This is a genomic window from Paenibacillus sp. 01T443 (assembly GCF_056398325.1).
Window position 1 is genome coordinate 1 of sequence record NZ_JBFTPE010000022.1, and the last position, 57,671, is coordinate 57,671.

Consider the following 57,671-nt stretch of genomic DNA (forward strand, 5'->3'; position numbering starts at 1 on the left):
AAAGGTTTCAGCAAACCTAACTTTCGTATCCAGTTTTCAGCGTGYAAAYACGCTACGTTTGGTGGCGATGGCGGAGGGGAACCACGCGTTCCCATACCGAACACGACCGTTAAGCCCTCCAGCGCCAATGGTACTTAGACCGCAGGGTCTTGGGAGAGTAGGACGTCGCCAAACACGAGAGACCTATCGCATGTGATGCGATAGGTTTTTTGTTTCGTTGGAGTTGAATAGGGAGAACAAAGGCCTTAGAGTGCTCTATTTGAGCTTCTAAGGCCTTTGGTTTATCGACGGTAATACGATGCTTCTCGAGCCTCGAGTCGAAGCACACCATCCTTCTGTTCTCTACGGAAAGAGAAGGAGAGCAGTAAACGCGGGAAAAGCAGCCATAGATGCCAGCTTACGATACTAATCATCAATGATTCTTTAATCCAAGGGTATAGAAGGGCAATGGCACAAAGGCCAATCCAAAACATATGTCGATGAACTCGGCGGAATAATAGAAGCTTAATATCGTTTGCAGGCTTAAAACCGATCCAAGGCGGTGTAATTCGCCAAATCCACTTGCGGTCAGCGGCTTCGTCTACTCCAATAAAGGTGAGCAGTATTATTGCGATATGTATGATTTGGACCACCGCGAACCCGAACAACCAGGAAAACAAACCGTCCATTTGGTACATAAGCATTTGAAATGCCAATAAAATGGCCGCAATTAGCAAATGGCTTTGAATTAGTTCCGGGCGTATGACCATTCGTTTCACAAGCTGGTATTGATAAATGGTGGCATTTTTTTGTTCTGACAATTTTTGTTGCATGGTCGAACGTCCTTTCTATTTCAAAGTATAGGGACTCTCGTTAACTATATCGGTTTTTGCGAGCAATCTGTCCATATCTTTTGTGAAACAATTTCACTGATTTAGTAACCATTAGCCCAGATGGGGCATACGATATATAAATATTTGAAATGCGCTATGAAACAAGTATAAATAGATAGACTATGTGTCATAATAATAGCTATATAGGATCAAACTGAAAGCGGGGATTGTTATGGACGATAATCGCGAGTATCAATGTAATATTTGTTATGAGAAAAAGGAAGAAGGACAAGGCATCCGAATAGTTTCGGGTTTCATTTGTGAGAGCTGTGAAGAAGAAATGGTAAAAACCGATGTTAAAGATGCGAAATATCCTTTCTTCATTCATCAAATGAAACAAATATTTTTGGGCGAAAATGCGTGAGCGGTTTCTGACATGAGAAGCCGTTCTTTTTTTTGCCTGTTATTAATGTAAAATAAGATGAAGGTTCTACATGTTTGCTTATTTGAAAGGAATGTCAGAATATAATGAAGCCGTTTATTGCACCGTTATTTCATGCGCTTGTAAGTCATGCTACTTCGCATCCGACGGGATTTCATGTGCCTGGACATCATGCAGGACAAGCGCTTAAGCAGTCTAAATGGAAAGACAAAGCAAACAACGAAATAATCGAATACTTTTATAAAATTATGCAGATTGATGTTACCGAGCTCTCTTCTACTGACGATTTGCATCATCCTGAAGCTTCAATACAAGAAGCGCAGCAATTGGCAGCTCATACCTTTGGGGCGGAGGATACTTATTTTTTAGTAGGTGGCAGTACATCGGGGAACATTGCTTTGCTGCTTACCGTTTGCGAACCGGATGATATTATTATTGTGCAGCGTAATGTGCACAAATCAATTCTAAACGGATTGAAATTAGCTGGAGCCAAGGCTGTATTTCTAACGCCTCAAGTTGAGCCTATGTCCGGGCTAGCGACCATACCAACTGTACAGCAAGTAGAAGAAGCCCTCGTCTCATACCCTGAGGCCAAGGCCGTCTTATTGTCTAACCCTAATTATTATGGAATGGGTGTAAAGCTGAGGCCTTATGTTGAGGCTGTACACCGTAAAAATAAACCAATTCTGATTGACGAGGCACATGGCGCTCATTTCGGAATGCATCCTTCATTTCCAAACGCGGCGTTATCCGAGGGTGTCGATGCAGTAGTACAATCGGCACATAAGACATTGCCAACCTTAACGATGGGGGCCTTGCTTCATATTCAAGGAAACAGAATTTCTAGAGAGACGCTACGTCAGTCATTAGCGATGATTCAAAGTTCAAGTCCGTCATTTCCAATTCTTGCTTCCATGGATATTTCCCGCGCAATGATCGATTCATTGGGGGAGGATATGTTTCAAGAAAGTCTAGATTCAGCAGCGGCTTTTCGCAAATGGTTAAGTGAACAGCAATCGGACATTATTGAATTGAAACCGCGTAACGTTGGAGAAACGGAACTTTATTTTGACCCCTTACGAATCGTGCTCCATGATAAAAGCGGCCAGCGATCCGGCTTTGAGCTTCAAAAGCAATTGGAGCAGCAGGGTTGTTTCGCTGAGATGGCTGATCCGCGGTATGTCGTGCTTGTACTAGGCATTCAAACTTCCTTAATGGACATACATAAACTCCAGCTGGCCATTGAGAAAATGAGCAGCGCTGCTAACAGGACATTAGGAGAAATAGTTAAACCCATTACTCCAAGCGTATCCGTTAATTTATGCAGCAGCATTTCTGAGCCTGTTTCATTTGCAAGAGGAAAGTTTAAAAAGGAATCAAGCGAACGCATATTATTACATGAGGCTGAACACCATATATCGGCTGAGATGGTTACGCCGTATCCGCCGGGTATTGCGATTTTGTACCCTGGAGAAAAAATAACGGCGGCGATGATCGAGCATATCACACAGCTTGCCTTCGCAGGCACAAAATTTCAAGGGGCAGCAGATCCCAAAATGCAAACGATTGCCGTTTACTCTAAATGAGCTGTAATAAGAGTAGGTTTTGTAGAATGAGGCATTTCTTCATTGTACAAGGGGTACCGCTTTGTTAATATAGAATAAAGTATAGTTAACATAAACGATAGGAGAAGCCTTAGTTTGAGAAAAGGTGTTTTCATTACCATAGAAGGCGGCGAAGGTGCCGGCAAATCGACACTGATTGAACAGCTATCGAATAAGATGTTTCAAAGGGGAAAAATGGTCACTACGACAAGAGAGCCTGGCGGGATCCCGATTGCGGAACAAATTCGTACCGTCATTTTGGACCGTGAGCATGTCGCGATGGATGCAAGAACGGAGGCTCTGCTTTATGCAGCTGCCCGCAGGCAGCATCTTGTGGAAAAGGTTGCACCTGCGCTTGAACAAGGGCAAATGGTCATTTGTGATCGTTTCGTAGACAGCAGCCTCGCCTATCAAGGTTATGCCAGGGGCCTTGGAATGGATGAGGTTTGGGCAATAAATCGATTCGCTATCCAAGATCTTATGCCGGATTTGACCATTTATATGGATATATCCCCTGAAGTAGGCCTGAAGCGTATCTCGCAAGCGTCTGAGCGGGAAATCAATCGGCTGGATTTAGAGAAGAATTCCTTTCATGAAAGGGTACGAGAAGGCTATTTGCAGCTGCTGAAGCAAAATCCTGATCGAATCGTGCGAATTGATGCCGAACAAAGTCCTGAATTGGTGCTTAATGACGTTTTAACGGCAATTGACAGCCGACTTGCAGGATTTCTTGCAACCGATGTCTAATTTTAAACAATAGGCTTTTTTGAGGAATAGAAGTTATTCTCTCTAAAAGGCTTTAAGGGATACAAAGGCATACTAAGAAACAAACGCAAGTTATTAATAACCTATTCTAATAGTAGTCAAGGGGGAATGAAGATGAAATTAGTAATTGCGGTTATTCAAGATAAGGATAGCAACCGGTTGTCGAATGCACTTGTGCGTGAGGGTTTTAGAGCCACAAAGCTTGCAAGTACGGGCGGCTTCTTAAGAGCAGGCAACACAACCTTTATGATTGGTATTGAAGACGAGAGAGTGCATGAAGTGCTGCAGGTCATTAATGCAAATTGTAAGGTGCGTGATCAGTTGGTTACGCCTGTTTCACCGATGGGTGGGTCGACAGATTCTTATATTCCTTTCCCTGTTGAAGTACAGGTCGGCGGCGCAGCGGTATTCGTAATGCCTGTTGAACGATTTGAGCATTTCTGATTGGGCGTGACATTAAATGAAAATTGATCAAGGCTTCCGGCCATTAGGGCAAAATAGAACGAACAACGATGCGTTAAACAAGCAGGTTCAGTCAAGAAGCTTTGCCGACACCATGGTTCAACAGGATGCTGATCGTACCCAAGAGCAGTTACAACAAAAGCTGCAGGACATTCATAAACAAGGCGAGCGGTTGGCTAGAATAATGACTGTCCGCGAATTAAAACTTTACCGTCAAATGATCAAGCAGTTTTTGGAAGACACCATTAGGCGAGGAGTCGTTCTGAAGGAAGTCAAAGGCTTTGATCGTAGAGGACGAATTAAGCGATATAAACTGCTGGATGAGATTGATGCCACGCTTATCTCAATGGCCGAGGATTTACTGGATAGTGAGCAGGGAAGAATTGATTTGCTTAACAGGATCGGTGAGATACGTGGTCTTCTTATTAACTTGTTATTTTAATGAGAAGAGAGCAGGGAAAGGTTAGGAACGACGATGAGCCTTGAACAAATTCCAGGGCAATGGAAAGCACAGAGGATTTTGTCACATGCGCTGCAAAGTGGTAAAATTTCTCACGCTTATTTATTTAACGGTCCATCGGGTACTGGCCGAATGGCAATGGCACGCGAGTTCGCTAAAGCGTTGTTCTGTACGGCAGGCGGTGCGGATGCATGCGGAGAGTGCCTGGAGTGCAGGAAGTTTGAACATGGAAATCAAACAGACTTAACGACGATCGTACCCGATGGACAATCGATAAAAATCGACCAAATTCGAGAGCTGCAGCGCGATTTTTCTTATCGCAATAGCGGGACGAAGCGCAAAGTCTATATGATCGCGCAGGCTGACAAAATGACGATGCAAGCAGCGAACAGCTTGCTCAAGTTTCTAGAAGAGCCGTTGTCTCCTGTCGTAGCTATTTTGATAACCGACAATGGACAAGCCGTTCTTCCTACGATTCGCTCTCGTACACAGTGGGTTCCATTCTTACCGATGTCACCTGAAATTATGCTGCAAACGCTTATTGCTGAGGGTGCTCCATCTGTTTTAGCCCGAACGGCTGTTCAATTAACATCAGGATTGGATGGTGCAAGACAATTTCTCCAGCAGAATCAGTTTGCAGAAATCAGAAGCCTAGTGATACAATTAGGTAAGGAGAGTTTGACCCGATTCACCGCGGCGATGATCACTGCTGGACAACAGCTATTTAAAACAGATTTAGTGGAACATACACAATTGCTGTTGTCGTTATTAGTTATATGGTTTAAAGATTTGATACAGTTCCAGGCCGGCAGGCAGGACAACATCGTTTTTATAGATCAGTTAGATTGGATAAGCAAGCATGCTTTTAATCGTTCGTTCGCAGGCTGGGTGTCCTGCATCGAACATACGTTAGAAGCGAGTAAGCGTATGCGTGCAAATGTTACGCCACAGCTCGCATTTGAGCAACTATTGGTAAACTTACAGGAGGGCTAATTCTTGTATAATGTCATCGGTGTCCGCTTCAAGAAAGCGGGCAAGATCTATTACTTTGATCCGGTTGAGCATCCCGTGGATAAGGAGCAACATGTTATTGTTGAAACAGCACGCGGAATCGAATACGGTAAAGTGGTGGTGGGACAGAAGCAAGTCGGTGAATCGGATGTTGTTCTTCCTCTTAAGAAAGTAATACGCATTGCAAGCGATGTCGATGCAAAGGTCGTCGAAGAAAATCGTGCAGCAGCCAAAAATGCGTTTTCTACTTGTCTTGAAAAGATTAAAGGTCACCAGCTTCGTATGAAGTTAGTTGACGTAGAATTCACGTTTGACCGCAACAAAATTATTTTTTACTTTACGGCTGAAGGTAGAGTCGACTTCCGTGAGCTAGTCAAGGATTTAGCCAGTGTATTTCGTACTCGTATCGAACTCAGACAGATTGGGGTTCGGGACGAAGCGAAAATGCTAGGCGGGATTGGCCCATGCGGACGAGTACTATGCTGTTCTTCTTGGCTGGGCGATTTTGAACCCGTATCGATAAAGATGGCCAAGGATCAGAATTTATCGCTTAATCCGACAAAAATCTCCGGGTTATGCGGACGCCTTATGTGCTGCCTTAAATATGAGCATGACAATTACGAAAGCATTCGTGAAGAGCTTCCGGCAATTGGTAAATTCGTAGTCACCTCATATGGTGAAGGTAAAGTAACGGGTATTAACACATCTACCAAAAGCGTGTATGTTCAATTATTTGATACACCAGGTAAACCGAAAGAACTGTCGATGGATGATGTCGTCATCAAATAAGCGGCAGAGTGCGATTCTCACGGGTGAGGTTACACTCACGCTTGAAGCTCTGGGGTGGGAACTTGGAGAAGAACGATATATTCGCAAAAATGGACGAGCTGGATAACCAAGTGGGTGTGTTCCATAAGGAGCTTACGGATTTGAAGCAGAAGGTAAAAGAGCTGCTCGAGGATAATAAGCGACTTAGTGAAGAGAACGACCAGCTGCGTCAGTTGTTTAAGAGAGAAGCAGAGCTGGAGCGTGAAGTTGTTAAAGCGCCAGCTAAAGGCAAGAAATCGGGAGCAAATCAAGAGGCACATTCGCCCAATAATCAATCATTTGCAGAAGCGAGTGTTGCGATTGGGGAAGGCCACGATAATTTGACCCGGTTGTATCATGAAGGATTCCACATATGCAACGTTTATTACGGGCATTTGCGGACGGAGGGTGACTGTTTGTTCTGTCTATCCTTTCTAAATAAATAATGGAATCCGTATCGACATGCCGTCCTTGCCGCAAAGGGCGGTATTTTTATTAAGCAGGCCATGAAAAATTATAGAAATGCATACCGAATACTTAAAAGGAGCGGCTTAAATCGTGTCGGAACAAATTATTTTAGCAGAGAATGAAAGACTTGATGATCTCATGACAGAATCAGGCCTAAAAATTATACAAAGCAGGGAAGTATTTAGCTTCTCGCTTGATGCGGTATTGCTCTCTCGCTTTGCAAGCGTGCCAAAGCATGGCCGTATCGTAGATTTATGCACGGGTAACGGAGTTATCCCTATGCTCCTAACGACTCGTACGAATGCTCGGATCGATGCGGTTGAGATTCAACCGAGATTAGCGGATATGGCGAGAAGAAGCGTAATGCTTAATCAGTTGACTGAACAGATTACTGTTATTGAACAGGATCTGCGATTATATCCAAAGCTTGCTGGAAACGGCGTATACGATGCCGTAACGGTGAATCCGCCTTACATGCCGGTAACGGCAGGAGATCAGAATGAAAATGAGCATTATGCCATCGCTAGGCATGAGATTCACTGTACGCTGGATGACGTGGCAGAAGCATGCTCACGGCTCGTACGTCCCGGAGGCAAGGTGTCCATGGTTCATCGTCCATCAAGACTGCTCGATATCGTTGAAACCATGCGTAAGTGGAGGCTTGAGCCAAAGCGCATTCAATTTGTACATCCGCATGCAAAGGCGGAGGCCAACATGGTATTAATAGAAGCTATGCGGGATGGAAAACCTGATATTAAGCTACTTCCACCTATCATGGTTTATGAAAACGGGGTGCAGATCGTTTGAATATACAAAAAAGCTTTTCTGATGCTGCCCAAGAAGGTTTCGGCAGCCTATATTTAGTTGCTACGCCAATAGGCAATTTAGAGGATATGACTTTTCGTGCGATACGTACCTTGAAGGAGGTTCAGCTCATCGCAGCGGAGGATACGAGGCAAACGCGTAAGCTGCTTACTCATTTTGAGATCGGAACACGGATTGTAAGCTACCATGAGCATAATAAGCGGGCAAGCGGGCCCGAGCTGATAAGATTGCTGATGGAGGGACAATCTATTGCATTAGTAAGCGATGCGGGATTGCCCGCTATCTCAGACCCCGGCGCTGATCTCGTAAAAGAAGCGATTGAAAATAACATCCCTGTTATTCCGGTTCCTGGAGCGAATGCAGCATTGTCCGCATTAATTATTTCAGGCTTACCGACTGAACGGTTTTTATTTGCAGGGTTTCCGCCCCGTGAAAAAAAATCATTAACGAAATGGCTGATGGAGCTGCAGGGCGAGAAAGGGACCCTCCTTTTTTACGAATCTCCGCATCGGATAATCAAAACACTTGCGGTACTTCAGGAATGTCTCGGTGATCGCCAAATTGCTTGTGTCAGAGAACTGACAAAACGTCACGAAGAAGCAGTACGCGGCCGTGTAACGGAATGTATGGAATGGTTCGAAGAGCATCCGCCGCTGGGCGAGTTTTGTATTGTAGTTGAGGGGGCAGAGGGGATAGGGGCGAGTGAACAGCTGCTTCCTGAAATTTGGTGGTCAGAATTAGACCTTGAGGCACATGTTGCTCATTATGAAGAGCAGTATGACCGAAAAGAAGCGATTAAAAGGGTTGCTGTGGATCGAGGATTACCAAAGCGGGATGTATATAATGAGGTAAATAGATAGAAAATGTTTCTAAAAAGAAAAAAAGACAAAAAAAGACCTTCCTGGCCGGGTTCAAGCGCAGGAAGGCAACAAGGAGTATAAAAAAGGTTAGAATTAACAAGTTGATAAGTACAGTATAACCTATTTTTTTTATTTTGTCACAGGTGTAGGCATCTCTGACAAACAAATATGGCAAACAATTTTTCCTTTGAAGTAAGAAACGTTTTCTGCATTGCCACAGAAGATACATGCAGGCTCATATTTCTTAAGCATGATGCGCTCGCCGTCTACATAAATTTCAAGTGCGTCTTTCTCGCCTATACCGAGTGTACGACGCAATTCGATTGGTATAACGACGCGTCCCAGCTCATCAACCTTACGAACAATACCAGTAGATTTCATCATAATCTATCATTGCCCCTCTCAAAATACGTTTCGCCATCGTTCGACATAGTTTTTGCTTTTATGAATACTATAATACCAACGATTACCATAATAGTCAACTAAGAATATTGCCAATAAATGCCGTTACCATAAGTATTTGACTAGATACTAGGCTCATATTACTCTGTAATAGAATACAACAGCTTCGACAATTTGGAAACTGATTTACGACACTATTCGACATCGTATTCACTTTTTGTGTCGAAAATATGAACAAAGGAGTTGAGAGACGATGAAGCAACAGCTGACTGAAGAAAAAGTTTTTAAGGATCCGGTCCATAATTATATTTATGTTCAAGACCAAACGATTTGGGATTTAATTAACACAAAAGAGTTTCAAAGGCTGCGGCGGATACGTCAATTAGGAACCTCCTATTTAACATTCCATGGTGCTGAGCACAGCCGTTTTTCTCATTCGCTTGGCGTATATGAAATTACACGTAAAATTATTTCTCAGTTTGAACGTAACGGGTATCCGGATTGGCCTGCTGAGGAGAGATTAGTCTCACTCTGTGCAGCGCTTCTTCATGATGTCGGTCATGGTCCGTTCTCCCATTCATTAGAAGAAGTATTCGACACGGACCATGAAGAGTGGACATGTAAAATCGTGCTGGAGGATACAGAAATCAATCGAGTGCTGCGTGCAGTATCGGAGCAGTTTCCTGCGCAGGTAGCGGCAGTCATTCAAAAAACATATCCAAAGCCAATTGTCGTAAGTCTAATATCTAGTCAAATGGACGCGGACCGTATGGATTATTTACTTAGAGATGCTTATTTTACCGGTGTCAATTACGGTACGTTTGATCTAGAACGAATTTTGCGCGTATTACGTCCCTATAAAGGGAAAATTGTTGTCAAAGAAAGTGGAATGCACGCGGTAGAGCATTATTTGATGTCGCGTTACCAAATGTATTGGCAGATTTACTTCCATCCAGTTACAAGAAGCTCTGAGATTATTTTACGTCAAATATTTCGTAGAGCGCAGGAGCTTTATGTGGGTGGGTACGTATTTGAATGGATGCCGAAGCCGATTAAGGGGCTTATTCATAACACGATGACGGTCCAAGACTATTTAAAGCTGGATGAGGCTTTGGTTCAAACGGCCTTCACGCAATGGGCTGAGGAGCGGGATCCTTTGCTAAGCGATCTTTGCAGCAGGTTTATGAACCGTCAATTATATAAGTACATAACCATCGAAGATCCTGATGAAGCACTTCTAAATGAAATTAGTGATTGCTTCTCTTCTATAGGAATGAATCCAGATTATCATATGGAGATTGACTTCCCCTTTGACCTGCCGTATGACGTATACCGTCCAGATAAAAAAGAAGGCGAAAAGAAAGAAAAAGCGCCGATTTTGTTGTTAGATGTTCAGGATGAAATATGCGAAATATCTGCCAAATCCGACATCGTTCGTTCAATTACGGGTCTTCATCAAGGTGAATATCATTTGTATTACCCAGAGGAGCCGCTTAAAAAAAATATACACTTAATCCCAGAAAGACTAAAAAACCTATTCAAACTCGCTTAAAGGAGCCTGACATAAATATGACATTACTTTTTGATACACATACCCATTTAGACTCATATAAGTTCGATGAGGATCGCGATGAAGTCATTCAGCGCGCAAAGGACGCAGGCGTGCATATGCTCGTCAATATCGGCTTTAACCGTGAAACAATTCCAACAACTATGGCGCTTGCAGAGAAATACGATTTTATTTATGCAGCGGTAGGCTGGCATCCCGTAGACAGCATTGATATGGCTCCTGGTGATTTGGAATGGATCGAACGGCTATGCTCTCATGAAAAGGTCGTTGCTATTGGTGAGATTGGTCTTGACTATCACTGGGATACTTCACCAAAGGATGTCCAGCAGCGTGTATTTCGGGAGCAAATTCGACTTGCCCGCAAGGTAGGAAAGCCGATTGTCATCCATAATCGAGATGCACATGAAGATGTCATTCGCATTTTACAAGAGGAAAATGCAGCTGAGGTCGGAGGTGTTATGCACTGTTTCTCAGGCAGCTGGGAAACGGCTAAGCAATGCTTGGATATGAACTTCTATATTTCATTCGGAGGACCGGTTACATTCCAAAATGCAAGGGTGCCGAAAGAGGTGCTGAAGCAGGTTCCACTCGATCGGATTTTGATTGAAACTGATGCTCCATATTTGGCTCCTCATCCATTCAGAGGGAAGCGAAATGAGTCCTCTTTTGTATCGCTTGTAGCAGAGACCGCGGCCGAATTATTGGGTAAAACGGTAGAAGAAATAGGCGTAATTACGACCGAAAACGGAAAAAAATGTTTTGGTATTGTATGAAAATGAGAGAAATGAAGAGAATGAAAGACCTTTATCGCGTAAAAAGTGATTTTTGTACTGAATATCGCTTATTTTTTCCCTCTTTATCCACCATTTTCGCTTAAATCGTCTTTTATCGTATCTTTACAATTGACCTCGTATGAGGGTATGATTCATCTCAGAGCAATAAAATTTTGTATTGGATTTCCAGTTTGCGCTTAATCTCCAATTGGAGAGCGGGGGAACCAGATGCGGGTTAATGTACCGTGTTTTGAATTCTTCAGGGGTGAATTTCGATGCCTTTGCCATGAGCATTGTGTAACGAATAGGGCGACTCTCTTGCCCGAATCCGTCAGCTAACCTCGTAAGCGTTATAGAGAGTGATCAACCTCGTGCATCCATTTTTCTGTATCCCAGTGTAATCAATTACTCGGGAAGCCACGAAACAGATCCTCTGTCGACGGCTTCTTTTTATTTTCGAATAATCGGAAATATGTCGACATAGGGATTAAAGATGGGGGTGGGAGGATCGATAAGGTAGTACTGGATTGCGTGCTTGCACGCCAATATACTATAGTCGCGTCAGTTGTATCATGCGTAACACTTGGCGGCGGGGCTATGAAGGAGGACCGATGAAGTGGGAATACTCCAGGTTAAGGACACCCATGGGAAACGATCATCCAGCATGTCTTTCGCATTGCGATGGAAGCGTGAAAACTTGCGTTTGATTCTTTTGAGTGCTATTATCTCAATCGCTATGACTTTCATGTTTTTGGTGTTGTTGTACGGAACGGCTGTCAAAAGCGTCTCCGTAGTAGTGAACGGACAAGAAACCATTGTTGAAACGAAGCAATGGGTCCTGCAACGCCTACTGGATGAACAAGCTATCGCAATTGGACCACATGATGAGGTGTCCATACCGCTTAACGCGGCAATAAAGGACGGAGATCGTATCGAGGTAACTCATGCGATACCGGTAATTGTGAAAGCTGATGGCAAGACCTCTACTGTGTACACGACAGAGAGAACAGTGCAGGCAGCGATCGAGGAATTACATATTCCAGTTCGTGGTCAAGATAAAGTAATACCTCCACTCAATACGGTTTTGGATGCTGAGCAGATGGTAACGGTTGTTCGTGTTGACACGAAGGTGTCAGAGACCGAACGCGCGATGCCATTCTCTATAGTGAAAAAGTCGGATCCGACACTTGCGGCGGGCAAGGAAAAGCTTGTGCAAACCGGTAAGCAAGGTGTCATTGTGGAGAGCATCGAGAAGCAATACGAGGATGGCGTTCTTATTTCGAAGAAGATGGTCAGCAAGGTTGTTGAGACGGCTGCAGTTGATCAGGTTGTTGCGATCGGAACGAAGAAGGAAGCGCCTAAGGTAACGGTGCTCTCGAACAAAAGCCCGAGCATTGCATCGTTAACGAAAAGTGGAGTAACGTTCAAGGCGAAGAAGGTACTTAAGAATGTCATGCTGACTGCTTATTCTGCAGGTGTGGCTTCAACGGGTAAGGATACAAACCATCCACAATATGGAATTACGGCATCAGGGGCGCGCGTACAAGAGGGACGTACGATAGCCGTTGATCCGAAGGTTATTCCAATAGGCTGGTGGGTATATATTGAAGGAATCGGTTTCCGCCGGGCTGAGGATAAAGGTAGCGCGATTAAAGGAAACAAAATTGACGTATACTTTGATAGCACGAAGGTTGCCAATAAGTTCGGAAGAAAAAAAGGCATCACCGTGTATGTCCTGGGACCGAACAAACCTACTGCAAGCTAAGAAGTATCGTTACCATCATCTTATCGCCATTATCAATTAAATATGCCATCATAAGGAGAGGCACTGCCTCTTCTTTTTGCATGTTTTTGGGGTTAATGCAGCTTATGTAGAAGGGGATGTCTTGATGATCAAAGAGATCATTGTCGTTGAAGGAAAAGACGACACTGTGGCCATCAAACGGGCGGTGGAAGCAGATACCATTGAGACAAATGGTTCGGCAATCGGTGAGGATGTGCTGAAGAGAATCGCGCTGGCGAATGAGCGTCGAGGCGTTATCATATTTACAGATCCCGATCATGCGGGAGAACGGATTCGAAAAATAGTCGCGCGTCATGCACCAGGATGCAAGCATGCATTTTTGCCGCAGGAGAAGGCCTTGTACAAAGGAGATATCGGTATCGAAAACGCGAGTCCTGAAGCGATACGTACGGCGCTCTCCGAGCTTCGTACAGAGACGGCGGATGAAGCGGGAGAAGTTAGCTTCGAGGATTTAATGGAAGCGGGTCTAATTGTGCATCCCGATGCGTCTAATCGACGTTTGGTTATAGGCAGACTGCTCGGGATTGGGTATGCGAACGGCAAACAATTTTATAAACGCTGTACAAGCTTTCGAATTTCCAAAGCGGAATTTATAGAAGCATTCCGCAAAATGGAAGAGGAACTGGAGGGTTAGCCGGATGAGTGGTCAAGAGCAGAATGAAGTTACAAGCAGGTCAGCGGTAAAACAGGCTTCGATTGAAGTGGCTACACCAAAACGGACCAAAGAAATTATTGCGAAATATGGATTTTCCTTTAAGAAAAGCCTGGGCCAAAATTTTCTGATCGACCAAAATATTTTGAACAATATCGTAGCGGCTGCCGAGCTTGATGAAACAAAAGGAGCTCTTGAAATTGGCCCTGGCATCGGTGCGCTTACACAGCGGCTTGCACAAGCTGCTGGCAAGGTGACGGCTGTGGAAATTGATAATCGGCTTATTCCGATTTTGAAGGATGTACTGGCTGATGAAGCACATACGACAGTCATTCATGGCGATGTGCTCAAGCTGGATTTGAAACAGCTGTTTGCGGAGCAATTTGCTGATGTATCTGGCGTAAGCGTCGTGGCGAATTTACCGTACTATGTCACTACACCGATATTGATGAAGCTGTTGGAAGAGAAGCTGCCGCTTGAGCATATTGTTGTCATGATTCAGAAAGAAGTGGCAGAGCGGATGGCTGCTAAGCCAGGCGGCAAGGAATACGGCAGTCTCAGCGTTGCCGTTCAATATTATTGCGTGCCTAAGGTGGTCTGTATGGTACCTCATACGGTGTTTATTCCACAGCCAAATGTCGATTCTGCCGTAATTAAGCTATCTTTGCGCGACAAGCCGGCAGTCGATGTGCCGGATGAGGATCATTTTTTCCGTGTCGTACAGGCCAGCTTCGCACAGCGCAGGAAGACGCTAGCCAACAATCTGACAGCATTTGTGGGTAAGGAACGGCGCGAGGCATTAACAGAGATGCTTTTGAAGAACGATATCGATCCGATTAGGCGCGGAGAGACGCTATCACTCGAGGAATTTGCCCGTATTAGCCGGAGCATGCTGGAGGCGGGCTGGTAAAGCCAATCCTTTCGTTATAAAATACTCACCATTCGCCCTGTCTGCCCATAGGATAGACGAAGAGGTGATTTACCCATGAAGCAAGGGGACCTGGTCGTCCGCAAATCGTATGGCGGTGACGTGCTATTCAAGGTTGAGGCTGTTCGTACACATACTGCCGTTCTGAAGGGCACGGACTACCGATTGCTTGCGGATGCTCCGATTCCTGATCTGTCGGTCATACGCGATCCAGAAACGACAAGTGCGGTGCAGCAAGTTCGTATTAAAGTAAATGATTCCTTAAAACGAATGCATTCCGAACGAGAACGTCAAGCGATTGAGAACGAAGATAATATTCGGCATGCGTTGCAGCAGAGCCAGCCATTTTTTGAAGTGCCAGGAAAAGTGCTTCATCTCGACGGCGACGGTAACTATTTGAAGAAGAGCATGCAGTTGTACAATACGATGCATGTCCCTTCGCATGGCCTCCACGTGCATGAATCCCAAATGGCTGATGTGCTGTACCGACTACTGCCACAAATTCAACCGGATATTGTCGTTATTACCGGCCACGACGGTGTACTGAAGAACCGGGCGCAAATGGACCTGTACAGCCTAAGCAGCTACAAAAACTCACAGCATTTTGTTAATGCCGTACGCGTTGCACGTGAATATGAGAGAAATCGAGATGGATTGATCGTTATTGCCGGCGCTTGCCAATCACATTTTGAGGCACTGCTGCAGGTGGGCTCAAACTTTGCAAGCTCACCTGGGCGAATATTGATCCACGCGCTTGATCCGGTCTATATAGCTATCAAAGCAAGCTACACGTCAATTAAAGACACCATTAATTTATCGGATGTTATTCACGGCACGATTAGCGGAATCGACGGTGTGGGCGGTATTGAGACAATGGGACGCTTCCGTGTCGGTCTTCCAAAGCCCCAAATAACGGCGTCCAATTCAGTGTTGAAGCAATAATGGCTTAATTGCTGAGCTTTATTCCATAATTTTTTACCTACACGAAGGTGCAAAAGATCGCTGTTAAAAGCGCAAATATACATATTGGAGTTCAAGCAACTTCTTAATATGTATATTTTTTGCATTCATATGCATACTTTTTTAAAAATGGGTGAAATCACCGTTGACAAGTAAATATTCCGACTGATATAATATTTTGCCTCATTTGACAAGCCCCCTCTTTTTGGTTATAATGAACAAGGAAAGAGGTGGTAGTGGACAATGGCAAAAAATGCGCTATTGGATATTAAACGCAGCTTGGAAGCTCATGTTGGCTCCAAAATCCGTCTTCGAGCGAACGGTGGCCGACGAAAGACCATCGAACGAACCGGTACGTTGGAAGAAACCTACCCTTCTGTTTTCATTGTTAAGCTGGATGAAGAACAACATGCTTTCAAGCGTGTCTCATACAGTTATGCGGATATACTGACTGAGTCGGTGGAAGTGACCGTATGCAATGATGAAGGTCAAGTCCGTATCGCCCATTTGCAACAATAGAATATATATCGCCTAGTGAGGCATGTTAGCGCAGATCGCATCTGCGCTTTTTTTTTGCCTACAAACAGCAACAGCCCATTCCGGATTATGGTTTCTGTTCTTCGCGTATCGTGGAGCCGGTGCGGAAGCATACTACCTGTGCAATAGTGACAGGCGTATATTTTGAATCGGTCGAATTCGAATGTGGAGGTTATGCGAATGGGTCGCAGAAGGCGAGGCGTAATGTCGGAGCAATTGAAATATGAGCTGGCAAAAGATCTAGGGTTTTACGATACCGTGCAGCAAGAGGGCTGGGGAGGCATACGCGCGAAGGATGCCGGCAATATGGTCAAACGTGCTATTCAGCTTGCTGAACAGGCCGCTGCAAAATCGAACCAACCTTAATTAAAATCGATATTTTGGCAAGAAAAAGCTAAGCTGATGACAATCGGAAATCCATTGATTGTCATCTCTTAGCTTTTATTGCGTTCGTTTGATATAATGATGCTTAAGCATATGAACGAACGGGTGAACTTATTGGATGAAAATTTATGAAAAAGCTCCTGCCAAAATCAATTTACTGCTCGATGTGCTCCGCAAGCGTGATGACGGTTACCATGAAGTCGAAATGATCATGACGATGGTTGACCTTGCTGACCGACTTGAAATGGAAGAGCTGCCTAGAGATACTATTATTATTTCAAGCCAGGTTGGCTACATACCGCTAGACGAGAAGAACCTAGCCTTTCAGGCGGCTAGGCTTATTAAAGAACGCTATGATGTAAAGCAAGGTGTTTATATTCATTTAGACAAGAAGATACCTGTGGCTGCGGGTCTCGCAGGCGGAAGCAGTGATGCTGCTGCTGCGCTGCGCGGACTAAATCGACTATGGAAGCTGCAAATCCCAGAAGATGAGCTGTGCCGACTTGGCGCTGAGCTGGGATCTGACGTTCCATTTTGCGTAACAGGAGGTACAGCCATTGCTCGCGGCCGAGGCGAGGTTCTTGAGCATATCGCGAATCCTCCGCAATGCTGGGTAGTGCTGGCGAAGCCGCCAATTAATGTGTCGACAGCTGATGTGTATGGCAGATTCCGCGCAAATGAGCTGAAAGAGCATCCATCGATTCCTAATATGGTAAGCGCGCTCGAGCGAGGCTCCTTTAACGATATTTGCGAAGGGCTAGGCAATGTGCTGGAGAATGTCACCTTAGACGTTTATCCTGAGGTTATGCAATTGAAGGAAAGCATGATTCGGCTTGGGGCTGATGGTGTGTTAATGTCGGGAAGCGGGCCTACCGTATTCGGTCTTGTTTCGAAGGAAGCCAAGCTTCCACGCATTTATAATGGGCTTCGCGGCTTTTGTAAAGAAGTTTATGTGGTAAGAATGCTGACATAGGACTGACGTTCTTCTTGATTAAATCCGTATAAAAATGTTATATTGACATTATATTATTCGGATTTAGTGGGGGGAGATGTGTTTGAAGAAGTTGAAACGGAGCTCGCGGTTGGTAGAAATGACCCAATACCTGTTAAGTCGACCCCACACGTTAATTTCACTTACAGCATTTGCTGATCGATATCAATCGGCAAAGTCTTCTATTAGTGAGGACCTGGCGATCATCAAAGAAGTGTTTGAGGAAGAAGGCATTGGTGAGCTTCATACACTTGCTGGAGCTGCAGGCGGAGTAAAGTATACGCCGAAAATGCAAGAAACGACGGCTCTTACCATTATGACGAGCATATGCCGCCAGCTAGAGCAGCCTGAGAGGGTTCTTCCCGGCGGTTATTTGTATATAACGGATATGCTAGGTCAGCCGGAATTGCTGGCGGATGTCGGAAGAATGTTTGCAACCGCTTTTGCAGACCGGAAGATTGATGTGATTATGACGGTAGAAACAAAAGGGATACCGCTTGCTTATGCGACTGCGGCCTGCTTGAACATACCTGTTGTTATCGTGCGTCGAGATAATAAGGTGACAGAAGGCTCCGCGGTTAGTATTAACTATGTATCGGGGTCTACCAAGCGTATACAGACGATGTCCCTGGCTCGCAGAGCTCTTAAGGAGCAGTCGCGTGTCCTTATTATTGACGACTTCATGAAAGCAGGCGGAACGATCCAAGGCATGATGGACCTGTTGTTTGAGTTTAAGGCTATCGTAGCGGGAGTCGGCGTATTTGTTGAATCCGGCGAGGTGGAATTAGAAGAGCGGCTGCTTGAGGACTATATATCATTGGCTAAGCTGACTGCCGTTGATATGAAGACGAAGCAAACGACGGTAATTCCGGGAAATTATTTTAAAGCGTAGATACGTGTATAAGAGGGCATATATCTCCATGTAGGGAAGGCTGGGACCATAATGACAACGAAGCAACAACTGCAAGTGATTGCAACAGATCAAGCACCTGCGGCGATCGGACCTTATTCGCAAGCGATTAAGCTGGGGGGATTATTGTTCACTTCAGGACAAATTCCACTTGATTCGTCAGGTCAGCTTGTAGAGGGCGGCATTGAAGAGCAGACCCATCAGGTGTTCCGCAACTTGGAGGCCGTGCTTTCGGCAGCAGGTGCCAGCTTCCAGGATGTCGTGAAGGCAACCGTATTTATGAAAGACATGAATCAGTTTGCAGCGGTAAATGGCATTTATGCCTCCTACTTTGGAGAGCATAAGCCGGCTCGTTCGACCGTTGAGGTCGCAAGGCTGCCAAAGGATGTCCTTGTCGAAATAGAGGTCATTGCATCGACAAATGTCGAATGAAAACGAAAAAAATTCAATTTAAAAAAATATTTTAATTAGAGCATGATTTTACCAGAAATGTAGAAGGAATTGGCATAAAAATGTGGAAGTATACACCAAGTCTCTCATAGACAAAGGTGGTGAACACAAGTGCAAATTACTGATGTCAGACTCCGCCGCGTAAATTCCGAAGGGCGTATGAAGGCTATCGCATCCATTACTATTGATAATGAATTCGTTGTTCACGATATTCGTGTCATCGACGGAAACAATGGAATGTTCGTTGCCATGCCAAGCAAGCGTACTCCGGATGGAGAATTTCGGGATATCGCTCATCCGATCTCTTCAACAACTCGGGAGAAAATCCAGGCTGCTGTTCTCGCTGAATATGAGCGCGCAGCAGAAGAAGTTGCGATTGAAGAAGGAGCTTAACCAAAGCATTTCATGATTTTGGGGTTGATTGGAGAAGGGAGCCACGGCTCTCTTTTCTTTTTTTTGCGCTAAGCGGCAGTTCTCCTATCTTGCATTCAAGAGTAATCTGTAAAATGCTTTTTTGAAGGATGAGACTGGCATATGCTGTTATCGCTTGGAAATCCAAGAACATATTCGTATAATGGAATATAATATAGCTAATATTTGTTGAGATGATGTTGGCCAATGCTGCCTGAATCAGGCATGGATTAATAGTAAGCTATACTGAAGTTATCATTCATAGACGATTTAGGGGGTCTTTTATTTGAAAGTTATGGCGATTGTGCTTGCTGCGGGACAGGGCAAGCGAATGAAATCGAAGTTATATAAAGTGCTTCATCCGGTGTGCGGCAAGCCTATGGTCGGTCATGTGCTGGGGGTTGTAAAGGAAGCAGCGGCAGAACGTTCGGTCGTTATTGTGGGACATGGAGCGGAAATGGTTAAATCGTATTTGGGTAATGACGCCGAATATGTTTTGCAAGAGCAGCAGCTCGGTACGGGTCATGCAGTACGACAGGCAGAGGCGCTTCTCGGCGGAGAAGAAGGCACGACTATCGTCATTTGCGGCGATACGCCGTTGGTGCAAGCATCTACGATCAGCGCCATGCTTGAGCTGCATAAATCCAGCGGTGCCGCAGCAACGGTATTAACGGCAGCATTCGAGGATCCGACTGGCTATGGACGCGTTATTCGCGGTCAAGACGGTACAGTCCAGCGGATCGTAGAGCAAAAGGATTGTTCACCTGAAGAGGCGGCCGTAAAGGAAATTAATACAGGTACGTATTGCTTCGATAACCAGAAGCTGTTTGCTGCGCTTGCTAAGGTAACGAGCAATAATTCACAGGGAGAATTTTATTTGACCGATGTCATCGGCATATTCCGTGAAGATGGCGAATTGGTGCAAGGCTATTGCACCACTGATCTGGCAGAAGCGATTGGCGTAAATGACCGCGTGGCCCTAGCAGAGGCTGAGCGCTTTATGCGCGATCGGATTAACCGGAACCATTTGCTAGGCGGAGTTACTCTCATAGACGCTTCATCAACCTATATTGAAGCAGACGTTCAAATTGGATCCGATACTGTCATTTATCCGGGAACCGTGCTGCGCGGTTCAACCATTATTGGCGAGGATTGCATTATAGGTCCGCAAGCGGATATCACAGACAGCTCGATTGGGAACGGCGTTACGATTAAGTATTCCGTTGTTGCAGAATCCATCGTTGGCGATACAAGCTCGGTGGGACCTTATGCGAATTTACGTCCAGGTTCGAAGCTGGGTATCGGCTGCAAAATCGGTGATTTCGTTGAACTCAAAAACGCTTCACTCGACGATGGCAGTAAAGTTTCCCATTTGAGCTACGTTGGAGACGCTAAGGTGGGTAAGGACGTTAATATCGGTTGTGGCGCGATTACGGTCAACTATGATGGTTACAATAAATTTGTGACTGAGATCGGCGACAATGCGTTTGTCGGAAGCAACGTTAACTTGATTGCCCCTGTGAAAATAGGAGACGGAGCCTATGTCGTTGCTGGTTCTACGGTAACGCATGATGTGCCTGCTGGGGACCTTGCGATAGCTCGCGAGCGTCAAGTAAATAAGCCGGGGTATGCCGATAAGATTCGGGGACGTGCCAAAGCAAAGAAAGAAAAGAAACAATAATAAGCACCAGTGTTTATATAAGATGCAGGACTGAATTCAGACTATGAATTCAGCCCTGCATCTTTTTTGCCTATATATTTATAGGTATTTCGCGAAACGAGCGAGCTATTGCCGCCAATGACGGCTACAGCTGTTTACGCTTGCTATAAATGATGCGGAAAGCAATAGATCGATTACTGCTCTGCCGCAATGCAGCTCCAAATTCGACTTTTGATGTAGGAATACAAGCAAGATGTGGCGGATAAAGTTTAATTTTTGGATGGAGTGGGTAAGTTATAGGGAAATGATTTATGAAGCTTAGTTTGATATTCAAAACTAGGTAAAACATTAGGAGGTAATCAATATGGCGATAGCTATGAACGCGGATCAACGAACTGGCACGACGAAAGGTGAGTTGCGCCAATTGCGGCTCCAAGGAAAAATACCAGGTGTTATTTACGGAAAACAGATAACGGATTCTGCGCAAGTCATTGTGGATGGCAAGGAGTTGCAGGCATTGCTGCGTTCCCATCCGAATGCGGTGCTTGAAATTAATATTCCGTCACACGGGAAGACTTCTGTGATGATCTCGGAGATACAACGCGATTCATTAAGCCGCCAGGTGCTGCATGTTGATTTTCATCAAATCAATATGAATGAGAATGTGCGGGCAAACGTACGCTTTCACACAGAAGGCGATTCGCAGGGCGTCCGTGAGGGCGGCATTCTGCAGTTAATTTTGCACGAGCTCGAGGTACAATGCTTGCCGGGCAATATCCCTGATGCTATAACGATCGATATCTCCTCATTAGAAATAGGCGGCAGCTTGCTTGTGAGCGATCTGCAGCTGCCTAAGGGTGTCGAGGTGCTTGCTGATCCGGAGCAGGTTGTGGTGACGATTCTTGCACCGCAAAAAGAGCTTACCGAGGAAGAAGCAGAAAACGCTGCCGTGGAAGCTATAGAGGCGGAATCACGCTCCAAGGAAGCACAGCTTGAAGGCATTAAGAGCCTGTAGTCACCATTTTCGAATAAGAAGTAACTTTCATGCTGCGGCGCCGTCCTTATACAGGACGGCGTTGTTTGCGGTTGATAATGTCAGCGATCGCAGCAATAAGCTTGCCTTTACCGGATATCTTCAGATGTTTACGCTTGCAACAGATTATGTTACATTTGTCCGTAAAGGTAAAGGAGTGAGAGCAAGTAATGAGGTGGATTGCAGGATTGGGGAATCCCGGTGCGGCTTATCAGAATACAAGACATAATGTCGGATTTATGGTCATTGATGAGCTGGCAAAGCGCTGGGGCATTAGCGTAACGCAAAGCAAATGTAAGGCATTAATCGGCGAGGGCAATGTGCAGGGAACCAAGGTCGTTCTCATTAAGCCGATGACATATATGAATTTGTCCGGGGAGTCCGTTCGGTCATTCTTGGACTATTTTAAGGCGGATGTTGAAGATGGAGTTATTGTCTATGATGATCTGGATACTGTAATCGGGAAGCTCAGACTTCGTTATCAAGGCAGCGCAGGCGGACATAACGGAATAAAGTCACTCATTCAGCATTTAGGCACGCAGACTTTCGACCGCGTTCGGATGGGGATCTCGCGTCCGCAGCCGGGAATGGACATCGCGGACTATGTACTCTCTACCTTTCCGAAGAGTGAACATGATTCATTATCAGCGATGATTTCAGATGCCTGTGACGCTATAGAGTTTAGATTGAAAGCGCCGTTCGAGGAGACGATGGCAAAGTTTAACCGATAATCTGTTAAATTGAGATATTGCGGGCATACTGAAGGGTATAACGACCCTTCAGGAGGCATACATATGGCTGTAAACTATATCTGTCGGCACTGCAGAACATCAATCGGGTCACTCAGCGGGTCAAATATAACCGAGCATCAGCTCGGTTTCCATTTCTTGACCCCTGAAGAACGCAGCGATATAATAGCGTATGACCCAAATGGAGATGTGACGGTAAAGGTGGTCTGCGATTATTGCCGTGAGGCGATTGACGCAAACCCAGAGCTTCATTTGGTAGCAAATCCACTTCAATGACGGTAAGTGAATAATTTGAGCCTTAGCGGTTGGCTGAGGCTTCTTTTCAATGTACAGGGAGCGATCGTATCACTCTCCGATTGTGTATAGAAACGGGGTGTCGCAAAAGTTGAAAGCGTTAATTAATGCTTTTGCCGCGGATGCGGACGTTCAGTCCGTCATATCCGGTATTCGTAAAGGCATGCGTGAACAGATGATATCTGGTCTCGCAGGCTCTTCCAGGCAGGTGCTCATTGCAGCACTGCAGGAGGATGTTGATCGTCCAATGCTCGTTGTTACCCATAACATGTTCTCTGCGCAGAAGATTGCGGAAGATTTGCAGGAATGTCTTTCTCCAGACCATGTGTTGCTATATCCCGCGAATGAGCTGGTTGCTGCCGAAGCGGCGATCTCGAGTCCCGAGACGCTTGCGCAGCGAATGGATGTGCTGATCAAGCTGTCCAAAGGCTATCGCGGGATTGTTGTCGTGCCGTTCTCTGGGGTGCGGCGTTATTTGCCTATAAGCAGCGTGATGGCTGAAGCCCAAATTGCGGTTAAAGTGGGCGATTCACTGCCGATTGATACCTTTTTGCGCCAAATGACGGCGCTCGGTTATACGAGAGCTGACCGCGTGGAATTGCGCGGAGAGATGAGCGTTCGCGGCGGTATTGTGGACTTTTATCCCTTAACGGCATCTCACGCCTACCGGATCGAATGGTTTGGAGACGATATTGACTCCATTCGTGCCTTCGATCCAGCCGATCAACGTTCTTCCGATCGATTAGAAGCTTTTGTCGTTCCGCCATGTCAGGAGCTGCTCGCTGACAGACATCGCATGGAGATTGCGGCCAATCATGCACAGCGGCTGCTTGAGAAGCAGCTTGATAAAATGACGGATCGCACGGCAAAGGACCGTCTTCGCACGGAGCTTGGCGGAGAGATCGAACGTATGCGCGAGCATGTTTATTTTCCGGAAATATATAAATATGTTTCTTTGTTATATCCAGAGCGGCAAACCATTCTCGATTATATGCCGAGTGACACGCTGCTCATACTAGACGAGCCGACACGTTTGATAGAGACGTCTAAGCAGCTGGAGCGGGATGAAGCGGAATGGTCGATGCATTTGCTGCAAAACGGCAAATCGCTGCCGGACCTTGCGTTGGCGCGCGATACGGAGGAGATCCTGCATCACCGCCCATTTCCAACACTGTTCCTGTCGTTGTTCCTGAGGCAAATCCCGCATTCGCAGCCTCAAAATATTTTGAACATGACCAGCCGTTCGATGCAAAATTTCCATGGGCAGATGAATTTGCTCAAGACCGAAATGGAGCGTTGGCATAAGACGGGCGCAACGGTCATGATGCTGGCCGGCAATGCTGAGCGTATGGAGCGCATGCGCCGTGTTCTCGATGACTACAATATTGAGCTGCCTACCCTGCTGGAGGGGAATTTGCAGTCTGGGTTTGAGCTGCCATCCGCCCATCTAGTTATTATTACAGAAGGCGAGATGTTCACGCAGAAGCAGCGCAAAGCAAGAAGAATGGATAAGAAGGTAGACAATGCCGAGCGCATTAAGAGCTACACGGAGCTCAAGGTCGGTGACTACGTCGTTCACCATAATCATGGTATCGGCAAGTATGTAGGTATCGGGACGCTCGAGATTGCAGGCATTCATAAAGATTATTTGCATATTCTTTACGCGGGCGGCGATAAGCTGTCCGTTCCAATCGAGCAAGTCGATATGATTCAGAAATATGTCGGCAACGAAGAGAGAGAGCCGAAGGTCAATAAGCTTGGCGGCAGCGAATGGACACGGGCGAAAAGTAAAGTAAAAGCTTCCGTTCAGGATATTGCTGATGATTTGATCAAGCTGTATGCCGAGCGGCAGACGGCACCAGGCTACTCCTTTGGACAAGACACCACGTATCAGAATGAATTCGAAGCGATGTTTCCTTATGATGAGACGCGTGACCAGCTTCGGGCAATTGAAGAGATTAAAAAGGATATGGAAAAAACGCAGCCGATGGATCGTCTCCTTTGCGGCGACGTGGGCTACGGCAAAACCGAGGTCGCGATTCGTGCGGCGTTCAAAGCAGCGATGGACAGCAAGCAGGTAGCGGTGCTTGTGCCGACGACGATTTTGGCACAGCAGCATTACGAGACTTTCCGCGAGCGTTTCGCGGGTTATCCGATTAATGTGCAGGTGCTCAGCCGGTTCCGTTCGCGCAAGGAACAAAATGACACGATGAAGGGGCTGAAGGCGGGAACGGTTGACGTAGTCATCGGGACGCATCGCTTGCTTTCACAGGATATTATATTTAAATCGCTTGGGCTTTTGATTGTCGATGAGGAGCAGCGCTTTGGCGTATCCCATAAGGAAAAGCTGAAAAAGCTAAAAACAAACGTCGACGTTCTTACGTTAACGGCTACCCCGATTCCGAGAACGCTGCATATGTCGATGCTCGGCGTGCGGGACTTGTCAGTTATCGAAACACCGCCTGAGAATCGTTTCCCTGTACAAACCTATGTAGTGGAATACAGCCCGTCCCTTGTTCGCGAGGCAATCGAGCGGGAGCTTGCGCGCGGCGGCCAAGTCTATTATTTATATAACCGGGTCCAAGGCATCTATCAAATGGCTGAGCAGATCAATGCGCTTGTGCCAAGTGCTAGAGTTGCAGTAGGCCATGGGCAGATGTCGGAGCAAGAGCTGGAGAAGACCATTCTCGATTTCCTGGACGGGGAGTCGGATGTGCTCGTCAGCACGAGCATTATCGAAACCGGCGTTGATATTCCAAACGTCAATACGTTAATCGTACATGATGCGGATAAAATGGGGCTCTCTCAGCTCTATCAGCTGCGCGGCCGCGTAGGGCGTTCAAACCGGATCGCTTACGCTTATTTTACGTACCAACGGGATAAGGTGCTCACTGAGGTAGCGGAAAAGCGTTTGCAATCGATCAAGGAGTTTACGGAGCTTGGATCCGGCTTCAAAATCGCAATGCGGGACCTTTCGATTCGCGGAGCGGGCAACCTGCTTGGGGCGGAGCAGCATGGCTTCATTGCTTCCGTAGGGTTTGATATGTACTCTCAAATGCTTGCTGACGAGATTGCGAAGCGTAAAGCGGAAATGAGCGGCGAAGAAATCAGGGAAGAAAAGCCGGTTAGCACCGTAATTGATGTCAGCATCGATGCTTATTTGCCTTCCGACTATATCTACGACAGCATTCAAAAAATTGAAATCTACAAAAAGGTTGCGGCCATTCGAACGTTTGAAGAGTCGGACGATGTCATTGACGAGCTAGTCGACCGCTTTGGCGATTTACCGCAGGCAGTAAGCAACTTGCTGGCAGTGGCGAGAATGAAGGTATACGGCACGATGTATGGCATTGAACAAATTAGCGGCAAGGGCGATGATATTTTACTCCGCTTCGCGGCAGCCGAGAAACGCCGCATCGATCGCAAAAAGGTCGATCAGCTCTGCCTGAAGCACGAGAACCGTTTTAAGCAGGGAAGCGACCAAGAGCCTAATCCAAGCATCCTGCTGCGGGGCAAGGGATTAAATATGGAGCAGAAGATTCATATGATCGAACAATTTTTGCAAGGCTACAAGGATACTCTCCTTTTTTCTGACCAATTGCAAAATGTGACGCCATAGACAATATTCGCTTTATATATCCCTTTTCTGATACAATACTATCAAGTTCACAATATGAAAGGGGATTCAACATGTTACACAATTCACGCAAATTGGCATGGCGCAAGGGCGCGCTGCTTATCGTGGCAGTGTTGCTAGTCATGACAATGGCGGCATGCGGCGCGAAAGAAACAGAAGTTGCAACGTATAAAGGCGGTAATGTAACAGACAAGGAATTCAACAAGTATTTGGATGTATTCACTGTTATCCAGCCTACCTATGCGCAGCTTATTGAAATTCCGCAATTTAAGGAGCAATTGCTCCAGCAGTATATTTCTTACAAAATTTTAGGCAGCCAGGCTTCCGAGGAATCCGTAAAAACGGCTAAAACAGAAGTTGAAGAACAAATGAAGCAATTCAAGGAACAGCTTAAGACGAATACCGAATTGAAAGCAGCGCTAGATGAGAAGAAATTGAAAAACAAAGACATGGAAAACTATTTGCTGCTTACTTCGAAAGTAGTCGCACATATGAATTCCCAAGTAACGGACGAGCAAATGAAAACAGAATATGAAACGAACGGCGCAGACTATGCGACGGTAACGGTTCGTCATATTTTGGTAGCGACGAAGACAACGGACGAAACTACGCAAGAAGAGAAAGAGCTTCGTACGTCGGAGGAAGCTTTGGCCCGCGCAAAAGAAGTGAAGCAAAAGCTTGAAGCAGGCGGCGATTGGGCGGCTCTTGCGAAAGAGTATTCCGATGATCCAGGCTCCAAGGAAACGGGCGGCCTTTACGCAGACAAGAAAAACGGGAGCTGGGTTGAGGAGTTTAAACAAGCAGCTTATAAACAAGAAGTTGGCGTTATCGGTGATCCGGTAGAAACAGAATACGGTTATCACGTTATTCTTGTTGAGAAGCGCGATACACCGGCATTCGATAAATTGAGCGACACCGATAAAGAAGCAGTAAAAAGCGCAGTAGCTTACACACTAATGAATAAATACATGACGGACGAGCTTCCGAAGCAAGAAATCGTTAGTAAGCTTCCTAAAGCTGAAGAGGAGACTCCTGCAGGCGATACGCCTGCAAGCGATGCTCCTGCTGGCGAAGAAACACCGGCGACTGATGCTCCTGCAACAGAAGCGCCTGCAGCAAAATAAGTGGAGCTCCAGCTCCTTAGACCCTTTAACCCTTACGTGGTTAAGGGGTTTTTTTACAGAACTATGCAGGGTAGGATTGGTGGCATGATAAAGACGAACCAGTATTTGCTAAGGCAGGCTGCAAGCATTGTATTAAAAGCCCCTGATATATCCACCGTGATGAATATCAGTGCCCCAACCATCATGATCCTTAGTGAGGGCTGCGGAATGATGACCATAAACGAGAGGGCTTTTGAGCTTAGCTTCGGTTATCTCTTGTTTGTGCATGCAGGGGCCAATGTTGAAATAACAAGCTCAAGCAATAGTAATTTTCATTTGTATGTCATTCAATTTGATCAATATAAAAGGGTTATTGACGAACGCGAGCAGCTGCTTTACCGCATTGACGGGGAGGGGCTCCCGGAAAACGGGCTTATTGCCGCACCGCGATTTGGCACTGTGCTAGGTTTATTTAAAGCGATTATTGAGGCCGGCAAACAGTCGGACGCGACTAGTAATCCATTTGAAGAGCAGCGCCTGCTGCTTGAGTTGCTACATGAGGTATTCATTGCCGGTCCTAAAATACCTTATTATAATCAAGAAACACCGATCCAGAAGGCCATTCACTATATTAAGGAAAACTACAACACCAAGCTGAACCGTCCTTTTCTGGCTCAATTAACAGGTTATCACCCACATTATTTATCGAAGCAATTCAATAGGCAAACAGGGCAAAGCATATCGGACTTTATTCTTCAGCTCCGCACGGAGAAGGCAAAGGAGCTTCTCTCTACGACAAACAGCCATATCAATGAGATAGCTGCTGCTGTAGGGTATCAGGATGCCTTGTATTTCAGCCGAAAATTCAGCCAGGCGACGGGTATGTATCCGACGGAGTTCCGCCAAACGCCAAAACGCATCGTTGCCTTTCAATATATTGGTACCCTGCTGGCATTAGGGATTACGCCAGTTGGCGTAGAATCGCGTATTTTTCATTATTCCCAGCAGCTTAAGGGTGAACTGAAAGGCGTTACGAGCTTTGAAGAATGGGATTTTAATCAAGTGCGTATGCTTCAGCCCGATATTATTGTAGCACCCAATTATTTGAGAGCAGATCAGCTCCAACAGCTGCGTGCCATTGCGCCTGTCATTTTCCAGTCCTGGGAAGAGGTTTGTCCGATTGAGCGCATTCGAATGATGGGGCAAATCCTCGGGAAGCAAAAGGAAGCGGAGTCATGGATCGTTCAATTTAATCAGATGGCCGATCAGTATAAGCGTAGGTTGAAGCAGGTATGGCAACCAGAAGAAACCGTGGCAGCCTATGAAATTGCAGATGGACAAGTTTATGTACTCGGCCGGCAAGACCGCGGGGCTTATGCTATTTATGATGTATTAGGGTTTGTACCGCCCGAAATCATACATAACAATGTGTTAAAAGCCGGAAAAAGCAGAAGAATAGCGCTCGATGAGCTGCTCGCCTATGGGGCCGATCACATGGTAGTGAGCATATATGAAGAGGATGGAATGGAGCAAACGACAAGGTTGTTGGCAAGCCAGGAGTGGAGACGGCTACCCGCTGTTCAAAATAACCGGATTCATACGATACCTGTAAATAAATGTTTCTCAAATGATGGCGTATCCTTACAAAAGCTGACGGACATGATCGCACAAGCCCTTCTTTCTTACTTTTAAAGAGGTGACAATAATCCATACAATCAGGTGACTTCTATCTATGGACGATTGCTGCAAGCATTTGATATGCTTCTAACGATAATGATTCCCATTATCAAATAAAAGTTTTATCGTCCATAGAAAAAAGGGAGGCCCACCATGTTAAAGAAGAATTCATTTGTCATGATTAGCGCGCTTATTCTCATGTTGTCAGTCCTCGTATCTGCCTGCGGCGGAACGAACAATACAAAAGGCAATAATGAAACGACGAACACGCCGGTAGCGGAGACCGAGACTCCTGCCGCAGCCGAGGAGCCGGCTGCACAGCTGCGCAGTTACGAAACGGCAAAGGGAGCCGTTGAAATTCCAACAAAGCCGCTAAGAGTGGTCACGGACTACTATGGCGGTGAGCTGCTTTCTGTCGGGGCTAACGTGGTAGGTGTAGAGCCAAGCGCCTTCGATAATCCTTTTTTGAAGGAGCAGCTTAAGGGAGCAGAGGATGTAGGTGCTCCAATCAACGTAGAGAAGGTTTTGGAGCTCAAGCCTGACTTGATTGTCGTTATGTATGACGAGAGCTATGAAGCATTGTCGAAAATTGCTCCGACGCTGCACATTCCATATGGCACTGCGACAAACATTTATGAGACTGTAAAATTATTTGGCGATATAGCCGGTGCACAAGATAAGGCTGAGCAATTTATTGATGATTTTGACAAAAAAGCAGCAGAGGGCCGTGAAAAGCTAAAGGGTGTGGTAGATGAAAATGCGACATTTGGCCTTTATGAACTGACAGACAAAGGCGAGCTTTGGATATTCGGAGATAACGCAGGCCGCGGCGGACAGGCAGTCTATAATGCCTTGAAGCTGAAAATGCCGGCGATTAACGAGAATGCTAAGGAACAAACGGTCCAATTGTCGCTTGAGGCATTGCCGGAATATGCCGCTGACTACATGTTCCTAACCACGTACGACCCTGAGAAAAAGGGCGAAGAACTCAAAAAGCTGAAGGAGTCGGGTGTTTGGAGAGGGTTGAACGCATCCAAAAACAATACGTTATTTTATAACGACTTCGACACCTATTATCGTTATGATCCCATTGCTATTATGGGGCAAATAGACCTTTTTGTTGATATGCTTGTGGAGCGGGCAGAAGAAAATAAAAAATAAGCATGCACTCGATTGGAAATCAAACTCATCTTAAGGCATTTTGCCTGGAGGTGAGTTTTTTTGTTTAGATTTAGTGTTAATTTAGTTATCATATAATACCGAAAATCCGAATATAAGAAGAAGTGGTATTCATATTATGTCAGTATACATTACATTAAATAAATGAAAATGCCCCAAAATGACCATTTTCAAGTTAAAACCTGCTCAAATTAAAATTTAGTGTAAAGTATATTGACATCCATATAATGGTCGAACTATAATAAAACCACGAACGTTGGATGGTGTTTTGGAGAGAATGTTCGGAAATAGAGACAAATATAAAGATTTGGGGAGTGGGAAGATGAAAAAGAGAATGTTTTATCAATTCAGCTTGTTGCTTGTTGCGGTAACGATCGTATTGGCAGGCTGCGGCGCCAATAACAACAAAGAGGCATCTACAAATGGAGAAACAGATAAGGCAACGAATGCCGCAAATACGGGAACAAGCGCGGAGGGGGAAATTAAAGTAGGGATCTTGCACTCGCAGAGCGGCACAATGGCGATCAGTGAGGTGTCGGTTATCGATGCGGAGATGATGGCCATTGATGAAATCAATGCGGCTGGCGGCGTTTTGGGTAAAAAAATCGTGCCTGTACTTGAGGATGGCGCATCCGATTGGCCTACATTCGCAGAGAAAGCGCGCAAGCTCATCTCTGAAGACAAAGTCGCTACTGTCTTTGGCGGGTGGACGTCTGCAAGCCGGAAGGCGATGAAGCCGGTGTTCGAGGAGTTAAACGGACTGCTCTGGTACCCGGTTCAATACGAAGGACTGGAATCATCCCCTAATATTTTCTACACAGGAGCTACGACAAACCAACAAATTGTACCTTCAGTATCGTGGCTGCTTGAAAACCGCGGCAAGAAATTTTACCTGCTTGGTTCGGATTATGTATTTCCTCGTACGGCAAACCTCGTCATTAAAGAGCAGTTGAAAGCGGAGGGCGGCGAGCTGGTTGGTGAAGAATACACGCCGCTGGGCCATACCGACTACAGTACGTTGATTAGCAAAATCAAAGAGGCTAAGCCGGATGTCGTGTATAACACTTTGAACGGCGATAGCAACGTTGCTTTCTTTAAGCAACTGAAGGATGCGGGTATTACGGCCAAGGATTTGACTACTTTGTCCGTATCAGTAGCTGAGGAAGAAATTCGCGGTATTGGCGTTGATGTGCTGGAAGGCCACTTGGCGGCGTGGAATTACTATCAAACAACGGATACGCCGGCTAACAAGACTTTCGTCGAAAACTACAAAAAGAAATACGGCGATGAGCGCGTGACCGCGGATCCGATCGAGGCTGGCTACACGGCGGTTTACCTATGGGCAGCGGCAGTTGAGAAGGCTGGCTCCATTGAAGTGGATAAAGTGAAGGAAGCTGCAAAAGAGCTGGAGTGGGAAGCTCCGGAGGGTAAAGTGAAAATTGACGGCGCTACTCAGCACATATACAAAACGGTTCGTATCGGGGAAGTGCAAGCCGACGGCCAGTTCAAGGAACTTTGGAATTCGGGTGAAGCAGTCAAGCCTGATCCATACCTGAAGGGCTATGATTGGGCGGCAAGCATTCAACCTACGGAATAATCCATAAGCAAGCTTTAGTCTACTACGCAGCAATACACGGGGGAGTATTCGGCAGCTTCGAATACTTCCCTTCTGTTTTATTGGTTTACGCTGGAAAGGAGCGGTTATATGGAAGTGTTTCTGCTGCAGCTTTTTAACGGTTTAAGTATTAGCTCCATTTTATTGCTGGTTGCCTTGGGGCTGGCCATCACCTTCGGACTGATGAAGGTCATCAATATGGCGCATGGCGAGCTCATTATGATTGGCGCTTACTCCACGTACCTCACGCAAAATCTATTTCAAGATTATTTGCCGAAATCGATGTTTGATTGGTATTTCGTACTGGCTGTACCGGTTAGCTTTATCATTGCCTTTCTATTTGGACTCATTTTAGAAATGTCGCTTATTCGCTTCTTATATGGCCGTCCGTTAGATAGTTTGCTTGCGACCTGGGGCGTTGGACTCGTGCTGCAGCAGCTGGCAAGGTCGATCTTCGGAGCGCCGAACGTAGCGGTAACGAGCCCGGCTTGGCTCAATGGCGGATTGAAAATTATGGATGGCACTCTGCTTCCTTACAAACGGATATTTATTATCGCACTTGTTATTGCTTGTTTGGTGGCGATGTACTTCTATATTTACCGCAGCCATGAGGGAAGAAGGATGCGGGCGGTTATGCAAAATCGCGACATGGCCTCATGCCTAGGGGTATCGACGCGGCGCGTTGATGCGATGACCTTTGCAATTGGTTCCGGTATTGCCGGCATTGCCGGCTGTGCGCTGACGCTGCTCGGGCCGATAGGCCCATCACTAGGCACATACTATATCGTTGATGCATTTATGGTGGTTGTGCTAGGTGGAGTCGGTAAGCTTGTTGGAACCGTGCTTGGGGCAACGGGGATTGGCATGTTCAATACCTTGTTTGAGTATTGGACGAATGCTTCGCTTGGCAAGGTGCTTGTGTTTGTCTGTATAGTCGCATTCCTGCAATGGAAGCCTATGGGACTTGTTGCCATGCGTTCGCGTTCGCTTGATTAGGATAAGAAAGGTGGGATGCTCATGCGATTGCAAAAATTCACGCCACAGCGTATTTGGATATTAATCGGATACGCAGCTGCAGCTGCGGCGCTATTCTCTGCACCGCTTTTCGTAAGCGACTTTCGGCTTAATTTGCTCGCGAAATTTCTAGCCTTTGCCATCGTGGCGTTGGGGCTTGACCTTATATGGGGCTTTACCGGCATATTGAGCTTGGGGCATGGTATTTTCTTTGGACTCGGCGCCTATGCCATGGCCATGTATTTGAAGCTTGAAGCAAGCGGAGGGAAGCCGCCCGATTTTATGGGGTGGAGCGGATTGAAGGAGCTTCCGTTATTTTGGCAGCCGTTTCAAAGCTTCTGGTTTGCGGCGGCAATGGGAATTGCCATACCGGCTCTGCTCGCGCTGGTGCTCGGCTATTTCACCTTCCGTAACCGAATTCGCGGTGTTTACTTTACGATTTTGACGCAAGCGCTGGTTATTATCACGACAACGCTTCTGATCGGTCAGCAAGCTTTCACGGGCGGTACAAACGGAATTACGGGTTATTCCACCGTGCTTGGTTTTTCGATAGGATCACCGGAAACCAAAAGAGCGTTGTATTACATTACGGTCGTCGCACTCATTGCGATCTTCGTTTTTTGCAGATATGTGATCGGCAGCCGCTTTGGCAAGGTGCTGCGCGCCATCCGAGACGGAGAGAACCGTGTTCGCTTTATCGGCTATAATCCGGCGGTCTACCAAATGGTCGTGTTTACGATTTCAGCGGGTATCGCTGGCATAGCGGGAATGTTGTTCGTACTCCATGTTGGTATTATTTCACCGTCAATGCTGGGTATCGTGCCATCCATCGAAATGGTGCTATGGGTAGCCATTGGCGGACGCGGAACGCTTGTCGGAGCCGCTCTTGGCGCTATTTTGATGAACTGGGCAAAAAGTGAGTTCAGTACAGCCTATCCGCAGGGCTGGCTGTTCTTTATGGGCTTGCTGTTCGTTATCGTTGTTGTCTTTATGCCGAAAGGTGTGGCCGGTTTGGTTAGTCAATTGAAATTACGCAAAAAGAGGAGGGAGCCGAATCATGAAGGAGTCCGCAATCCTGCTGTGTGATGATGTGACGGTTGAATTCGACGGCTTTAAAGCGGTACAAGGGATGAACCTGAAGCTGGAGAAGGGTGAGCTTCGGTTTCTTATTGGTCCGAACGGAGCGGGTAAAACGACGATTTTGGATGTCATTTGCGGAAAAGTAAGGCCGACCGGGGGGCGCGTGACCTTCGGCAAGGTGGATATAACGAAAAAGAAGGAGCATCAAATTGCCGAGCTTGGCATTGGCCGCAAGTTCCAGGCGCCTTCCATATTCCCGTCCATGTCAGTGGCTGAGAATTTGGAAATCGCGATGCGCCAGAAGCGCAACGTATTTGCTACCCTCTTTGCCAAAATGGCGGAGGAGGAACGTGCAAGAATCGACGCRCAGCTCACCATGATCGGTTTGCAACAGAAAGCGGATTGGCGGGCAGGCGGCTTGTCGCACGGAGAGAAGCAGTGGCTGGAGATCGGCATGATGCTGCTTCAGGAACCGGAAATTTTGCTTCTCGATGAGCCGGTGGCGGGGATGACGGATAAAGAAACGGATAAGACGGGCGAACTGCTTCATCAGATTGCACGCAAGCGTTCAATCGTTGTCGTGGAGCATGATATGGAGTTTGTTCGGAATTTCGCAAGCAAGGTCACGGTCATGCACGAAGGGAAATTGCTGAAGGAAGGCTCGATGGACGAGATCCAGCGGGATGATCGTGTAGCGGAAGTGTATTTGGGGAAAAGGCGGGATGCCGATGTTAGCCGTTCAACAGCTTGAAGCCGGTTATGGCGAAAGTGTTATTTTGCGCGATGTATCTCTGAAGGTGAAGCAGGGGCAGGTAGTCTGCCTGCTGGGACGTAACGGCGTAGGCAAGACAACGCTGATGAAAAGCATTATGGGACTGCTGAAGGCGCGTGAAGGTTCAGTATCTTACAATGGCTTGGATTTAACCAAGAAGGCGCCTGGGCTGCGGGCAAAGAGCGGGATTGGTTATGTGCCTCAGGGCCGCGAAATATTTGCGCAGCTCTCGGTTTATGAGAATTTGCTGCTTGGCCTAGAGGCCTCACGGGTGAAGATGTCTGCTGTGCCGGAGGAAGCGATTGCGAAATTTCCTGTGCTGCCGGCAATGTATACGCGCCGGGGAGGCGATCTGAGCGGCGGACAGCAGCAGCAGCTTGCATTCGCAAGGGCGCTTGCTTCCAAGCCGGAGGTGCTGCTGCTGGATGAGCCTTGCGAAGGTATACAGCCCTCTATCGTAGACGATATACGTGATGTCATTCGTTCGATTAAAGCCGATGGCAAGACAGCGATCCTGCTGGTAGAACAGAGTCTTGATTTTGTGAAGAGTGTAGGCGATTATTTCTATGTGCTGGAGAAGGGTGCCATTGCTTGGGAAGGCGGCTTGGAGTCGCTGGATGATGAAGTTATCCGTAAATATTTGATCGTTTAGAAGAGCAGTTATTGCAAATGCAAAAGCGCCCCTAAGGGAAAAGGCGCTTTTTTGCTGTGTCCGCCGATCTTCATAGCAAGCCTTCGGGTTTATAAATTCATTGGGCAAATCTACAATTGCTTATTATTGTAAAAAGTGATATCATTTTTATATCATAATAATATAACTAATGGCTGTTGAAGGGGCGAGGTTCATGAACGAAAAGAAGGCTTGGTACGTAAGCGGGTATTTAGCGCTGTTATTTTCTTTGGTAGCGGCTGCCGGCGGCGCGTTTTTGATCATTTACGGGGCATCCAAAGACATTGTGTCGCCGTTTGCAATCGGCGCTGGCATCTTTTTGGTGCTTTTAGCCGCAATCTGTATGTCCTCTCTTATGATCGTACAGCCTAATGAGGCGAAGGTTGTGACGTTTTTCGGTACGTATATGGGTTCTGTGCTTGAGAGCGGCCTATGGATGGTGCTGCCGCTAACGAACAAAACAAACATCTCGTTGAAGGTGCGCAATTTTAACAGTCAGACGTTGAAGGTGAATGACGCGGAAGGGAATCCTGTCGAAATTGGTGCGGTTGTTGTGTTTAAGGTGATGGATACAGCAAGAGCGAGCTATGATGTCGATAACTATGAGCGGTTTGTTGAAATACAGAGCGAGACGGCTGTTCGGCATATTGCGGCACAATATCCATATGACGTGTTTTCCGATGATGTTGCCTTGTCGTTAAGAGGGAATGCGGATGAGGTGGCGGCTGAACTTAACCGTGAGCTGCAGAACCGTCTCGCGGTTGCAGGGGTTAAGGTGCTTGAGACACGTCTGACGCATTTAGCCTATGCGCAGGAAATTGCAAGCGCGATGCTTCAGCGCCAGCAGGCGATTGCAATCGTAGCAGCGCGCTCGAAGATTGTGGAAGGCGCGGTTGGGATGGTCGATATGGCGCTCCGCCAGCTTGAGGAAAACGGAATCAGTCTTGATGATGAACGCCGGGCGGCAATGGTGAACAACTTAATGGTAGCGATCGTGTCCGATCGTGCCGCAACTCCTGTTATTAATACAGGAACGCTGTACGGCTAGAGGCTGATTATTATGGCAAAAGAAAAGAAAGCATTTCCGCTTCGATTGGACCCTGACATTCATCGTGCGCTTGAGCAATGGGCGGCTGATGAGTTTCGCAGCGTCAATGGGCACATTGAATTTTTGCTGAGAGAAGCGTTGGGCAAGGCGGGCAGGCTAAAACGGCCTAACAAAGAAGAGGAATGATATCATTCCGATGGTGATGGTGTAAGTGATTGCGGGCGGTTGTCGAGCTATAGTCGATGGCCGCTTTTTTTGCTGTTTAAGCTTTGTGAATTAATGTATGTAATAAAACCTTACATAGCAATTGACAGATACGTACATTCCGCACTATACTACGAATTAACGTTAGGTTTTATCACAATTAAATATCGGCTTTCACAAGCAGTTCGTCGTGAGAGCAATAAGCCGTCTAGGGTTCCGTTTGAATCTTTTGCAGCGCATCGCGATCAGCGGGCGGGCAAATGCATTTGAGTTCTGGTCCGAGAGATGGCGTATAGCAAGCGGCTGCCTTATGGGCTCCCAGGCTGTATAACACGGAAGGATAAAAGCCTGGGAGATTCTCTCCCGGGCTTTTCATATTTTAAAAAAATGTTGGGAGTGATCCTATGCTGGCCGCAAAATCAACGAATGGAACCATTAAAATTGAGGGATTGCAAAAGGTATACGAATCGAAAAAAAGCCGGTTTGAGGCGCTTCAAGGCATCGATTTGACCATCGGACAAAATGAATTTCTTACGATTGTAGGCCCCTCCGGCTGCGGAAAGTCGACTCTGCTTCGAATGGTGGCAGGTCTCGATGAACCAAGCGGCGGATCACTTCAGGTAGACGGAGAGGATATTATTGGTCCAGGCGCCGATCGCGGCATGGTGTTTCAAGGCTATACCCTGTTTCCTTGGTTAACCGTGCGCGAGAATATTGAATACGGGTTGAAGCTTAAGGGCGTGCCCATTCTGGAGCGCCGGAAAATTTCGAATTATTTTCTTAAGGTCATTCGGCTTGAATCCTTCGATAAAGCTTATCCGAAGCAGCTGTCGGGCGGCATGAAGCAGCGGGTTGCCATCGCGCGTGCGCTTGCTAACCGGCCAAAAGTTCTTTTGATGGATGAACCGTTCGGAGCGCTTGATGCGCAGACGAAGCTGGAAATGCAGGAAATGCTGCTAGAGGTATGGGAGAAGGAGAAAACGACGGTTCTGTTCATTACACATGATATCGATGAGGCCATATTCCTATCGCAGCGGATTGTCGTCATGGGAGCGGGTCCCGGGCGTATTTTAAAGGAATTCCGCGTAGAGCTTCCAGAAGGTCGAACGCCGGAGGTCCGCGAGCATCCTGATTTTCTATCCTTAAAACGTGAGCTGGCACAGCTGCTTAAGCATTAACATAATGGCTGCCATTTTGCATTTTGCTTGGCGGAATCCTTTGTAACGAAATATAGGAGGGATAATGATGATGAAACAACAACGTTTTCTTAGGGTACTCGGCATCATTGTAATCGCCATGTTTTTTCGACATCCTGCAGCTCTTTCCGGAGCGGCAGGATGTTTTCTGTTTAAAGGACCGAAAAGCTGAATGCGGGTCGAATTACGAAATGAATATTTCCCGCATGCAAGCAAAAGGGAGAAATGGGGAATGCTGAAAATGGATAATAAGGAAGCGGAAACGCGGGGGCTAAGTGAGTGTTCGGCGGCCTTTTCAAAAAGAGATGGAACGTTTGGCTAGAACTGTAATCCGTGCATAAGAATTTGGGAGCGGATGAATACTATGGTCAGATTCAAAATCTTTTGAAGGATGTTTCTTCTTCGTTATAAACAAGCTGCAAGAATCCAGTCGATTCAAAATCCTCTAGGAAAGCGGGGCAACAAGAAATGAAAGCAACTGGAATTGTACGTCGCATCGATGATCTCGGGCGTGTGGTGATTCCGAAGGAGATCCGCCGTACACTGCGTATTCGCGAGGGTGACCCTCTAGAAATATTTGTAGATCGTGATGGCGAAGTGATTTTGAAAAAATATTCTCCTATCGGCGAGCTTGGCGACTTTGCGAAAGAATATGCGGAGTCGTTATTTGAGGGCACAAACCACATTACATTGATCACGGACCGGGATACCATAATCGCTGTTGCAGGTGCCTCCAAGAAAGAACTGCTTGATAAACAGGTGGGTTCCGTGCTGGAGAGCTGTATGGAAAACCGCAAGACGCAGGCTGAAGCAAACGGCGGGGCTTTCGAGATCGTGAAGGATACGCAGGAAACGTACAGCTCCTTCGTTATTGCACCGATCATCGCAGGCGGTGATCCGATAGGTACGGTCGTGCTGCTTAGCAAGGACGATTCTGTAAAAATGGCGAATATGGAAACGAAAATGGCAGAAACGGCTGCTGGCTTTTTGGCTAAGCAGATGGAGCAGTAGCAGCGCGGTTACTTAGCTGCAAGCAAAACTTAAAAAAGCAGAAAAAAGGAAAATGACAGCTTCTTTGATCGAGAGAAATCTCGATTGGGGAAGCTTTTTCAACGTTTGCGATTGTGAGGTATAATAGATACCAATATCAATCGAGGGATAGGCAGGAGTGTGGGGAATGAACCGCAAGCCGGGGAAAAGAGGTCATTCAGCGGAGACGGTGAAAACGGTGGATTTGCCTACTGAGGGCCGGGTTCAGGTTGCACGCAGCTCGAAGCGGCTTTTGACAAATGGCGTTGTGTTAATGGCTGGCGCGGCATTATTATCTAAGCTTATCGGCGTTTTTCAAAAAATCCCGCTGCAAAACCTGGCGGGGGACCGCGTGTTTGGCATATACAATGCGGTATATCCGTTTTATCAGCTGGCTGCAGTGCTCGCAACCGCAGGCTTGCCGACAGCCGTATCGCTGCTCATTGCTGAAAGGCTGCGCAAGGGAGATGATCTGGAAGGCGTTAGGCGAACGTTATACGCTGCGCTGCTGCTGCTGGGAGTAACGGGCATTGCAGCTTTTGGTTTCATGTGGTCTGCGGCAGACCGAGCGGCCGGCTGGATCGGAGATTCTGAGACCGCTGCCGCTATACGCTCCGTTTCGTTCGCGCTGCTATTGGCTCCGCTTGTTGCCGCGCTGAGAGGGTATACGCAAGGGCTCGGGAAAATGGGATTATCAGCTGCTTCGCAGGTTACGGAGCAAATGATTCGCGTGGCTGTGATGCTCCTTGTCCTTGCTTTGGGGTGGTCGGCTGGCTGGGGGGAAGCTGAGGTAGCGGCCGGAGTCATGAGCGGCTCGGCATTTGGGGCAGGCGCATCGCTCACTGTTCTCGCCTTTTATCTATGGCGAGGGCGCAGACGGGAGCGGCTTGCTCCTAAAGCGGGCATGCTGCGGGCAGAGATGAAGAAGCTTGCTGCGATCGCGCTGCCTGTCGCGCTTGGGGCGGTGGTTGTTCCTGTACTTGGCGTTGTGGATGCTTTTATGGTGCCGAGGCTGCTGCAGGCCGGAGGAGCATCGGAAGATGAGTCCTTGGCATTGTTCGGGATATATAGCCGGGCGCAGCCACTTGTACAGCTCGTTGTCATGGTTGCCGGGGCAGCGGCGGCAGCGCTCGTCCCGGGCTTAACGCTCGCTAGAATGCGGGGGGCATACGGACAACTGCGGGTGCAGCTGGCTTTTGTCGAAAGAACAGCATGGGCGATTGGAGCGGCGGCAGCTATTGGATTAACGATGCTGGCTGAGCCGCTGAATATTATGCTGTACGAGAATTCGGCGGGTACATATGCTTTTGCGCTTGTTGGCTTTACCGCGCTCGCGGGATGTGTAAATGCCATTACGGCGCCTGTGCTTCAAGGGCTTGGGGCGGTGCGGATTCCAGCTGCACTGCTGCTTGCGGCGGCTCTTCTCAAGGGTGTATTTAATGCCGTATTGGTGCCTTTGTACGGCATTGAAGGCGCGGCTATCGCGGGTATAGCGGCATTAACGGCGGCGGCATTACTCGGTACGGCCGCGGTCCGTTTTAAGGCGGCTGAAGCGGGGGCATCGCTCGCTGGCAGTTGGGGAGTGCGGCGGAGCGCCGGGGAGAAAAGGCGCCGGCCGCTGCTCGGAAACGCGGCCGCAGGCACGGGCTTTGCGCTCGCGGTGATGGCCGCGGCGCTTGCTGTCGCCGAGCGGGCGATGGGCGCCGCGCTGGGCGGGCTGCCGCCTCGGGCGGCAGCAGCTGCGCTTGCGCTGACGTGCGTAGCCGTCGGCGCTTGCGCCTTTGGCGCCGCGGCTCTGCGCGGCGGCGCTTTAAGCGCGCGCGAATTGCGCGCGTTGCCGGGCGGCGGCGTGCTTGCCGCCCGGTTGCAGCGCTGGCGGCTTATGCCGCGGGCGCCGGAAGAGGGCTAGCTCTGCAGCGGACTTTGCAGAGCGGCATCGCATGATTTCTTTTTGAACAAAAATAAAGTAATATTTGTCATGATGTACAGAATCGTATCGCATGTACGGAAAATACTCGTCATTCGGCGCTCAACATCCTATTTTTGCAGTGGGCCGGCTACATTGGCTTCAACTCAACCATGACCATAAAACCATATATTTTCAAGGAGGCTAAAAAAGGATGGCAACCCCACATCTTACCGTCGTTGGTCTAGGCTCAGGCGATCCGGATCAATTGACGCTAGGCGTTTGGCGCAGGCTGCAAGCGGCAGAGCGCGTTTTTGTGCGCACCGCGCAGCATCCTGCCCTTTCCTTGCTGAATGAAAACGGTATTGCTTATACCTCATTCGACGCGTTATACGAGCAGCATGATTCATTTCCGGATGTGTATAAGGCAATCGCGGAGACATTGATCGCCGAAGCCAAAAGTATGACTGCCGGCGACTCGGCTGCTATTGTTTATGCTGTGCCTGGCCACCCGATGGTAGCCGAACGCACCGTCCAGCTGCTGCGCGAGCAATGCCCGGAAGCGGGCATATCGCTGCAAATTATCGGGGGCGAGAGCTTCCTGGACCAAGCGTTCGTCAGTCTTGGCATTGATCCCATTGAAGGCTTTGCGCTGCTTGATGCCGCGGAGCTGCAGCCTTCTCTCTTGCAGCCGCAGCTGCATACGCTGATTGGCCAAGTGTATGATACCTATACGGCATCCGATGTTAAGCTTGCGCTGATGGAACGTTATCCCGACGATTACGAGGTTGTTGTCGGACATGCACTAGGCGTGGACTCTGAGCAGCAGATTCTTCGCGTCCCGCTTTATGAGCTTGACCGTACACCGGGCTATGGCAATCTGTCGCTCATTTGGGTTCCGCGCTCGGATGATGCGGCGCTTCGGAATCGCTCCTTCGAGCGATTGCATGAGATCGTATCCATCCTGCGCAGCCCTGAGGGCTGCCCGTGGGATCGCGAGCAGACGCATCAGTCGATTCGCAAAAATTTTATCGAAGAGCTGTATGAAGCACTCGAAGCAATTGACAATGATGATCCCGACGGCATGCAGGAAGAATTTGGAGATGTTATCCTTCAAGTGATGCTTCATAGCCAAATGGAAGAAGAGACAGGCGCATTTTCAGTCTATGATGTGATACAATCACTTAACGAGAAGCTTATTTTCCGCCATCCGCATGTATTTGGAGAGCTGGACGCCAGCAATTCACAAGAAGCACTGGTCAATTGGGAACAAATGAAGGTCGAGGAGAAACGGATGAAAGGGACTGATGTGAGCCGCACATCAGTGCTTGATGGTATTCCGCCTGATCTGCCAGCCCTAATGAAAGCTTATAAACTTCAGAAAAAAGCAGCCAAGGTAGGCTTTGATTGGGACGAGCTTGATCCGGTGCTTAACAAGATTGAAGAGGAGCTCGCAGAGCTTCGCGAAGCGATTGCTTCACAGTCCGAAGAGGAGCAGGCCTCAGAGCTTGGCGATTTGTTGTTTGCGGTTGTTAATGCCTCTCGCTTCATCCATGCCGATCCGGAAGAGGCGCTTTCGCGTACGAACAAAAAATTCCGCAATAGATTTGCGTATATTGAGGAGCAGCTTCGTATAAGTGGCAAGCAATTTGACCAGACTGATTTAACAGAAATGGATCGTTGGTGGGAAGAGGCTAAGCGTCAATAATCGTTTTCATTTCGTCATGAATCGCCTTTATTCCGCACCAATCGCAAAAAAATTTCAAATAGCGGCAGGATTTAATTGCTACTAGGCAGAATAAGTATTCTTCGTGAGAGTAAGCATTTGAAGCAACGGCGGCGCTTTAAGCGTCGACCAAAAATAATGGTAAACAATTAGGAGGATTTTATAATGAACAAAACAGACTTGATCAACAACATTGCAGAAAAAAGCGGTTTGACTAAACGTGACGTAGAAGCAGTACTTAACGGCTTCTTGGGCGAAGTAACAGATGCACTTGCAGGCGGCGACAAAGTACAATTGATCGGCTTCGGTACTTTCGAAACTCGCAAACGTGCTGGACGCACGGGTCGCAACCCGCAAACAGGCGCTCCAATCGAAATCTCGGAAGCAAAAGTTCCTGCTTTCAAAGCAGGCAACAAGTTGAAAGAAGCTATCCAATAATTTATGCGATTAGATAAATTTCTTAAGGTATCCCGGCTGATCAAACGCCGTACCGTTGCGAAGGATGTTTCCGAGCAAGGACGCGTATGGATCAATGGCCGCGAAGCGAAAGCTAGCAGCGCTGTAAAAGTCGGAGATGAGCTCCAAATCCAATACGGTCAAAAAATCGTAACCGTACGCGTTGAGCGAATTGCGGAGACGACACGTAAGGATGAAGCCGGAGAGCTGTATACCTTGGTGAAAGAAGAACAACGCCAGCGCGAGAATACGCTCGACTGGGAACAATAGCAATAACAACGAGGCTGCGTACAAGCATAAAAACTTGTAGGCGGCCTTTTTGTTTGGCCCAGGGTTTGAAAACGCCGGCTTTCGCCACAGATGACGGCGACAGCCTTTTACGTTTGTATATGAAAATTTGTTTAGCTTGAAATTTAATGTTTCAATATCGTGAATTTGGTTTATTTATTCGGAGGACTAATCTATGAATCATCTGCAGCTTCCCATTCCCGAGTATCGGCGGAAGGGCTTTTCCTTGCTCAAACATGCGGTAACTCTTTTCTTTCAAAACGGCCTGCCTCTTCTGTTCATCGTAGTCATTATGGCTGTTCCGGTCGAGGCAATCAAAAATTACTATTTTTTTGAACCGTCGGACAGCGAAATCTTTTTTCCGAGCAGCCGGATGGATAACCTGGTTTATTTATTGTTTCTAAGCGCAATAACGCCAATGGTCATACACTTCATTCTTGGTCGGATGAATGCGTCAACCGCAGGTATAAAGGCATCCATGCTATGGGGTTTGCACAAATGGCCGCGAATGATCGTTTATAGTTTTTTGAATGGCGCCATTGTTGCCGCGGGAATTGTGATGTTTGTCGTTCCGGGCTTGTTATTCGCAGTTTGGCTTATGCTGCTGCCGGTCATTGTTTCCGTTATGGATACGTCAAGGATCAATCCGCTGACGGTCTGCCGGGAATTGGCACGCAGGCGTTACTTTAAATTTGTCTTGTATGCGGTAGGAGGTTACGCTGCGTTTGCAGTGTTATTTTTCATTCTGATTGCACTATTCTCCTTCCTGTCGAGTGAATCTTGGATAACAGCTACGCTATTCGATTTATGCTTTGATTGGCTCATTCAGCTGATATCAATCGTGATGCTGTTAGTTTTTCTACAGGTGAAGACGGAAGTGAACGAGCAGGCGCCAGACTCTATTGATCAAGCGGAATAGTTCTAAATCTCGTCCCCGCCCCATAAGCTAGTCTTAAAATATAAGGCAGGATAAGCGTATCGCTTATCGATCTCTTATATTAATAGCGAAACGTATGCTGCGCCGCCGCAGGTCGGCGATAGCCGTTACGCCTAGACATGTTAACGAAGCGGAGGACGAGTCTATGGTTGACCAAGGCAAGGGGCAGAAGCGTCAGGAAGTCAAAATGCTAAATCGCAAGCTGCTGGAGCTTACCGGTGTCGTAAACGTGGAGAGCTTCGACAGCGAGGAGTTTTTACTCGAGACAGAGCTTGGTTACCTGGCGGTAAAGGGCCAAAATTTGCATATGAAGCATCTTAGCCTTGAACAAGGAATGGTCGCAATTGAGGGGCTTGTCCATTCGCTCGCCTATATGGACAGCAATAATGCCTCTTCTAAATCAAAAGGGCTGTTCGGGAAACTGTTTAAGTGACGCTGGGCATGCAGTGGTTGACGATGGCAGTCATGCTGCTGTCGGGCCTTGGCATGGGAACGGTATTCGACGGCTACCGGGTCGTGACGAATGAGCTCAAGTTCCCGCGCTGGTGGCTTCCCGTGCTTGACGTCATCTATTGGATGGCGGCGGCGCTAGTCGTCTTTCGGGTGTTGTACGCCAGCAACAACGGCGAGGTGCGGGCGTACGTTTTTATCGGACTGGCTATTGGCATCGTAATTTATTATTTTTTGTTTAGCAGAATGGTAATCGCAACCGTCAAATGGCTTATTGGGGCGGTGCGGAAGCTAATTACCTTCATTTTGAAATGTTTGGAAATTCTAATTGTGAAGCCGTTGTTATTAATCTACAAAATGGTCCTTGTTATTTTGGCATTTGGGTCCGCACTCACTATTTTCATATTAAAAATTGTGATACAATTAGTCCGTCCGTTTTGGAAATTGTTTGTTTGGATGGTAAGACCAGTAACTCGCCCGCTTGGGCGCTGGTTGTCGCGTTACGCATCCAAATGGCAGTTAGCCGAGAGGTTCAGCAAAATGGGACAACTAATAGCTCGATTGTGGAGCAAATGGTTTAGGAGGTAACACCGCTCATGGCAGCAGCAGTTGATAATAAGGCGCCAGGGAATGCTGGCACAAAACGCCGGTTTAAACTTTGGATGATGTTCATCGTGCTATTTATGGGTTGGGCGGCGTATACGATCTTTGGCCAAATGCAGCAGAAGAATGTTACCGGCGTAAAGCTAACTACAATCCAAGGGCAGATAGAAACTTCTACCAAAGAAACCGAAGCGCTCAAACGTCAAATTGAACGTTTAAACGACCCAGAATATATCGAACAACTAGCAACTAAAGAGCAGGGCATGGTTAAGAAGGGTGAGCAGCAGATTTTCAGTGATTAAATAGGGCTTCAAATCGGGTGAACGTCTGTTGACCTTACTTGAACGGTTCGGTTATAATCACGTTAATAGCGTTTTCGCAAAACTTTTAGCATATGCTTATGAATTCAGTTTTGCTTCGCATAACTTTTAGGGAGGAACATTTTATTTTATGGCAATTGAAGTGGGCGCTAAGTTAGAAGGAAAAGTGACAGGCATTACGCATTTTGGGGCATTTGTCGACTTGTCGGGAGGTGTCACGGGTCTTGTTCACATTTCGGAAATTGCTGATAATTACGTCAAAGACGTGAAGGATCACCTGAAAATCGACGATGTCGTGAAAGTTAAAGTGATCAACGTGGACAAAGACGGAAAGATCGGACTTTCCATTAAGCAAGCCATTGACCGGCCAGAGGGCCAACCAGCGCCACAACAACGCGAGCGTCATAGCGGAGGCGGCGGTGGAAGCACTGGCGGTAGTGGTGGTGGTGGCGAACGTTTCAACCGCGGCGGCGGCGGTGGTGGTGGCGGCGGACGTCCCTTCAACAAGCAATCGTCTGGCAGACCGGCATACGGTAAACCGTCATTCGAGGATAAAGTGTCACGGTTCCTGAAAGACAGCGAAGAGCGCATCTCCTCTTTGAAGAAGAATACGGAGGGCAAACGCGGCGGACGCGGTGCCAAGCGAGTATAAGCTGGATCGTCATAACTCTATACATGGAGCAGAACCTAACCGGTTCTGCTTTTTTTGCGTCTATCGGCAAGGAAATGGCGCATATTTTAGAAAGCGCTTACCAAATGCTGTCGAAGCAGGACAGAAAGCCTGTATATACTGGAGAATGACTGCATTAGCGATGTTTTGGCACGGTCGTTGTCGTTTATAAGCTGCGCCTTTTTGGAAAAAAAATACTTTTCTCTCATCCTCCTTCATTCCCGACACGTTACAACGTCGATTCGCCATCATATGAAAAAAATTCAGCACATAATTTGTTGTCGGCTATATGCGTTACGCTTGTGCTGGAGGCACAGCAAACCTATACGGGGCATGTGTTTGACCGCATGTTGACAACGGTTGCGATGCCATTAATTTTTGTCGGAAAAAATTTTTGAGCGTGTTACGTTAACTGACAAACTTCATGCGGACAACCTCCTATAATGAAAAACACATTACACTCGGAAATGGTGGTGTCTGCTCATGGAAAAGGAAAACACGGTAGTGCTTCCCGGTATGAAACGGACTGGTCTGGCTCAGACGATGATGCAGAAGGGACGGGAATGGGCGGCAGCGCGTCGTTTCATTCAGGTCATTTTGGCCAAAAAGTGGACATTTCTACTCGTAGGTGTAGCTTTCTTGCTAGGAAGAGCGGTAATCCTCGAATCCCTTATGCCGTTTGCCATTGCTTATTTTGCTGTTATTTACTTTATGAGAAGGGATATTTATCCGTGGGTGGCTATATCCCTGGTTGCAGGCAGCTGGCTTGCCGCTGACCCGGCCCCCATGTGGATCGCCATGGAAATTGCGGTGCTGTTTCTGTTTCTGAAGGGACTCGAGGCGTATGAGAAGGCAGAGCTGTCGTCGGCGCCGATTCTGGTATTCGCGTCAACTCTGCTCGTGCAGATGTTTAGCGTATTTATTGGGGACGAGCTTAGCTGGTACAATTTTATGCTCGTTGTGGTGGAGGCGGCACTCGGATTTGTGCTTACCTTAGTGTTCATTCAGGCGATTCCTGTGCTCACGATGACCAAAAAATCAGCCTCGCTCAAAAACGAAGAAATAATTTGTTTGATGATTTTACTCGCTTCTGTCATGACAGGGGCTGTCGGTTGGGTGTTCTACGGCATGTCGGCAGAACACGTGATGTCTCGTTATATGCTGCTGCTCTTTGCTTTAGCAGGCGGCGCACCGCTAGGCGCTTCGGTCGGTGTTGTTGCAGGACTCATTCTAAGCTTGGCTGACTTCGGTGCAGTCGTTCAAATGAGCTTACTCGCTTTTGCGGGATTGCTGGCTGGCCTGCTGCGTGACGGCGGCAAAATGGCAGCGGCTTTCGGAATGTTGCTTGGAACATCGATTTTATCCATATATGTAGGGAGCCAAGCCGATGTGATGAGCTCGACTTGGGAATCGGTAGCAGCCGCGACGCTGCTTATGCTGACACCGCGCAGCATGATTCGTACGATCTCCCGGTACGTTCCAGGAACCAATGAGCATGCCAAGTCGCAGCATGACTATGCGAAGCGGGTTCGAGAGGTGACTGCGGACCGCGTATCACAATATTCGGAGGTGTTTAGCCAGCTTTCCCGCAGCTTTGGGCAGCTCAATAACAATGTAACAACCTTAAATAAGGAGGAAGAGATCGGACACTTTATGAATGCAGTTGCTGAACGCAGCTGTGCCAGCTGCCACAGGCAAAATGCTTGCTGGGAGGATAAGTTTTTTCACACCTACAAAATGATGACGGATATGATGACGGTCGTGGAGGAGAAACGTGTGCCGTCTGCTAAAGAAATACCGAAGACTTGGTCAGCGCACTGCGTCAAATCCTCGCAGGTGCTAATAGACATGAGCCAGCAATACGAGCTATATCAAAATAATATGCACTGGAAGAAACAAATATACGACTCCCGTCAACTTGTGGCAGACCAGCTGCAAGGCGTGTCGCAAGTTATGGAAGATTTAGCTAAAGAAATTAAAAGAGAGGGGCAAACGCTGCACTTACAGGAGGAGCAAATTCGGGAGGCGGTGGAAGGACTAGGGTTATCTGTTCAGGGTATTGATATTGTGAGCCTGGAGGAGGGGAATGTGGATATAGAGGTGTATCATTCGTTTGGGCAAGGCTACGACGAATGCCGAAAAATTATTGCTCCGCTGTTAAGCGACATCTTGGGTGAGCATATCGCAGTAAAATCTGAGATTCCCCCAACGAGAAGCGGTGAGCCGACGCTAGTTGCATTTGGATCGGCGAAGCAATATGAGGTAGAGACAGGTATTGCAGGCGCCGCCAAGGGAGGAGATTTGCTGTCAGGAGACAGCTTTAGCATGGTTGAGCTTGGAAACGGTAAGTTTGCCGTCGCGATTAGCGATGGAATGGGGAATGGCGAGCGGGCGCGGCAGGAAAGCAGTGCGGCGTTATCGATTCTCCAGCAGCTGCTGCAATCCGGAATGGATGAGAAGCTTGCAGTAAAATCTGTGAATTCCGTGCTCTTATTGCGTTCATCCGATGAAGTATTCGCTACCGTCGATTTGGCGATTGTGGATCTCTACACAGCGCAAACGACGTTTATGAAGATAGGCTCTACTCCGAGCTTTATAAAACGAGGAAATGAGGTCATTCCAATTACTGCAAATAACTTGCCTATCGGAATTCTTCAGGATATTGATGTCGACTTTGTATCCATGCAAATGCAATCGGGCGATACCCTTGTCATGATGAGCGACGGCATTTATGATGCGCCTGGCCTCGCGGTTAACAAGGAGCTCTGGATGAAGCGCATTATTAATGAGCTTGAAACGGATAATCCTCAGGAGATGGCAGATGCGCTGCTCGAGAAGGTGGTGCGCCACCATAATGGAGAAATTGTTGATGATATGACGGTGCTTGTTGCGCGCATTGATAAGCATTTGCCGGAGTGGGCATCATTCCGCTTCCCTGGCGTAACGCGCATGGAGCGTCCAAGGACGGTGAGCTGATCCTATTTTAAAGCCATGCGGATTGAACGTTAGAACGGTGAGCTGGCGTTTATTCTATCGTGTGGGTATTTAGCTATAGCCCTTTTGTCCGTCGGCTGAGTTGGAGCTGGCGGTCATGGGGCTTCTTTTTTGATTGGCAACGCACAAAAATTCTAATTATTTCTAATTACCCCTAAATTGAACCAATGAAACGGCGGGGTAAGTTCTTTTGACTACATACTGCTAGAACGATGAATGAGATTGGAGGTTTTGTTTTACATAACGTAACTGCAGGGTAGGTGTCCGTAGGCAGATTGGTGTTTATCTATCTTTTTGCTAGACTAGCTGTTTAACCCTCTTAAAAAAGGCAAAGCTAATAGAAAGGCTGAGGCGAAGCCTGTGCTTACGAAGCTGTGTTTGTTACACAAACACGAAGCCTGCGCTTACGAAGCTGTGTTTGTTACACAAACACGAAGCCTACGCTTACGAAGCTGTGTTTGATTCTCAAACACTAAGCCTATGCTTACGAAGCTGTGTTTGATTCTCAAACACTAAGCCTATGCTTACGAAGCTGTGTTTGTTACTCAAACACTTTAGGAGGGTAAACGATTATGAAACAAATATTGTTGATTACGGATGGCTGCTCCAATGTCGGGCTCAGTCCAGTAGTGGCGGCTGCGCATGCGCAGTCGGATGGGATTTCGGTTAATGTGGTAGGCGTGCTGGATCATGGTGATGTAGGTGAGCTGGGCGCTGCGGAGATCGACGAAATTGCGCGTGCGGGCGGCGGGCTAAGCAGAATGGTAAATATGCGGCAGCTCTCGCAGACCGTGCAGATGATGACACGCAAGACAGTCGTGCAGACGATCCAGCTAGCCGTGCAGAAGGAATTGAAGCAAGTTCTTGGCAATGGATCAATTGAGGCGCTGCCGCCAGAGAAGCGCGGAGATGTGGTGCGCGTAATCGATGAGCTGGGGGAAACGTCGCGCCTGCAAGTGGCACTGCTCATTGATGCAAGTGCAAGTATGAAGCCTAAGCTTGCGGCAGTAGAGGAAGCTATACGTGATCTGATGCTAAGCCTTCAAGCAAGACAAGGAAAAAGTGAAATATCTGTTTTTCATTTCCCTGGCTCAAGGCATGGTGATGATTGTGTAATGGATTTAGACTGGACGAGTCACCTTAACGGCGTGCATGCTATTTTCCCGAAACTGCAAATGGGTGGAACGACACCTACTGGCCCTGCGATTATGCAGATTGTTGATTTTTATCGTAAGGGCGATTATGGTAGACAGAGCAGAGACGAAACGGATGGGATGATGAGTGACTACGTCGTTTAAGGTTGATCTTCGCCGGGGCACGGTGGTGACCGGCAAGTGGAAGCAAGGGCGGTACAGGGTAGAAAGGTTGCTTGGGGAGGGCGCAAACGGTAAAGTATATCTCGTACAGCGTGATCGCAGCTGGTTTGCGATGAAGCTTGGCATGGATGCGCTTGATCTTCAATCCGAAATCAATGTATTGCAATCTATCGCAAAGCAGAAGCAGCACGGACAGGATTCCTACCTTTTTGATGTGGATGATTTGTATGGTCCGGATGGAAAGGAATATCCCTTTTATATTATGCGCTATGTGCTTGGTGCCAAGGTGAATGAGTACTTGAAGCAGCAGGGATCGGAATGGTTTCCGCTCGTTGGCTTGAATCTGCTGGGTAAGCTGACGAAGCTGCATCAAGCGGGCTGGGTATTTGGCGATTTGAAGGTTGAAAACGTGCTGGTAGCTGACTATGGGCATGTTGAGCTTGTTGATTATGGCGGTGTGACAGCGGTAGGTAAGGGCATTCGCCAATTTACTGAAATCTATGACCGCGGCTACTGGAACGAGGGCTCGCGGTCGGCTGATCCGAGCTACGATCTTTTTTCCTTTGCAGTGCTCTGTATACAGCTGCATGAACCAAAGCGTCTGCATCAGCTGACCGCGGAGCTTTTACCGCAAAATCGATCCGCAATCGAGCTAATGCAAATTGTTGGAACGAGCGAGGCGTTAAAGCCGATTGCTGGCTGGCTGCGGAAAGCTTTTGCGGGACAATTTACGGATGCGGGCGACGCAGCTGCGGCATGGCGTTTATTAATGCATAGGCGTGATACGCATATGCCCTCTGCAACACCTGGATGGTTGAAGGGGCTTGCGGTTGCATCTGCAGTGCTGCTAGGAACATCGGTATATTGGCTGCTGCGTAACGTATTATAGCAGCTTGGAACGGGAAATGAAGGTGAGGTACTACCTATGAATCTGCAAATCGAACTTGAGAAAGCGGCTGTAGAGCGCAGGCTTTGGTCAGCCGGCGATTGTATCGTAGTGGCAGTTTCCGGCGGACCGGATTCAATGGCGCTTTTACATATGCTTTCAACAATATCAAAGGAAAGCCATTTATCCATAATAGCGGCTCATGTGAATCACGGATTTCGAATAGAGGAATCTGCGCATGAGCTGATGGTCGTTCGGGATTTCGCGGAACGGCTAGGGGTGATTTGTGAGACTGTGACGCTCGATATGCCCGCATATATAGAAGAAACGCGCATGAATGGACAGGCTGCCTCCCGCGAGAAGCGTTACGCTTTTTTGCATGAAATTGCAGCACGGTATGGAGCTGGGAGGATTGCGCTTGCCCATCATGCGGATGATCAGGCCGAAACGGTGCTTATGCGCTTAATTCGCGGAACAGGATTAACCGGGCTGGCTGGAATGCTTAGCAAAAGAAGAGAAAAAAACGTGGAACTTATTCGCCCGCTGCTTCGTATGAACAAGTCAGACCTTCTGCGTTACTGCGAAGACTATCATATTCCTTACTGCACGGACAGCAGCAACAAGGAACGCCATTATTTCCGAAATATTATTCGGCTAGATATTTTACCGTATCTGTCCAAGCATAATCCGCAGCTGTCCCAATCGCTTCAGCGCCTTGCAGAAGTAGCGGGGGCGGAGGATGAGTGGATGGAGAAACAAACCGAAGCGTTATTTGCGCAGCTCGTTACTTTATCCCCCAATGAATGCGCGATTAGCTGCATCGATTTGCACGGTCTCCACGTCGCTTTACAAAGGAGATTGATTAAACTAATATTAAGTTATCTTTCTAAGGAAACGGAAAAGATATCCTTCGAGCAGATTGAGACGATGAGGATTGCCGCTTCCGCACATGCGCCTGCAACTTGGCGAATCGACGCTGGAGCCGGAATTCGCTGTGCTCGAGAATACGATAGGATGCGATGGATCAGTGAATCGCAGCTTGCGTTAACTGAAACAAGCGCCTATTTGTACGAGGTGGGTAAGGAAACAGCTGAACTTGCGGTCGAGCCATGCGGGTGGGCATTTGAGATTGTCCACGCTTCGGCGGTAGACAGCCGTAAGCCAGTATCGCGTTACGAGGCCATCTTCGATGCATCGGAGTTATCGTATCCGCTTGTCGTTCGAAATCGACGTCCGGGGGACAGAATTCAGGTTTTAGGATTAAATGGCTCAAAAAAAGTGCAAGATATGTTCGTTGATGAGAAAATCGCACCGCTGAAGCGGGAGCTTTATCCTTTGCTGTTCGATGCAGCTGGGAGGTTGCTCTGGATTCCGGGCATTCGAAGATCAAGTCATGCTCTGACGGATGCGCACACTAAAGACGTGTTGTTCATAAGGGCAGGCAACGAATAAGGAGCACTGGTACACTCATAAACATAGTTAAGGCGTAGGGGGATTTCTACTTTGCAGAATGATATTCAAGAAGTATTGTACGACGCGCAGCAAATTGGTGATAAGGTAAAAGAGCTTGGCGAAACACTGAGCAAAGATTTTAGCGGGCGTAATCCGCTCGTTATTTGTGTATTGAAGGGCGCGTTTATTTTTATGGCCGATTTGGTCAAAGAAATAACAGTACCGCTTGAAATTGATTTTATGGCCGTATCCAGCTATGGGCAATCCACGAAGTCATCTGGCGTAGTTAAAATTATCAAGGATCTTGATGTTTCGGTCGAAGGCCGCGATGTTCTGATCGTCGAGGATATTATCGATAGCGGGCTAACGCTCAGCTACTTAATTGATGTTCTCGAACGTCGAAACGCGAAGTCTGTTACAGTTGTAACCTTGTTCGATAAACCGGCGCGCCGCACAGTTGAACTGGAAGCGGATTACAAAGGCTTTACGCTGCCGGACGAGTTTGTTGTCGGTTATGGACTGGATTTTGCGGAAAAATACCGTAATCTACCTTATATTGGTATTTTGAAACCGCAGGTCTATGAAAAATAGCAGCGATTCACCCGTACATGCCCTTCTCCGTATACCTCTATTGTTATGGAAAGTCATGATATGGTAAAATATTTTAAGCGTCTGAGAGGAGGTTGGGGATGAATCGGATCATCCGTAATACTGGTTTTTATTTAATTATCTTTTTGGTGACCGTTGGGATTTTTCAATTTATCAGCAGCCAAAATGACACGACAGTTGGATTGCGATATGACGAGCTTCGCGCTGCGGTTGAATCAGGCAATGTTAAGGAACTGAGTGTTAAGTATGAGAATCAAACTTATTTTGTTTCTGGTAAATATAATACAAAGCCTGCAGGCGCAGAAAGCGATCAATTTGTATCGAGGGTCAGCGTCAAAGCAGAGGAGAAGATCCTCGCTTGGCAGGAGCAATTCGGTTTTAAGCTAGAGAGCAAGGAAATGGACCAGCCAAGCATTTGGCTTACATTCCTCACCTCCATTATTCCGTTTGTCATTATTTTTGTCCTGTTCTTCTTCTTAATGAATCAAGCGCAGGGCGGCGGCGGCAAAGTCATGAACTTTGGCAAGAGCAAAGCGCGGCTTTATGATAATGAGAAGAAACGGATTACATTTGAGGATGTTGCAGGCGCTGACGAGGAGAAACAAGAGCTCGTAGAGGTTGTTGACTTCTTGAAGGATCCGCGTAAGTTCAATCTGGTAGGCGCACGTATTCCTAAGGGCGTATTGCTTGTGGGTCCTCCGGGTACAGGTAAAACCTTGCTTGCTCGTGCAGTAGCAGGGGAAGCGGGCGTACCTTTCTTCAGTATCTCCGGTTCTGATTTCGTAGAGATGTTCGTCGGTGTCGGCGCATCCCGTGTACGTGATCTTTTCGAGAACGCGAAGAAAAACGCACCATGTATCATTTTTATCGATGAGATTGATGCTGTAGGACGTCAGCGTGGCGCTGGTCTTGGCGGCGGACATGATGAACGTGAGCAAACGCTCAATCAATTGCTTGTTGAAATGGATGGATTTGGCGCTAACGAAGGTATTATTATCATTGCGGCAACAAACCGTCCGGATATTCTGGATCCAGCCCTTCTCCGTCCAGGCCGTTTTGACCGTCAAATTACGGTTGACCGTCCAGACGTGAAAGGCCGCGAAGCTGTATTGAAAGTACATGCTCGCAATAAACCGCTTGCTAAGGACGTTAAGCTTGAGATTATTGCCAAGCGTACGACAGGCTTCAGCGGCGCTGATCTTGAAAACTTACTTAACGAAGCAGCGCTTCTGGCTGCTCGTCGCAATAAAAAAGATATCGCTATGGTTGAGGTTGATGATGCGATTGACCGAATCATTGTCGGTACGGAGAAGAAAAGCCGTGTCGTTAGTGATCGTGAGAAACGAATTGTCGCATACCATGAAGCGGGACATACCATTGCAGGCTTCTTCTTGGAGCATGCGGATATGGTTCATAAAGTTACGATTATTCCTCGCGGCCGCGCAGGCGGATACGTCATCATGCTTCCGAAGGAAGACCGTATGCTTGTCACCAAGCAGGAGCTGCTTGATAAAATTACCGGTTTGCTTGCAGGCCGTGTAGCAGAAGAGCTGTTCATTGGCGAAATCGGTACAGGTGCTTACAGTGACTTTAAACAAGCGACTAGCATCGTGCGTGCTATGATTATGGAATACGGGATGAGCGATAAGCTTGGTCCAATGCAATTTGGCAGCTCGCAAGGTCAGGTATTCTTGGGCCGCGATATCGGCCATGAACAAAACTATTCCGATGCGATTGCATATGAGATCGATCAAGAAATGCAATCCATAATTACGGGATGCTACGATCGCGCGAAGAAGCTATTGTCAGAGAAGAGCAAGGAAATGCACTTGATTGCTCAAACGCTGCTTAGCGTGGAAACGCTCGAACTCGAGCAAATCAAACGTTTGGTTGAAACAGGTTCTTTGGATGGCAGCCCGTCTTCTGATGCAACTACAACTGAACCGATTACTGAGCCGATTGTTGAAACGATTGGCGATGTGAAGGTACGCATCCAAACTCGTGAACAGGATGAAGCGAAAGATCCAGTAGTCCTGGAGAAGCGCGATAACGCAGAAGATCCGGACAAGAACGAGTAGATTTCTGATATTAATGGCTAGCTATAGTCGTCCTGCTGCTTGTAAGAAGTGGCAGGACGACTATTTTTTTCTTTATTAATGTTCGGATTTAGCCTATAATACGGGTATAAACCATTAGCGAAAAAACAAAAAAGCTAACACGATGGTTTATATTTTTTGGCCATATGTTACATAAATGTTACACGATTGTAAATTTGATGGTTATATGTTACATAACCTTACATTAAATCATTGACGTTTATTTTTTTGTAACTATAATGAAATAATAGCGGCCAAGATCAGCAAGAATAAGAAGGTAAACAGGGGTTGCACAGCATTACCAAAACTCAGAGCAAGGGAGAGAACACGCATGAAAAAAACATTTAGCTTAATGCTTGTAATGATGATCTCGTTGACACTAGTGTTGTCGGCTTGCGGAGCGAAGAGTAACAATGAGGGCGGAGCAAACACAGGTACTAATGAGGGTACTAAAGTTGAATCCGATGGAACGGGTAAAGACTTTAAGATCGGTATGGTTACTGATGTAGGCGGCGTACATGACAAATCCTTCAACCAAAGCGCTTGGGAGGCTCTTGAGACCGTAAAAGCCGAGACGGGTGCTGCTACTAAGTTCTTGGAGAGTGAAGGCGAAGCCGATATGGAGCCGAACCTGAACAGCTTCGTTAAAGAAGGCTACAACCTGACTTGGGGTATCGGTTTCTTATTCAATGATGCGCTTAGCAAAGTAGCAAAAGAGAACCCTGATGCTAAGCTCGCTGTCATCGATAGTGTTATTGAAGCGCCAAACGTTGCTTCTATTACTTTCGCTGAGCATGAAGGTTCTTTCCTGGTTGGCGTTGTGGCGGGTCTTATGACCAAAACAAACAAAATTGGCTTTGTAGGCGGAATGGAAATTCCGGTTATCAAAAAGTTTGAAGCTGGCTTTAAAGCAGGCGTTGCTGCCGTTAAACCTGATGCTAAGGTTGAGGTAGATTATACTGGTGATTTTGGTAAGTCAGACCTTGGTAAATTGGCTGCTGCTACAATGTACGATGGCGGAGTGGATATTATTTTCCATGCAGCTGGCGGAACAGGTAACGGTGTATTTAATGAAGCAAAAGCCCGTAAGGATAATGGAGACGATGTATGGGTTATCGGTGTAGATAAAGACCAATCGTTAGAATTTGGTGATGAAATTACGCTTACATCGATGATGAAGGGCGTTGAAGCGGCGGTTCATAAAGTATCGAAAGATTTGATCGCCGGGAACTTTGCAGGCGGTACGACGCAAGAGCTTGGTTTGAAAGATGATGCTGTTGGTTTGCCGGAAACATCTAAAAAGAACGTTCCTGCTGATGTGCTTGCTAAAGTAGAAGAATACAAAGCAAAAATCGTTAGCGGCGAAATCAAAGTACCGACTGAATAGTTTTCACCATTCAATGGTATCCTTTGATTGAGGATCGTTTGTTGATGGATCAGACAAGACCGGCTTCGGCCGGTCTTTATTCATTTTTAACAAAAGAATCTATAAGTTTTCTCGCTTATCGGATTCTTAATTTGCGATTCATGTTTACATAGGGGTAAAAACCGGGGAGATGATGAAGAATGGACCGGAGCATAACAGCAGTAGAATTAAAAGGAATCACCAAACGGTTTCCTGGACTGGTTGCCAATGATTCCATCAATTTTGAATTGAAAAAAGGTGAGATTCATGCGCTGCTTGGCGAGAATGGGGCAGGAAAATCAACGCTTA

At 47.1% G+C, this 57,671-nt stretch carries 59 protein-coding genes, 1 rRNA gene and 2 riboswitches (1 of these 62 running past the window's edge); of the genes, 58 read left to right on the forward strand and 2 right to left on the reverse strand.

The genetic code is table 11. From position 1 onward, the window contains the following. The first annotated feature begins 57 nt into the window (after positions 1-57). Positions 58-174, forward strand: a 5S ribosomal RNA gene (gene rrf, locus AC1DLI_RS27885). 107 nt (positions 175-281) lie between these two features. On the opposite strand, the gene AC1DLI_RS27890 is transcribed toward rrf, so the two are convergent. Then, complete coding sequence (locus AC1DLI_RS27890) at positions 282-812, reverse strand: transposase (protein WP_477607976.1); 531 nt, start codon at positions 810-812, stop codon at positions 282-284. Between the two features lie 232 nt (positions 813-1,044). Here AC1DLI_RS27890 and AC1DLI_RS27895 point away from each other — a divergent pair, with 232 nt between their 5' ends. The 10 genes from AC1DLI_RS27895 to rsmI all read left to right on the forward strand — a co-directional run bounded on the left by AC1DLI_RS27895 (position 1,045) and on the right by rsmI (position 8,516). Beyond that, positions 1,045-1,236 (forward strand): sigma factor G inhibitor Gin, encoded by a 192-nt coding sequence (locus AC1DLI_RS27895; RefSeq protein ID WP_308998562.1) that lies wholly within the window; start codon positions 1,045-1,047, stop codon positions 1,234-1,236. Positions 1,237-1,340: 104 nt separating this feature from the next. After that, entirely contained in the window at positions 1,341-2,840 is a 1,500-nt protein-coding gene (locus AC1DLI_RS27900; protein ID WP_477607978.1) for an aminotransferase class I/II-fold pyridoxal phosphate-dependent enzyme, read from the forward strand. 114 nt (positions 2,841-2,954) lie between these two features. Further along, the gene (gene tmk / locus AC1DLI_RS27905; RefSeq protein WP_477607981.1) at positions 2,955-3,605 is read left to right on the forward strand and encodes a dTMP kinase; all 651 of its coding nucleotides are present in this window, start codon (positions 2,955-2,957) and stop codon (positions 3,603-3,605) included. Positions 3,606-3,737: 132 nt separating this feature from the next. Then, positions 3,738-4,067, forward strand: coding sequence for a cyclic-di-AMP receptor (locus AC1DLI_RS27910; RefSeq protein WP_054025787.1), 330 nt, complete (start codon positions 3,738-3,740; stop codon positions 4,065-4,067). A 16-nt stretch (positions 4,068-4,083) separates the two neighbouring features. After that, entirely contained in the window at positions 4,084-4,527 is a 444-nt protein-coding gene (locus AC1DLI_RS27915; protein ID WP_477607983.1) for a YaaR family protein, read from the forward strand. Positions 4,528-4,560: 33 nt separating this feature from the next. Continuing rightward, positions 4,561-5,538: a DNA polymerase III subunit delta' gene (gene holB / locus AC1DLI_RS27920; protein ID WP_477607985.1), complete on the forward strand. Its 978-nt coding sequence runs from the start codon at positions 4,561-4,563 to the stop codon at positions 5,536-5,538. Between the two features lie 3 nt (positions 5,539-5,541). Beyond that, entirely contained in the window at positions 5,542-6,345 is an 804-nt protein-coding gene (locus tag AC1DLI_RS27925) for a PSP1 domain-containing protein (RefSeq protein WP_053373398.1), read from the forward strand. A 62-nt stretch (positions 6,346-6,407) separates the two neighbouring features. Continuing rightward, a complete protein-coding gene (locus tag AC1DLI_RS27930; protein ID WP_308998567.1) occupies positions 6,408-6,809 on the forward strand; it encodes an initiation-control protein YabA in 402 nt (133 codons plus the stop codon). 160 nt (positions 6,810-6,969) lie between these two features. Then, complete coding sequence (locus tag AC1DLI_RS27935) at positions 6,970-7,638, forward strand: tRNA1(Val) (adenine(37)-N6)-methyltransferase (protein WP_477608098.1); 669 nt, start codon at positions 6,970-6,972, stop codon at positions 7,636-7,638. Continuing rightward, on the forward strand, positions 7,635-8,516 hold the full coding sequence (gene rsmI, locus AC1DLI_RS27940; RefSeq protein WP_477607988.1) for a 16S rRNA (cytidine(1402)-2'-O)-methyltransferase: 882 nt from the start codon (positions 7,635-7,637) through the stop codon (positions 8,514-8,516). Before AC1DLI_RS27935 ends, rsmI begins: the two co-directional genes overlap by 4 nt. Positions 8,517-8,645: 129 nt before the next feature. On the opposite strand, the gene AC1DLI_RS27945 is transcribed toward rsmI, so the two are convergent. Further along, the gene (locus AC1DLI_RS27945) at positions 8,646-8,900 is read right to left on the reverse strand and encodes an AbrB/MazE/SpoVT family DNA-binding domain-containing protein (RefSeq protein WP_028609554.1); all 255 of its coding nucleotides are present in this window, start codon (positions 8,898-8,900) and stop codon (positions 8,646-8,648) included. Between the two features lie 271 nt (positions 8,901-9,171). On the opposite strand from AC1DLI_RS27945, the gene AC1DLI_RS27950 reads away from it, so the two are divergent. From AC1DLI_RS27950 to AC1DLI_RS28180, 47 genes are all read left to right on the forward strand, one after another. Further along, a complete protein-coding gene (locus tag AC1DLI_RS27950; RefSeq protein WP_477607991.1) occupies positions 9,172-10,470 on the forward strand; it encodes an HD domain-containing protein in 1,299 nt (432 codons plus the stop codon). Between the two features lie 17 nt (positions 10,471-10,487). Continuing rightward, entirely contained in the window at positions 10,488-11,261 is a 774-nt protein-coding gene (locus AC1DLI_RS27955; RefSeq protein ID WP_477607993.1) for a TatD family hydrolase, read from the forward strand. A gap of 184 nt (positions 11,262-11,445) precedes the next feature. Then, a riboswitch (cyclic di-AMP (ydaO/yuaA leader) is annotated at positions 11,446-11,626 on the forward strand. Positions 11,627-11,877: 251 nt separating this feature from the next. Next, entirely contained in the window at positions 11,878-13,026 is a 1,149-nt protein-coding gene (locus AC1DLI_RS27960) for a ubiquitin-like domain-containing protein (protein WP_477607995.1), read from the forward strand. Between the two features lie 124 nt (positions 13,027-13,150). After that, complete coding sequence (gene rnmV, locus AC1DLI_RS27965; protein WP_308998572.1) at positions 13,151-13,699, forward strand: ribonuclease M5; 549 nt, start codon at positions 13,151-13,153, stop codon at positions 13,697-13,699. Positions 13,700-13,703: 4 nt separating this feature from the next. Next, entirely contained in the window at positions 13,704-14,627 is a 924-nt protein-coding gene (gene rsmA / locus AC1DLI_RS27970) for a 16S rRNA (adenine(1518)-N(6)/adenine(1519)-N(6))-dimethyltransferase RsmA (protein WP_477607998.1), read from the forward strand. 75 nt (positions 14,628-14,702) lie between these two features. Beyond that, entirely contained in the window at positions 14,703-15,587 is an 885-nt protein-coding gene (yabG, locus tag AC1DLI_RS27975; RefSeq protein ID WP_308998574.1) for a sporulation peptidase YabG, read from the forward strand. A gap of 261 nt (positions 15,588-15,848) precedes the next feature. Continuing rightward, on the forward strand, positions 15,849-16,124 hold the full coding sequence (veg, locus tag AC1DLI_RS27980; RefSeq protein WP_053373389.1) for a biofilm formation stimulator Veg: 276 nt from the start codon (positions 15,849-15,851) through the stop codon (positions 16,122-16,124). A gap of 198 nt (positions 16,125-16,322) precedes the next feature. Continuing rightward, positions 16,323-16,508, forward strand: coding sequence for a small, acid-soluble spore protein, alpha/beta type (locus AC1DLI_RS27985; protein ID WP_308998575.1), 186 nt, complete (start codon positions 16,323-16,325; stop codon positions 16,506-16,508). Positions 16,509-16,644: 136 nt separating this feature from the next. After that, entirely contained in the window at positions 16,645-17,499 is an 855-nt protein-coding gene (gene ispE, locus AC1DLI_RS27990; protein WP_308998576.1) for a 4-(cytidine 5'-diphospho)-2-C-methyl-D-erythritol kinase, read from the forward strand. An 82-nt stretch (positions 17,500-17,581) separates the two neighbouring features. Further along, the gene (gene purR, locus AC1DLI_RS27995; protein WP_308998577.1) at positions 17,582-18,409 is read left to right on the forward strand and encodes a pur operon repressor; all 828 of its coding nucleotides are present in this window, start codon (positions 17,582-17,584) and stop codon (positions 18,407-18,409) included. A 51-nt stretch (positions 18,410-18,460) separates the two neighbouring features. After that, positions 18,461-18,859, forward strand: a complete 399-nt coding sequence (locus tag AC1DLI_RS28000) for a RidA family protein (protein WP_477608002.1) — start codon at positions 18,461-18,463, stop codon at positions 18,857-18,859. Positions 18,860-18,988: 129 nt separating this feature from the next. Further along, positions 18,989-19,270: a septation regulator SpoVG gene (spoVG, locus tag AC1DLI_RS28005; RefSeq protein ID WP_028609566.1), complete on the forward strand. Its 282-nt coding sequence runs from the start codon at positions 18,989-18,991 to the stop codon at positions 19,268-19,270. Positions 19,271-19,574: 304 nt separating this feature from the next. Next, positions 19,575-20,969, forward strand: a complete 1,395-nt coding sequence (glmU, locus tag AC1DLI_RS28010) for a bifunctional UDP-N-acetylglucosamine diphosphorylase/glucosamine-1-phosphate N-acetyltransferase GlmU (protein WP_477608004.1) — start codon at positions 19,575-19,577, stop codon at positions 20,967-20,969. Between the two features lie 343 nt (positions 20,970-21,312). Beyond that, positions 21,313-21,963 carry a 50S ribosomal protein L25/general stress protein Ctc gene (locus AC1DLI_RS28015; protein WP_477608006.1) on the forward strand — a complete coding sequence of 217 codons (651 nt, stop codon included), beginning with the start codon at positions 21,313-21,315 and terminating at the stop codon, positions 21,961-21,963. A 188-nt stretch (positions 21,964-22,151) separates the two neighbouring features. Continuing rightward, a complete protein-coding gene (gene pth / locus AC1DLI_RS28020; RefSeq protein ID WP_477608008.1) occupies positions 22,152-22,712 on the forward strand; it encodes an aminoacyl-tRNA hydrolase in 561 nt (186 codons plus the stop codon). 63 nt (positions 22,713-22,775) lie between these two features. Beyond that, positions 22,776-23,006 (forward strand): anti-sigma-F factor Fin family protein, encoded by a 231-nt coding sequence (locus AC1DLI_RS28025; protein WP_169090087.1) that lies wholly within the window; start codon positions 22,776-22,778, stop codon positions 23,004-23,006. Positions 23,007-23,055: 49 nt separating this feature from the next. After that, positions 23,056-26,643, forward strand: coding sequence for a transcription-repair coupling factor (gene mfd / locus AC1DLI_RS28030; RefSeq protein WP_477608011.1), 3,588 nt, complete (start codon positions 23,056-23,058; stop codon positions 26,641-26,643). A 71-nt stretch (positions 26,644-26,714) separates the two neighbouring features. Further along, positions 26,715-27,785 (forward strand): peptidylprolyl isomerase, encoded by a 1,071-nt coding sequence (locus AC1DLI_RS28035; protein WP_477608013.1) that lies wholly within the window; start codon positions 26,715-26,717, stop codon positions 27,783-27,785. An 84-nt stretch (positions 27,786-27,869) separates the two neighbouring features. Then, the gene (locus AC1DLI_RS28040; protein WP_477608015.1) at positions 27,870-29,456 is read left to right on the forward strand and encodes an ABC transporter substrate-binding protein; all 1,587 of its coding nucleotides are present in this window, start codon (positions 27,870-27,872) and stop codon (positions 29,454-29,456) included. A 138-nt stretch (positions 29,457-29,594) separates the two neighbouring features. Further along, positions 29,595-30,602 (forward strand): ABC transporter substrate-binding protein, encoded by a 1,008-nt coding sequence (locus AC1DLI_RS28045; protein WP_477608017.1) that lies wholly within the window; start codon positions 29,595-29,597, stop codon positions 30,600-30,602. A gap of 340 nt (positions 30,603-30,942) precedes the next feature. Further along, on the forward strand, positions 30,943-32,217 hold the full coding sequence (gene urtA / locus AC1DLI_RS28050) for an urea ABC transporter substrate-binding protein (RefSeq protein WP_477608019.1): 1,275 nt from the start codon (positions 30,943-30,945) through the stop codon (positions 32,215-32,217). Positions 32,218-32,325: 108 nt separating this feature from the next. Beyond that, the gene (gene urtB, locus AC1DLI_RS28055) at positions 32,326-33,231 is read left to right on the forward strand and encodes an urea ABC transporter permease subunit UrtB (RefSeq protein WP_308998587.1); all 906 of its coding nucleotides are present in this window, start codon (positions 32,326-32,328) and stop codon (positions 33,229-33,231) included. Between the two features lie 21 nt (positions 33,232-33,252). Next, on the forward strand, positions 33,253-34,335 hold the full coding sequence (gene urtC, locus AC1DLI_RS28060) for an urea ABC transporter permease subunit UrtC (RefSeq protein WP_477608022.1): 1,083 nt from the start codon (positions 33,253-33,255) through the stop codon (positions 34,333-34,335). Beyond that, positions 34,307-35,080, forward strand: coding sequence for an urea ABC transporter ATP-binding protein UrtD (urtD, locus tag AC1DLI_RS28065; RefSeq protein WP_477608024.1), 774 nt, complete (start codon positions 34,307-34,309; stop codon positions 35,078-35,080). Before urtC ends, urtD begins: the two co-directional genes overlap by 29 nt. Continuing rightward, complete coding sequence (gene urtE / locus AC1DLI_RS28070; RefSeq protein ID WP_477608026.1) at positions 35,058-35,753, forward strand: urea ABC transporter ATP-binding subunit UrtE; 696 nt, start codon at positions 35,058-35,060, stop codon at positions 35,751-35,753. Before urtD ends, urtE begins: the two co-directional genes overlap by 23 nt. A gap of 193 nt (positions 35,754-35,946) precedes the next feature. Continuing rightward, positions 35,947-36,819, forward strand: coding sequence for an SPFH domain-containing protein (locus tag AC1DLI_RS28075; RefSeq protein ID WP_477608028.1), 873 nt, complete (start codon positions 35,947-35,949; stop codon positions 36,817-36,819). A 12-nt stretch (positions 36,820-36,831) separates the two neighbouring features. Beyond that, a complete protein-coding gene (locus AC1DLI_RS28080; protein ID WP_477608030.1) occupies positions 36,832-37,005 on the forward strand; it encodes a type II toxin-antitoxin system antitoxin in 174 nt (57 codons plus the stop codon). Positions 37,006-37,220: 215 nt separating this feature from the next. After that, a riboswitch (guanidine-I (ykkC/yxkD leader) is annotated at positions 37,221-37,380 on the forward strand. Positions 37,381-37,427: 47 nt separating this feature from the next. Then, the gene (locus AC1DLI_RS28085; RefSeq protein WP_477608032.1) at positions 37,428-38,201 is read left to right on the forward strand and encodes an ABC transporter ATP-binding protein; all 774 of its coding nucleotides are present in this window, start codon (positions 37,428-37,430) and stop codon (positions 38,199-38,201) included. A gap of 67 nt (positions 38,202-38,268) precedes the next feature. Continuing rightward, the gene (locus tag AC1DLI_RS28090) at positions 38,269-38,391 is read left to right on the forward strand and encodes a hypothetical protein (RefSeq protein WP_477608034.1); all 123 of its coding nucleotides are present in this window, start codon (positions 38,269-38,271) and stop codon (positions 38,389-38,391) included. Between the two features lie 296 nt (positions 38,392-38,687). Further along, positions 38,688-39,230 carry a stage V sporulation protein T gene (gene spoVT / locus AC1DLI_RS28095; protein WP_477608036.1) on the forward strand — a complete coding sequence of 181 codons (543 nt, stop codon included), beginning with the start codon at positions 38,688-38,690 and terminating at the stop codon, positions 39,228-39,230. A 166-nt stretch (positions 39,231-39,396) separates the two neighbouring features. Next, positions 39,397-41,157 (forward strand): polysaccharide biosynthesis protein, encoded by a 1,761-nt coding sequence (locus AC1DLI_RS28100; RefSeq protein ID WP_477608038.1) that lies wholly within the window; start codon positions 39,397-39,399, stop codon positions 41,155-41,157. A gap of 211 nt (positions 41,158-41,368) precedes the next feature. After that, the gene (gene yabN / locus AC1DLI_RS28105) at positions 41,369-42,862 is read left to right on the forward strand and encodes a bifunctional methyltransferase/pyrophosphohydrolase YabN (RefSeq protein WP_477608040.1); all 1,494 of its coding nucleotides are present in this window, start codon (positions 41,369-41,371) and stop codon (positions 42,860-42,862) included. A 183-nt stretch (positions 42,863-43,045) separates the two neighbouring features. Then, positions 43,046-43,318 (forward strand): HU family DNA-binding protein, encoded by a 273-nt coding sequence (locus tag AC1DLI_RS28110; protein WP_053373361.1) that lies wholly within the window; start codon positions 43,046-43,048, stop codon positions 43,316-43,318. Between the two features lie 3 nt (positions 43,319-43,321). Continuing rightward, entirely contained in the window at positions 43,322-43,606 is a 285-nt protein-coding gene (locus AC1DLI_RS28115) for an RNA-binding S4 domain-containing protein (RefSeq protein WP_477608042.1), read from the forward strand. A gap of 193 nt (positions 43,607-43,799) precedes the next feature. After that, positions 43,800-44,543, forward strand: coding sequence for a hypothetical protein (locus AC1DLI_RS28120; protein WP_477608044.1), 744 nt, complete (start codon positions 43,800-43,802; stop codon positions 44,541-44,543). A 163-nt stretch (positions 44,544-44,706) separates the two neighbouring features. Continuing rightward, complete coding sequence (gene yabP / locus AC1DLI_RS28125; protein WP_308998598.1) at positions 44,707-44,994, forward strand: sporulation protein YabP; 288 nt, start codon at positions 44,707-44,709, stop codon at positions 44,992-44,994. Continuing rightward, on the forward strand, positions 44,991-45,599 hold the full coding sequence (gene yabQ / locus AC1DLI_RS28130) for a spore cortex biosynthesis protein YabQ (protein ID WP_477608046.1): 609 nt from the start codon (positions 44,991-44,993) through the stop codon (positions 45,597-45,599). The genes yabP and yabQ overlap by 4 nt, the downstream gene beginning before the upstream one ends. An 8-nt stretch (positions 45,600-45,607) precedes the next feature. Further along, positions 45,608-45,916: an FtsB family cell division protein gene (locus AC1DLI_RS28135; RefSeq protein WP_477608048.1), complete on the forward strand. Its 309-nt coding sequence runs from the start codon at positions 45,608-45,610 to the stop codon at positions 45,914-45,916. 148 nt (positions 45,917-46,064) lie between these two features. After that, on the forward strand, positions 46,065-46,586 hold the full coding sequence (locus AC1DLI_RS28140; protein WP_477608050.1) for a S1 domain-containing RNA-binding protein: 522 nt from the start codon (positions 46,065-46,067) through the stop codon (positions 46,584-46,586). A 501-nt stretch (positions 46,587-47,087) separates the two neighbouring features. Beyond that, positions 47,088-49,580 (forward strand): stage II sporulation protein E, encoded by a 2,493-nt coding sequence (spoIIE, locus tag AC1DLI_RS28145; RefSeq protein WP_477608052.1) that lies wholly within the window; start codon positions 47,088-47,090, stop codon positions 49,578-49,580. A gap of 590 nt (positions 49,581-50,170) precedes the next feature. After that, complete coding sequence (locus AC1DLI_RS28150) at positions 50,171-50,896, forward strand: vWA domain-containing protein (RefSeq protein WP_477608054.1); 726 nt, start codon at positions 50,171-50,173, stop codon at positions 50,894-50,896. After that, positions 50,880-51,803 carry a protein kinase domain-containing protein gene (locus AC1DLI_RS28155; protein WP_477608056.1) on the forward strand — a complete coding sequence of 308 codons (924 nt, stop codon included), beginning with the start codon at positions 50,880-50,882 and terminating at the stop codon, positions 51,801-51,803. Before AC1DLI_RS28150 ends, AC1DLI_RS28155 begins: the two co-directional genes overlap by 17 nt. Positions 51,804-51,839: 36 nt before the next feature. Further along, positions 51,840-53,252, forward strand: a complete 1,413-nt coding sequence (tilS, locus tag AC1DLI_RS28160) for a tRNA lysidine(34) synthetase TilS (protein WP_477608058.1) — start codon at positions 51,840-51,842, stop codon at positions 53,250-53,252. A 51-nt stretch (positions 53,253-53,303) separates the two neighbouring features. Beyond that, positions 53,304-53,843: a hypoxanthine phosphoribosyltransferase gene (hpt, locus tag AC1DLI_RS28165; RefSeq protein ID WP_477608060.1), complete on the forward strand. Its 540-nt coding sequence runs from the start codon at positions 53,304-53,306 to the stop codon at positions 53,841-53,843. Between the two features lie 98 nt (positions 53,844-53,941). Further along, entirely contained in the window at positions 53,942-55,939 is a 1,998-nt protein-coding gene (gene ftsH / locus AC1DLI_RS28170; RefSeq protein ID WP_477608062.1) for an ATP-dependent zinc metalloprotease FtsH, read from the forward strand. Positions 55,940-56,288: 349 nt separating this feature from the next. Beyond that, the gene (locus AC1DLI_RS28175) at positions 56,289-57,344 is read left to right on the forward strand and encodes a BMP family lipoprotein (protein WP_477608064.1); all 1,056 of its coding nucleotides are present in this window, start codon (positions 56,289-56,291) and stop codon (positions 57,342-57,344) included. 179 nt (positions 57,345-57,523) lie between these two features. Further along, positions 57,524-57,671, forward strand: the 5' portion of a protein-coding gene (locus AC1DLI_RS28180) for an ABC transporter ATP-binding protein (RefSeq protein WP_477608066.1). 1,400 nt of this gene lie beyond the right edge of the window; the window shows 148 of its 1,548 coding nt (coding positions 1-148); the start codon lies at positions 57,524-57,526; the stop codon falls past the right edge of the window.

What these genes read in the sequence shown, in the direction of transcription:
- AC1DLI_RS27890 (WP_477607976.1), bottom strand. Translation starts at nt 812, where the DNA reads ATGCAACAAAAATTGTCAGAACAAAAAAATGCCACCATTTATCAATAC.
- AC1DLI_RS27895 (WP_308998562.1), top strand. Translation starts at nt 1,045, where the DNA reads ATGGACGATAATCGCGAGTATCAATGTAATATTTGTTATGAGAAAAAG.
- AC1DLI_RS27900 (WP_477607978.1), top strand. Translation starts at nt 1,341, where the DNA reads ATGAAGCCGTTTATTGCACCGTTATTTCATGCGCTTGTAAGTCATGCT.
- AC1DLI_RS27910 (WP_054025787.1), top strand. Translation starts at nt 3,738, where the DNA reads ATGAAATTAGTAATTGCGGTTATTCAAGATAAGGATAGCAACCGGTTG.
- AC1DLI_RS27915 (WP_477607983.1), top strand. Translation starts at nt 4,084, where the DNA reads ATGAAAATTGATCAAGGCTTCCGGCCATTAGGGCAAAATAGAACGAAC.
- holB (WP_477607985.1), top strand. Translation starts at nt 4,561, where the DNA reads ATGAGCCTTGAACAAATTCCAGGGCAATGGAAAGCACAGAGGATTTTG.
- AC1DLI_RS27935 (WP_477608098.1), top strand. Translation starts at nt 6,970, where the DNA reads ATGACAGAATCAGGCCTAAAAATTATACAAAGCAGGGAAGTATTTAGC.
- AC1DLI_RS27945 (WP_028609554.1), bottom strand. Translation starts at nt 8,900, where the DNA reads ATGATGAAATCTACTGGTATTGTTCGTAAGGTTGATGAGCTGGGACGC.
- AC1DLI_RS27950 (WP_477607991.1), top strand. Translation starts at nt 9,172, where the DNA reads ATGAAGCAACAGCTGACTGAAGAAAAAGTTTTTAAGGATCCGGTCCAT.
- AC1DLI_RS27955 (WP_477607993.1), top strand. Translation starts at nt 10,488, where the DNA reads ATGACATTACTTTTTGATACACATACCCATTTAGACTCATATAAGTTC.
- rnmV (WP_308998572.1), top strand. Translation starts at nt 13,151, where the DNA reads ATGATCAAAGAGATCATTGTCGTTGAAGGAAAAGACGACACTGTGGCC.
- rsmA (WP_477607998.1), top strand. Translation starts at nt 13,704, where the DNA reads ATGAGTGGTCAAGAGCAGAATGAAGTTACAAGCAGGTCAGCGGTAAAA.
- yabG (WP_308998574.1), top strand. Translation starts at nt 14,703, where the DNA reads ATGAAGCAAGGGGACCTGGTCGTCCGCAAATCGTATGGCGGTGACGTG.
- veg (WP_053373389.1), top strand. Translation starts at nt 15,849, where the DNA reads ATGGCAAAAAATGCGCTATTGGATATTAAACGCAGCTTGGAAGCTCAT.
- AC1DLI_RS27985 (WP_308998575.1), top strand. Translation starts at nt 16,323, where the DNA reads ATGGGTCGCAGAAGGCGAGGCGTAATGTCGGAGCAATTGAAATATGAG.
- ispE (WP_308998576.1), top strand. Translation starts at nt 16,645, where the DNA reads ATGAAAATTTATGAAAAAGCTCCTGCCAAAATCAATTTACTGCTCGAT.
- AC1DLI_RS28000 (WP_477608002.1), top strand. Translation starts at nt 18,461, where the DNA reads ATGACAACGAAGCAACAACTGCAAGTGATTGCAACAGATCAAGCACCT.
- AC1DLI_RS28015 (WP_477608006.1), top strand. Translation starts at nt 21,313, where the DNA reads ATGGCGATAGCTATGAACGCGGATCAACGAACTGGCACGACGAAAGGT.
- pth (WP_477608008.1), top strand. Translation starts at nt 22,152, where the DNA reads ATGAGGTGGATTGCAGGATTGGGGAATCCCGGTGCGGCTTATCAGAAT.
- AC1DLI_RS28025 (WP_169090087.1), top strand. Translation starts at nt 22,776, where the DNA reads ATGGCTGTAAACTATATCTGTCGGCACTGCAGAACATCAATCGGGTCA.
- mfd (WP_477608011.1), top strand. Translation starts at nt 23,056, where the DNA reads ATGTACAGGGAGCGATCGTATCACTCTCCGATTGTGTATAGAAACGGG.
- AC1DLI_RS28035 (WP_477608013.1), top strand. Translation starts at nt 26,715, where the DNA reads ATGTTACACAATTCACGCAAATTGGCATGGCGCAAGGGCGCGCTGCTT.
- AC1DLI_RS28040 (WP_477608015.1), top strand. Translation starts at nt 27,870, where the DNA reads ATGATAAAGACGAACCAGTATTTGCTAAGGCAGGCTGCAAGCATTGTA.
- AC1DLI_RS28045 (WP_477608017.1), top strand. Translation starts at nt 29,595, where the DNA reads ATGTTAAAGAAGAATTCATTTGTCATGATTAGCGCGCTTATTCTCATG.
- urtA (WP_477608019.1), top strand. Translation starts at nt 30,943, where the DNA reads ATGAAAAAGAGAATGTTTTATCAATTCAGCTTGTTGCTTGTTGCGGTA.
- urtB (WP_308998587.1), top strand. Translation starts at nt 32,326, where the DNA reads ATGGAAGTGTTTCTGCTGCAGCTTTTTAACGGTTTAAGTATTAGCTCC.
- urtC (WP_477608022.1), top strand. Translation starts at nt 33,253, where the DNA reads ATGCGATTGCAAAAATTCACGCCACAGCGTATTTGGATATTAATCGGA.
- urtE (WP_477608026.1), top strand. Translation starts at nt 35,058, where the DNA reads ATGTTAGCCGTTCAACAGCTTGAAGCCGGTTATGGCGAAAGTGTTATT.
- AC1DLI_RS28075 (WP_477608028.1), top strand. Translation starts at nt 35,947, where the DNA reads ATGAACGAAAAGAAGGCTTGGTACGTAAGCGGGTATTTAGCGCTGTTA.
- AC1DLI_RS28080 (WP_477608030.1), top strand. Translation starts at nt 36,832, where the DNA reads ATGGCAAAAGAAAAGAAAGCATTTCCGCTTCGATTGGACCCTGACATT.
- AC1DLI_RS28085 (WP_477608032.1), top strand. Translation starts at nt 37,428, where the DNA reads ATGCTGGCCGCAAAATCAACGAATGGAACCATTAAAATTGAGGGATTG.
- AC1DLI_RS28090 (WP_477608034.1), top strand. Translation starts at nt 38,269, where the DNA reads ATGATGAAACAACAACGTTTTCTTAGGGTACTCGGCATCATTGTAATC.
- spoVT (WP_477608036.1), top strand. Translation starts at nt 38,688, where the DNA reads ATGAAAGCAACTGGAATTGTACGTCGCATCGATGATCTCGGGCGTGTG.
- AC1DLI_RS28100 (WP_477608038.1), top strand. Translation starts at nt 39,397, where the DNA reads ATGAACCGCAAGCCGGGGAAAAGAGGTCATTCAGCGGAGACGGTGAAA.
- yabN (WP_477608040.1), top strand. Translation starts at nt 41,369, where the DNA reads ATGGCAACCCCACATCTTACCGTCGTTGGTCTAGGCTCAGGCGATCCG.
- AC1DLI_RS28110 (WP_053373361.1), top strand. Translation starts at nt 43,046, where the DNA reads ATGAACAAAACAGACTTGATCAACAACATTGCAGAAAAAAGCGGTTTG.
- AC1DLI_RS28115 (WP_477608042.1), top strand. Translation starts at nt 43,322, where the DNA reads ATGCGATTAGATAAATTTCTTAAGGTATCCCGGCTGATCAAACGCCGT.
- AC1DLI_RS28120 (WP_477608044.1), top strand. Translation starts at nt 43,800, where the DNA reads ATGAATCATCTGCAGCTTCCCATTCCCGAGTATCGGCGGAAGGGCTTT.
- yabP (WP_308998598.1), top strand. Translation starts at nt 44,707, where the DNA reads ATGGTTGACCAAGGCAAGGGGCAGAAGCGTCAGGAAGTCAAAATGCTA.
- AC1DLI_RS28135 (WP_477608048.1), top strand. Translation starts at nt 45,608, where the DNA reads ATGGCAGCAGCAGTTGATAATAAGGCGCCAGGGAATGCTGGCACAAAA.
- AC1DLI_RS28140 (WP_477608050.1), top strand. Translation starts at nt 46,065, where the DNA reads ATGGCAATTGAAGTGGGCGCTAAGTTAGAAGGAAAAGTGACAGGCATT.
- spoIIE (WP_477608052.1), top strand. Translation starts at nt 47,088, where the DNA reads ATGGAAAAGGAAAACACGGTAGTGCTTCCCGGTATGAAACGGACTGGT.
- AC1DLI_RS28150 (WP_477608054.1), top strand. Translation starts at nt 50,171, where the DNA reads ATGAAACAAATATTGTTGATTACGGATGGCTGCTCCAATGTCGGGCTC.
- tilS (WP_477608058.1), top strand. Translation starts at nt 51,840, where the DNA reads ATGAATCTGCAAATCGAACTTGAGAAAGCGGCTGTAGAGCGCAGGCTT.
- ftsH (WP_477608062.1), top strand. Translation starts at nt 53,942, where the DNA reads ATGAATCGGATCATCCGTAATACTGGTTTTTATTTAATTATCTTTTTG.
- AC1DLI_RS28175 (WP_477608064.1), top strand. Translation starts at nt 56,289, where the DNA reads ATGAAAAAAACATTTAGCTTAATGCTTGTAATGATGATCTCGTTGACA.